This is a genomic window from Immundisolibacter sp. (assembly GCF_014359565.1).
GTDB lineage: Bacteria > Pseudomonadota > Gammaproteobacteria > Immundisolibacterales > Immundisolibacteraceae > Immundisolibacter.
Window position 1 is genome coordinate 1 of record NZ_JACIZD010000011.1, and the last position, 56,673, is coordinate 56,673.

The 56,673-nt window shown below is 67.4% G+C and carries 54 protein-coding genes, 2 tRNA genes, 2 pseudogenes and 1 CRISPR repeat array; of the genes and pseudogenes, 12 read left to right on the forward strand and 46 right to left on the reverse strand.

Going from position 1 to position 56,673, the window contains the following annotated elements; translation table 11 throughout:
- Nucleotides 1–750 precede the first annotated feature (750 nt).
- From H5U26_RS14940 to H5U26_RS11255, 3 genes are read left to right on the forward strand one after another with little or no spacing between them, the layout of a single operon-like run.
- Nucleotides 751–873, forward strand: a complete 123-nt coding sequence (locus H5U26_RS14940; RefSeq protein ID WP_366055939.1) for a PEP-CTERM sorting domain-containing protein — start codon at nt 751–753, stop codon at nt 871–873.
- A 34-nt stretch (nt 874–907) separates the two neighbouring features.
- A complete protein-coding gene (locus H5U26_RS11250) occupies nt 908–1,930 on the forward strand; it encodes a phosphotransferase family protein (protein ID WP_290619699.1) in 1,023 nt (340 codons plus the stop codon).
- Between the two features lie 2 nt (nt 1,931–1,932).
- Nucleotides 1,933–2,325: a DUF6285 domain-containing protein gene (locus tag H5U26_RS11255; protein WP_290619701.1), complete on the forward strand. Its 393-nt coding sequence runs from the start codon at nt 1,933–1,935 to the stop codon at nt 2,323–2,325.
- A 343-nt stretch (nt 2,326–2,668) separates the two neighbouring features.
- On the opposite strand, the gene H5U26_RS11260 is transcribed toward H5U26_RS11255, so the two are convergent.
- A complete protein-coding gene (locus H5U26_RS11260; RefSeq protein WP_290619703.1) occupies nt 2,669–6,109 on the reverse strand; it encodes a methylmalonyl-CoA mutase family protein in 3,441 nt (1,146 codons plus the stop codon).
- Nucleotides 6,110–6,336: 227 nt separating this feature from the next.
- On the opposite strand from H5U26_RS11260, the gene H5U26_RS11265 reads away from it, so the two are divergent.
- The 3 genes from H5U26_RS11265 to H5U26_RS11275 are packed head-to-tail and all read left to right on the forward strand — an operon-like array spanning nt 6,337 to nt 9,306.
- Entirely contained in the window at nt 6,337–7,089 is a 753-nt protein-coding gene (locus H5U26_RS11265) for a MinD/ParA family protein (RefSeq protein WP_290619705.1), read from the forward strand.
- Nucleotides 7,090–7,111: 22 nt separating this feature from the next.
- Nucleotides 7,112–8,164, forward strand: a complete 1,053-nt coding sequence (glsA, locus tag H5U26_RS11270; protein ID WP_290619707.1) for a glutaminase A — start codon at nt 7,112–7,114, stop codon at nt 8,162–8,164.
- The gene (locus tag H5U26_RS11275; protein ID WP_290619709.1) at nt 8,161–9,306 is read left to right on the forward strand and encodes a response regulator; all 1,146 of its coding nucleotides are present in this window, start codon (nt 8,161–8,163) and stop codon (nt 9,304–9,306) included. Before glsA ends, H5U26_RS11275 begins: the two co-directional genes overlap by 4 nt.
- A gap of 16 nt (nt 9,307–9,322) precedes the next feature.
- On the opposite strand, the gene H5U26_RS11280 is transcribed toward H5U26_RS11275, so the two are convergent.
- The 5 genes from H5U26_RS11280 to H5U26_RS11300 all read right to left on the reverse strand — a co-directional run bounded on the left by H5U26_RS11280 (nt 9,323) and on the right by H5U26_RS11300 (nt 14,416).
- Complete coding sequence (locus tag H5U26_RS11280; RefSeq protein WP_290619711.1) at nt 9,323–9,700, reverse strand: response regulator; 378 nt, start codon at nt 9,698–9,700, stop codon at nt 9,323–9,325.
- Nucleotides 9,701–9,706: 6 nt separating this feature from the next.
- Entirely contained in the window at nt 9,707–11,953 is a 2,247-nt protein-coding gene (locus H5U26_RS11285) for a response regulator (RefSeq protein WP_290619713.1), read from the reverse strand.
- 19 nt (nt 11,954–11,972) lie between these two features.
- A complete protein-coding gene (locus H5U26_RS11290; RefSeq protein ID WP_290619715.1) occupies nt 11,973–12,587 on the reverse strand; it encodes a hypothetical protein in 615 nt (204 codons plus the stop codon).
- 510 nt (nt 12,588–13,097) lie between these two features.
- A tRNA-Asn gene (locus H5U26_RS11295) sits at nt 13,098–13,173 on the reverse strand.
- A 58-nt stretch (nt 13,174–13,231) separates the two neighbouring features.
- Nucleotides 13,232–14,416 (reverse strand): pyridoxal phosphate-dependent aminotransferase, encoded by a 1,185-nt coding sequence (locus H5U26_RS11300; RefSeq protein ID WP_290619717.1) that lies wholly within the window; start codon nt 14,414–14,416, stop codon nt 13,232–13,234.
- Between the two features lie 76 nt (nt 14,417–14,492).
- On the opposite strand from H5U26_RS11300, the gene uvrB reads away from it, so the two are divergent.
- On the forward strand, nt 14,493–16,523 hold the full coding sequence (uvrB, locus tag H5U26_RS11305; RefSeq protein WP_290619719.1) for an excinuclease ABC subunit UvrB: 2,031 nt from the start codon (nt 14,493–14,495) through the stop codon (nt 16,521–16,523).
- Nucleotides 16,524–16,600: 77 nt separating this feature from the next.
- Nucleotides 16,601–16,897 (forward strand): annotated as a pseudogene (locus H5U26_RS11310) (YSC84-related protein); the annotation flags it as partial.
- A gap of 52 nt (nt 16,898–16,949) precedes the next feature.
- On the opposite strand, the gene H5U26_RS11315 reads toward H5U26_RS11310, so the two are convergent.
- Nucleotides 16,950–18,302, reverse strand: a complete 1,353-nt coding sequence (locus tag H5U26_RS11315; RefSeq protein ID WP_290619723.1) for a TrpB-like pyridoxal phosphate-dependent enzyme — start codon at nt 18,300–18,302, stop codon at nt 16,950–16,952.
- 199 nt (nt 18,303–18,501) lie between these two features.
- Between H5U26_RS11315 and H5U26_RS11320 the strand changes: the two genes are divergently transcribed.
- From H5U26_RS11320 to H5U26_RS11335, 4 genes are all read left to right on the forward strand, one after another.
- Nucleotides 18,502–18,578 (forward strand) — tRNA-Val (locus tag H5U26_RS11320).
- Nucleotides 18,579–18,653: 75 nt separating this feature from the next.
- The gene (locus H5U26_RS11325) at nt 18,654–19,379 is read left to right on the forward strand and encodes a serine protease (RefSeq protein ID WP_290619725.1); all 726 of its coding nucleotides are present in this window, start codon (nt 18,654–18,656) and stop codon (nt 19,377–19,379) included.
- A 26-nt stretch (nt 19,380–19,405) separates the two neighbouring features.
- On the forward strand, nt 19,406–20,545 hold the full coding sequence (locus H5U26_RS11330; protein ID WP_290619727.1) for an epoxide hydrolase family protein: 1,140 nt from the start codon (nt 19,406–19,408) through the stop codon (nt 20,543–20,545).
- A gap of 219 nt (nt 20,546–20,764) precedes the next feature.
- Complete coding sequence (locus H5U26_RS11335; protein ID WP_290619729.1) at nt 20,765–20,887, forward strand: hypothetical protein; 123 nt, start codon at nt 20,765–20,767, stop codon at nt 20,885–20,887.
- A gap of 116 nt (nt 20,888–21,003) precedes the next feature.
- On the opposite strand, the gene H5U26_RS11340 is transcribed toward H5U26_RS11335, so the two are convergent.
- The 39 genes and pseudogenes from H5U26_RS11340 to H5U26_RS11525 all read right to left on the reverse strand — a co-directional run bounded on the left by H5U26_RS11340 (nt 21,004) and on the right by H5U26_RS11525 (nt 56,659).
- Nucleotides 21,004–24,465 carry a pyruvate carboxylase gene (locus H5U26_RS11340; RefSeq protein ID WP_290619731.1) on the reverse strand — a complete coding sequence of 1,154 codons (3,462 nt, stop codon included), beginning with the start codon at nt 24,463–24,465 and terminating at the stop codon, nt 21,004–21,006.
- Nucleotides 24,466–24,850: 385 nt separating this feature from the next.
- Nucleotides 24,851–27,163: direct repeats of the CRISPR family, unit length 36 nt; unit sequence GTCTTAATCCCTTCTTCATAAGGTCTGGGTCCGTTC.
- A gap of 175 nt (nt 27,164–27,338) precedes the next feature.
- A pseudogene (cas2, locus tag H5U26_RS14945) lies at nt 27,339–27,539 on the reverse strand (CRISPR-associated endonuclease Cas2); the annotation flags it as partial.
- A 43-nt stretch (nt 27,540–27,582) separates the two neighbouring features.
- Nucleotides 27,583–28,338, reverse strand: coding sequence for a hypothetical protein (locus H5U26_RS11345; RefSeq protein WP_290619733.1), 756 nt, complete (start codon nt 28,336–28,338; stop codon nt 27,583–27,585).
- Nucleotides 28,310–29,299, reverse strand: coding sequence for a CRISPR-associated endonuclease Cas1 (gene cas1 / locus H5U26_RS11350; protein WP_290619735.1), 990 nt, complete (start codon nt 29,297–29,299; stop codon nt 28,310–28,312). The genes H5U26_RS11345 and cas1 overlap by 29 nt, the downstream gene beginning before the upstream one ends.
- Before the next feature lie 3 nt (nt 29,300–29,302).
- Nucleotides 29,303–29,587 (reverse strand): CRISPR-associated endonuclease Cas2, encoded by a 285-nt coding sequence (locus H5U26_RS11355; protein WP_290619737.1) that lies wholly within the window; start codon nt 29,585–29,587, stop codon nt 29,303–29,305.
- Between the two features lie 110 nt (nt 29,588–29,697).
- On the reverse strand, nt 29,698–30,213 hold the full coding sequence (locus H5U26_RS11360) for a hypothetical protein (protein WP_290619739.1): 516 nt from the start codon (nt 30,211–30,213) through the stop codon (nt 29,698–29,700).
- Between the two features lie 3 nt (nt 30,214–30,216).
- Nucleotides 30,217–30,513: a CRISPR-associated protein Csx16 gene (gene csx16, locus H5U26_RS11365; protein WP_290619741.1), complete on the reverse strand. Its 297-nt coding sequence runs from the start codon at nt 30,511–30,513 to the stop codon at nt 30,217–30,219.
- A 4-nt stretch (nt 30,514–30,517) separates the two neighbouring features.
- Nucleotides 30,518–31,753, reverse strand: coding sequence for a type III-B CRISPR module RAMP protein Cmr6 (gene cmr6 / locus H5U26_RS11370; RefSeq protein ID WP_290619743.1), 1,236 nt, complete (start codon nt 31,751–31,753; stop codon nt 30,518–30,520).
- A 236-nt stretch (nt 31,754–31,989) separates the two neighbouring features.
- Complete coding sequence (locus H5U26_RS11375; protein ID WP_290619745.1) at nt 31,990–32,766, reverse strand: DNA adenine methylase; 777 nt, start codon at nt 32,764–32,766, stop codon at nt 31,990–31,992.
- A gap of 142 nt (nt 32,767–32,908) precedes the next feature.
- A complete protein-coding gene (locus tag H5U26_RS11380) occupies nt 32,909–33,364 on the reverse strand; it encodes a rhomboid family intramembrane serine protease (protein ID WP_290619747.1) in 456 nt (151 codons plus the stop codon).
- Between the two features lie 13 nt (nt 33,365–33,377).
- Nucleotides 33,378–33,737 carry a DUF2793 domain-containing protein gene (locus tag H5U26_RS11385; protein WP_290619749.1) on the reverse strand — a complete coding sequence of 120 codons (360 nt, stop codon included), beginning with the start codon at nt 33,735–33,737 and terminating at the stop codon, nt 33,378–33,380.
- Between the two features lie 182 nt (nt 33,738–33,919).
- The gene (locus H5U26_RS11390) at nt 33,920–37,411 is read right to left on the reverse strand and encodes a phage tail protein (protein WP_290619751.1); all 3,492 of its coding nucleotides are present in this window, start codon (nt 37,409–37,411) and stop codon (nt 33,920–33,922) included.
- On the reverse strand, nt 37,395–37,631 hold the full coding sequence (locus H5U26_RS11395) for a hypothetical protein (protein WP_290619753.1): 237 nt from the start codon (nt 37,629–37,631) through the stop codon (nt 37,395–37,397). The genes H5U26_RS11390 and H5U26_RS11395 overlap by 17 nt, the downstream gene beginning before the upstream one ends.
- Nucleotides 37,628–38,050, reverse strand: a complete 423-nt coding sequence (locus tag H5U26_RS11400; RefSeq protein ID WP_290619755.1) for a hypothetical protein — start codon at nt 38,048–38,050, stop codon at nt 37,628–37,630. Before H5U26_RS11400 ends, H5U26_RS11395 begins: the two co-directional genes overlap by 4 nt.
- Entirely contained in the window at nt 38,041–38,892 is an 852-nt protein-coding gene (locus H5U26_RS11405) for a DUF2163 domain-containing protein (RefSeq protein ID WP_290619757.1), read from the reverse strand. The genes H5U26_RS11400 and H5U26_RS11405 overlap by 10 nt, the downstream gene beginning before the upstream one ends.
- On the reverse strand, nt 38,885–40,087 hold the full coding sequence (locus H5U26_RS11410; RefSeq protein ID WP_290619759.1) for a hypothetical protein: 1,203 nt from the start codon (nt 40,085–40,087) through the stop codon (nt 38,885–38,887). The genes H5U26_RS11405 and H5U26_RS11410 overlap by 8 nt, the downstream gene beginning before the upstream one ends.
- A gap of 3 nt (nt 40,088–40,090) precedes the next feature.
- The gene (locus H5U26_RS11415; RefSeq protein WP_290619761.1) at nt 40,091–42,865 is read right to left on the reverse strand and encodes a phage tail length tape measure family protein; all 2,775 of its coding nucleotides are present in this window, start codon (nt 42,863–42,865) and stop codon (nt 40,091–40,093) included.
- Nucleotides 42,866–43,053: 188 nt separating this feature from the next.
- Nucleotides 43,054–43,578: a DUF6631 family protein gene (locus tag H5U26_RS11420; RefSeq protein WP_290619763.1), complete on the reverse strand. Its 525-nt coding sequence runs from the start codon at nt 43,576–43,578 to the stop codon at nt 43,054–43,056.
- Nucleotides 43,579–43,584: 6 nt separating this feature from the next.
- The gene (locus H5U26_RS11425) at nt 43,585–44,340 is read right to left on the reverse strand and encodes a hypothetical protein (RefSeq protein WP_290619765.1); all 756 of its coding nucleotides are present in this window, start codon (nt 44,338–44,340) and stop codon (nt 43,585–43,587) included.
- Between the two features lie 6 nt (nt 44,341–44,346).
- Nucleotides 44,347–44,529: a hypothetical protein gene (locus H5U26_RS11430; protein ID WP_290619767.1), complete on the reverse strand. Its 183-nt coding sequence runs from the start codon at nt 44,527–44,529 to the stop codon at nt 44,347–44,349.
- On the reverse strand, nt 44,526–44,996 hold the full coding sequence (locus H5U26_RS11435) for a hypothetical protein (RefSeq protein ID WP_290619769.1): 471 nt from the start codon (nt 44,994–44,996) through the stop codon (nt 44,526–44,528). Before H5U26_RS11435 ends, H5U26_RS11430 begins: the two co-directional genes overlap by 4 nt.
- The gene (locus H5U26_RS11440) at nt 44,993–45,520 is read right to left on the reverse strand and encodes a DUF1320 domain-containing protein (RefSeq protein WP_290619772.1); all 528 of its coding nucleotides are present in this window, start codon (nt 45,518–45,520) and stop codon (nt 44,993–44,995) included. Before H5U26_RS11440 ends, H5U26_RS11435 begins: the two co-directional genes overlap by 4 nt.
- Before the next feature lie 12 nt (nt 45,521–45,532).
- Entirely contained in the window at nt 45,533–45,778 is a 246-nt protein-coding gene (locus H5U26_RS11445; RefSeq protein ID WP_290619774.1) for a hypothetical protein, read from the reverse strand.
- 32 nt (nt 45,779–45,810) lie between these two features.
- Entirely contained in the window at nt 45,811–46,752 is a 942-nt protein-coding gene (locus tag H5U26_RS11450; protein WP_290619776.1) for a hypothetical protein, read from the reverse strand.
- 51 nt (nt 46,753–46,803) lie between these two features.
- Nucleotides 46,804–47,148 (reverse strand): capsid cement protein, encoded by a 345-nt coding sequence (locus tag H5U26_RS11455; RefSeq protein ID WP_290619778.1) that lies wholly within the window; start codon nt 47,146–47,148, stop codon nt 46,804–46,806.
- A 43-nt stretch (nt 47,149–47,191) separates the two neighbouring features.
- Entirely contained in the window at nt 47,192–48,301 is a 1,110-nt protein-coding gene (locus H5U26_RS11460) for a hypothetical protein (protein ID WP_290619780.1), read from the reverse strand.
- 265 nt (nt 48,302–48,566) lie between these two features.
- Nucleotides 48,567–49,100, reverse strand: a complete 534-nt coding sequence (locus tag H5U26_RS11465; protein ID WP_290619782.1) for a phage virion morphogenesis protein — start codon at nt 49,098–49,100, stop codon at nt 48,567–48,569.
- A 95-nt stretch (nt 49,101–49,195) separates the two neighbouring features.
- Nucleotides 49,196–50,455 carry a phage minor head protein gene (locus H5U26_RS11470; protein WP_290619784.1) on the reverse strand — a complete coding sequence of 420 codons (1,260 nt, stop codon included), beginning with the start codon at nt 50,453–50,455 and terminating at the stop codon, nt 49,196–49,198.
- Nucleotides 50,448–50,705: a TraR/DksA C4-type zinc finger protein gene (locus H5U26_RS11475; protein WP_290619786.1), complete on the reverse strand. Its 258-nt coding sequence runs from the start codon at nt 50,703–50,705 to the stop codon at nt 50,448–50,450. Before H5U26_RS11475 ends, H5U26_RS11470 begins: the two co-directional genes overlap by 8 nt.
- Nucleotides 50,698–50,859, reverse strand: coding sequence for a hypothetical protein (locus H5U26_RS11480; RefSeq protein ID WP_290619788.1), 162 nt, complete (start codon nt 50,857–50,859; stop codon nt 50,698–50,700). The genes H5U26_RS11475 and H5U26_RS11480 overlap by 8 nt, the downstream gene beginning before the upstream one ends.
- Nucleotides 50,859–52,412 (reverse strand): DUF935 family protein, encoded by a 1,554-nt coding sequence (locus H5U26_RS11485; protein WP_290619790.1) that lies wholly within the window; start codon nt 52,410–52,412, stop codon nt 50,859–50,861. Before H5U26_RS11485 ends, H5U26_RS11480 begins: the two co-directional genes overlap by 1 nt.
- On the reverse strand, nt 52,409–53,845 hold the full coding sequence (locus tag H5U26_RS11490; RefSeq protein WP_290619792.1) for a terminase family protein: 1,437 nt from the start codon (nt 53,843–53,845) through the stop codon (nt 52,409–52,411). The genes H5U26_RS11485 and H5U26_RS11490 overlap by 4 nt, the downstream gene beginning before the upstream one ends.
- A gap of 1 nt (nt 53,846) precedes the next feature.
- The gene (locus H5U26_RS11495) at nt 53,847–54,386 is read right to left on the reverse strand and encodes a phage protein Gp27 family protein (RefSeq protein ID WP_290619794.1); all 540 of its coding nucleotides are present in this window, start codon (nt 54,384–54,386) and stop codon (nt 53,847–53,849) included.
- Nucleotides 54,387–54,389: 3 nt separating this feature from the next.
- Nucleotides 54,390–54,674, reverse strand: coding sequence for a cytoplasmic protein (locus H5U26_RS11500; protein WP_290619795.1), 285 nt, complete (start codon nt 54,672–54,674; stop codon nt 54,390–54,392).
- A gap of 19 nt (nt 54,675–54,693) precedes the next feature.
- Complete coding sequence (locus H5U26_RS11505; RefSeq protein ID WP_366055940.1) at nt 54,694–54,999, reverse strand: hypothetical protein; 306 nt, start codon at nt 54,997–54,999, stop codon at nt 54,694–54,696.
- Nucleotides 54,996–55,244, reverse strand: coding sequence for a hypothetical protein (locus H5U26_RS11510; RefSeq protein ID WP_290619798.1), 249 nt, complete (start codon nt 55,242–55,244; stop codon nt 54,996–54,998). Before H5U26_RS11510 ends, H5U26_RS11505 begins: the two co-directional genes overlap by 4 nt.
- A gap of 10 nt (nt 55,245–55,254) precedes the next feature.
- On the reverse strand, nt 55,255–55,689 hold the full coding sequence (locus tag H5U26_RS11515) for a hypothetical protein (RefSeq protein ID WP_290619800.1): 435 nt from the start codon (nt 55,687–55,689) through the stop codon (nt 55,255–55,257).
- Nucleotides 55,686–56,324 (reverse strand): transglycosylase SLT domain-containing protein, encoded by a 639-nt coding sequence (locus H5U26_RS11520; RefSeq protein ID WP_290619851.1) that lies wholly within the window; start codon nt 56,322–56,324, stop codon nt 55,686–55,688. The genes H5U26_RS11515 and H5U26_RS11520 overlap by 4 nt, the downstream gene beginning before the upstream one ends.
- Nucleotides 56,324–56,659, reverse strand: a complete 336-nt coding sequence (locus H5U26_RS11525; RefSeq protein WP_290619802.1) for a hypothetical protein — start codon at nt 56,657–56,659, stop codon at nt 56,324–56,326. Before H5U26_RS11525 ends, H5U26_RS11520 begins: the two co-directional genes overlap by 1 nt.
- Nucleotides 56,660–56,673: the final 14 nt, after the last annotated feature.

A 56,673-nucleotide genomic window follows, 5' to 3' on the forward strand; every position in this document is an offset into this window, starting at 1 on the left:
CCACGGCGTCACCGCCTCCAGCTGCGCCAGGAAGCGCTCGCGGCGCGTCTGCTTCTTCTTGCCGGCGTACTCGAGATCGGAAAAGCTCGTTTGCATGACGTCTGCTCACCCCCGCTGCGGACCAGGCCGCATTGTCTCAGGACCAAGGTCTCATGCCACCTAGACGTGGGAATAAATCAGCGTTTCCTTAGCCTTCACATGGTCGTAATGCGCAGGCAACATAAAACATCGACCCAGTCACACGGGGAGCCCGTAATGAAGAGATCTGTCCTGCCCTTTGCCGCCATGCTGGTCGCACTCAACATGGTGACGCAAGCTCAAGCTGTCAGTCTTTGCGTCTCTGGGTATGCGTGCAATGATGGCCCACTACCGTCAGAAGTCATACAACCACCCACAGACCTTCCAAACCTGGTAGCTGAGTCTTCACCATTGGTTCTCCAGCCGTTTCAAGACTCAACCGGCTGGAACTACGTCTTCTCAGCGCCGACTCAGACCCATTCAATTGTTATGCCGTACTTCGCTGACAGCAGTATTTTTGCGGTCAGTTCGCCAGATGGGTGGACTTATACGGTTGGGGCACCAGACGCTGATGGCAAAACAACGGCCACTTGGCAGCAGCTCCCGGCATCCTCAACGCCCGCTGGAAGTTTCTCTTTCAAGTCGAGTTACTCTCCATCTGAGGCGACATATCAATTCACCTTCGAAGACGGATCAACACGGAACTACCATTTATTTGTTCCGTACTCGCCCATGGCCCAAGTTTCTGGGTACACACCTTCTGCCGCCACTGTTCCAGAACCAGCTGCAATCTACATGGCAGCGTTGGGGTTTGCTGCATGCGTTGCTGCAACAAGGCGTCGCAAAAATGGCTAACTGATCGTTGCACACGGACGCCAATGAACTTGCGTTGAGCGACCCGCAAGCCCTTGCGGCGGCGCTGGCGCCGTGGGTCGTCGGCCGCTTCGGCGCCGAGGCGGCGATCAGCGGACTGAGACTGCTGGCCGGCGGCGCGTCGCAGCAGGTCTGGCGGCTGGAAATTGCCGCATCGGCCGGGCCGCTGGCGCTGATCGTGCGTCGGGATCTGGGCGGGCGCATGTTCGCCACGGCGCTCGGGCGGCAAGCCGAATTCGCGGTGATCGAACTCGCCCATGCTGCCGGCGTGCCGGTGCCGCAGCCCTACGCGTACCTGGAGAATCTAGACGGCAAGGCGGCTTTTGTCATGGCCTGCCTGGAGGGCGAGACCATCGGCCGGCGCATCGTGCGCGAGCCGAGTCTGGCGAATGCGCGCCGCCTGCTCCCGCAGCAGATGGGCTCGGCGCTGGCCGCCATCCACGGCATCGCCGTCGCCGAGGCGGCGTTCCTGCCCGGCCCTGCCGCGGGCGAGGGTGCGGCGGCGTATGGCCTTCGCCTGCTCGAACAGGAGCTCGCGGCGGTCGCGGAGCCCTACCCTGTCCTCGAACTGGGCCTTGCCTGGTTGCGCGCGCACCCGCCGGCGGAGCTGCCGCCGGTGCTGTGCCACGGCGATTATCGCGTCGGCAACGTGGTGGTCGACGAACAGGGCCTGGTCGGCGTGCTGGACTGGGAATTCGCCCATCGCGGCCATCCCGGCGAGGATCTGACTTTCGGCGCCATCCGCGCCTGGCGCTTTGGCGAAGCCGGCAAGCACTACGGCGGCGTCGGCGACATGGCGGCCTTCCTGAGCGCCTACAACACAGCCCGCGGCACGGCGTTCACCGAGCGCGAGCTGTACTGGTTCGAGGTCGCCTCGAACCTCAAATGGGCCATCGCCACCGTCACCCAGGCCCGCCGCCACCTGTCCGGCCAGGAACCGAGCCTCGAACTGGCCAGCCTGGGTCGCATGACGGCCGAGATCGAGCTCGAAATCCTGAGCCTGCTCGACCCGCGCCACCCACGCCATCCGGGAGACTGACCGTGCAGGACCGCCCCACCGCGCCGGAGCTGCTGGATGCCGTGCGCGAGTTCATGGCCACCGAGCTGCTGCCCACGGTCGGCGACGCGCGCCTGCGCTTTCGCACCCTGGTGGCCGCCAACCTGCTGGACATGCTGCGCCGCGAGCTGGCCCTGGAACCGGCCCTGCTATGCGCCGAATGGGAACGCCTCACCGCATTGCTGGGCGATGCCGCGCCATCACCGGCGAACGAACGCGAACTCGCCGCGGCGGTCGCCGCCCAGCAGGCAATCCTGTGCACCCTGATCCGCGAAGACCGGGCACCCAGCGGCACGTTCACCGCGCTGACGCACAGCGTGCGCGCCAAGCTCGAAATCGCCAATCCGCGCTATCTGGACGGCTTCGAACCGCTCTAGGCTTCGAGGACGCCGACCGGCGCGGGGCGAGTCATCGCCATCCGCGTGGGCGGGTGCATGGGCAGACGGATGAGCGTGGATGTAGGCGTTTTAGCGCGCCCTGTTCGGCCCGAGGGCGGGCCTCCCACAAGCAGAATCCGCGGGACGGGTGGAGCCGTCGTGGGAGCGGCATCCCCCGCCACGAATCCGCCGGCACCCCGTTCGGCCCGGGGGCGGGCCTCCCACACCTGAGCACTGCTGCGGAAGCGCCGTCATTCCAGGCAACCGAAATCGCGGGATATGGCTTTTGCCCAGCCCGCCCTACCGCCTGCTCGCCGCAGCACCGGCCAAGAGCCGCTCGCCCCTACATGCTGCGCCGGTACTGCCCGCCCACCTGATACAGCGCGTGGCTGATCTGGCCGAGGGTGGCGTGGCGCACAGCGTCCATCAGGGCGGCGAAGGTGTTCTCGCCGGCCGTGGCGGCCTGCTGCAAGCGGGCCAGGGCGGTCGGCGCGCTGGCGGCATGGCGAGCCTGAAAGCCGCTCACGGCGTCCAGCTGTAGCTGTTTTTCGTCAGCCGTGGAGCGGATCAGCTCGCCGGTGAATTCGGCATCCTGCACACCGTCGCGGGCCAGATAGGTGTTCACGCCCACGATCGGCAGGCTGCCGTCGTGTTTCTTGTGCTCGTAGTAGAGGCTTTCTTCCTGGATCTTGCCGCGCTGGTACTGGGTCTCCATGGCGCCCAGCACGCCGCCGCGCTCGGACAGGCGCTCGAACTCCTGATAGACGGCCTCCTCCACTAGGTCGGTCAGGTGCTCGATGATGAAACTGCCCTGCAGCGGGTTTTCGTTCTTGTTCAGGCCCAGCTCCTTGGTGATGATGAGCTGGATGGCCACCGCCCGGCGCACGGATTCCTCGGTCGGCGTGGTGATCGCCTCGTCGTAGGCGTTGGTGTGCAGGCTGTTGCAGTTGTCGTACAGGGCATACAGCGCCTGCAGCGTGGTGCGGATGTCGTTGAACTGGATTTCCTGCGCGTGCAGGGAGCGGCCGGAGGTCTGGATGTGGTACTTCATCATCTGCGCCCGGGGGCTGGCGCCGTAGCGCTCGCGCAGGGCGCGCGCCCAGATGCGCCGCGCCACGCGGCCCAGCACCGCGTATTCGGGGTCCATGCCGTTGCTGAAGAAGAACGACAGGTTGGGCGCGAAGTCGTCGATGGCCATGCCGCGGGCCAGGTAGTACTCGACGATGGTGAAGCCGTTGGCCAACGTAAAGGCGAGCTGGCTGATCGGGTTCGCGCCGGCCTCGGCGATGTGGTAACCGGAGATCGACACCGAGTAGAAGTTGCGCACCTGCTGGTCGACGAAGTACTGCTGGATGTCGCCCATCATGCGCATGGCGAATTCGGTGCTGAAGATGCAGGTGTTCTGGGCCTGGTCTTCCTTCAGGATGTCGGCCTGCACGGTGCCACGCACGGTCTTTAGCGTGTCGGCCTTGATGCGGGCGTAGGTGTCCGCATCCACCAGCTGATCGCCGCTCACGCCGAGCAGGCCCAGACCCAGGCCGTCGTTGCCTTGCGGCAGCTCGCCGGCGTAGGTCGGGCGTGGCTGACCGGCCAGTAGTTGGTCGATTTTTTGCTGCGCCTGCGGCCACTGTCCGCTCGCGCGCAGGTGTTTTTCCACCTGCTGGTCGATGGCGGCGTTCAGGTACATGGCCAGGATCATCGGCGCCGGGCCGTTGATGGTCATCGACACCGAGGTGGTCGGGCTGCACAGGTCGAAGCCCGAGTAGAGCTTTTTCATGTCGTCCAGGCAGCAGATGGACACGCCGGAGTTGCCGACCTTGCCGTAGATGTCCGGGCGCGGGTGCGGGTCCTCGCCGTACAGGGTGACCGAGTCGAAGGCGGTCGACAGGCGCGCCGCCGGCTGGCCCAGCGACAGGTAATGAAAGCGCCGGTTGGTGCGCTCGGGCGTGCCCTCGCCGGCGAACATGCGGGTCGGATCCTCGCCGGCGCGCCGGTAGGGGTAGACGCCGCCGGTGTAGGGATAGGCGCCCGGCAGGTTCTCGTTGCCCAGATACCGCAGCAGCTCGCCCCAGTCGCGGTAGCGCGGTGGCGCGAGCTTGGGAATGCGCAGGCGCGACAGGGTCTCGACGTAGTTGTCGCCGGTCACGGCCCGGCCGCGCACGTCGTAGCTGTAGTGCTCGGCGGTGACGGCATCGCGGCGCGCCGGCCACTGGCGCAGCAGGTCGATCGATTCATCGCTGAGCTCGCCCAGCGCCGCGTTGTAGCGCTGGCGCAGGGTCAGCAGGCTGCGGTCGCCCTCGCCGCCGAGCGCGGGCTGCGGATACGGCGTCAGCGGCGCCGGCAGCGCCGGATCGTCCAGGGATTTGAGGCTCTCGTAATGGCTCTGGGCCAGGCTGGCGGCATCCGCCTCGTGCTCCAACCGGGCACGGATGGCGCGGCCTTCGGCGGCGATCTCGGCCAGGTAGCGGCTGCGGCTGCCGGGGATCAGCGCCTGTGCCCGCGGCTGGCGGTGGGTCACGTCCAGCTGCGGCGTCCAGCGCGCCGCATCCAGGCCGAGCTTGTCCACCAATCGCCGGCACAGGGACACGAACAGCCAGTTCACGCCCGGATCGTTGAACTGGCTGGCGATGGTCGGAAATACCGGCACCTGGTCGTCCGGCAGCTCGAAGGCCGCCCGGTTGCGCTTCCACTGCTTGCGCACGTCGCGCAGGGCGTCCTCGGCGCCGCGTTTCTCGAACTTGTTCAGCACGATGAGCTCGGCGTAATCGAGCATGTCGATTTTTTCCAGCTGCGTGGCGGCGCCGTACTCGCTGGTCATCACGTAGATCGGCAGGTCGACCAGGTCGACGATTTCCGTATCGCTCTGGCCGATGCCGGCGGTCTCGACCAGGACCAGCCCGAAGCCGCAGTCGGCCAGGAAGTCGATCGCGTCCTTGAGCATCACGGACGTTGCCAGGTGCGAGCGGCGGGTGGCCACCGAGCGCATGAAGATGCGTTCGTCGGCCAGCGCATTCAGGCGGATGCGGTCGCCCAGCAGCGCCCCGCCGGTGCGCCGCCGGGTCGGGTCCACCGCCAGCATGGCCACGCGCAGGTCCGGGAAGTGGCGCGTGAAGCGCAGCAGCAGCTCGTCGGTGAGGCTGGATTTGCCGGCACCGCCAGGGCCGGTGATGCCCAGCACCGGCGGGCGGGCCGCGCCGGGCTTGGGCCACACGCCGGACAGGCGCGACTTGGCCGGACCGTCGCCGTGCAGATTCTCGATCGCCGTCAGGCAGCGGGCGATGGCCAGGTGCTCCGTCGGGCCGGCCGGGCGGGTCGGCAGCGTCTCCACGCGGTGCTCGGCGGTGCGGGCGAGCATGTCGGCGATCATGCCTTCCAGACCCATCGCGCGGCCGTCGTGCGGGCTGTAGATGCGCTCCACGCCGTAGGTTTCCAGCTCACGGATCTCGGCCGGCACGATGACCCCGCCGCCGCCGCCGAACACGCGCACGTGGGCGGCGCCGGCCTCGCGCAGCAGGTCCACCATGTACTTGAAGTACTCCACGTGCCCGCCCTGGTAGGACGACACGGCGATGCCGTCGGCATCCTCCTGCAGGGCGGCGCGCACGATCTCCTGCACGCCGCGGTTGTGGCCCAGGTGGATGACCTCTGCGCCCTGGTCCTGCATCAGCCGACGCATGATGTTGATGGCCGCGTCGTGGCCATCGAACAACGAAGCGGCGGTGACGAAGCGCAGCGGCCGGCTGGCCGTCACCGCCGCGATTTCGGGCGAGCGCTGAGGGTGCATGCGAGGACTCCGTGATGCGGTTGGCGCGCTGCCGATGCGGCAGGTGCTGTCGTGGAGGGCATTCTAAACGGGCGTCAGGGTGCCGCGTGCCAACGCAGCCAAGCCGTCTCGCTGCTGCCGAAAAGGCGGGCTAAGTCCCCGCCGCCCCGGTGCTGCTGCCAGCGCCGCCCTTATGGCATGCGTTCTGCATACAGCACTGCATACTAGGCGACAACGGGAGGGGCAGAGTGACTCGGACGGTATCGATTCATTCCTATCGCGGCGGCACCGGCAAGTCCAACCTGGTGGCCAATCTGGCGGCGGCGCTGGCGCGCGCCGGCCAGCGCGTGGGCGTTGTGGATACCGACATCCAGTCGCCGGGCATCCACGTGCTGTTCGGCCTGACGCCGGACCAGATCGGCCGCACGCTGAACGACTTTCTGTGGGGCAATTGCGAGATGCTCGCCGCCACCTACGACCGAACGGTGGTGCTCGGCTCGTGCACCGGATCGGTGCATCTGGTGCCCTCGAGCATCAAGGCGGGCGATATTGCCCGCATCGTCAAGCATGGTTTTGACGTGGCTCTGCTCAATGACGGTTTTCAGCAACTCAGCCGGGCGCTGGATCTCGATTTCCTCTTGGTCGACACCCACCCTGGCGTGAACGAGGAAACGCTGCTGTCGATCGCCGTGTCCGACACGCTGCTGTTGATCGTGCGCCCGGACCGGCAGGACTTCCAGGGCACCGCGGTCACTGTGGACCTGGCCCGGCAACTGGACGTGCAGGACGCAAACATCGTGCTCAACAAGGTGCTGCCGGGCATGGACCGGGCGGTCCTGAAGGCGCGCGCCGAAGAAGCCTTCGGCATTCCGGTGCTGGCGATATTGCCACTGTGCGAAGGGCTGCTCAGCCTGGGCAGCGAAAGCATATTCGGCCTGAGTTCGCCGGATGATCCCTACGCGGTCGCCGTGAGCGCCATGGCCGCCCGCTTGTTGCGCTAGCCCGCGGCCAGGAGACAGCTAGATGGAGGATCGGCCTTCCGATATTGGCGCCCTGGTGCGCGGCATTCGTACCGCGGTGTCGCCGTTTCGAAGCACCCTGCGCGAGTTGCAACAGCGCTACCGGGACCTGCAGGACGGCCGCGTGGCGGACTACATTCCGGAGCTGGCCACGGCCGATCCGGCCTGGTTTGGCATTGCGGTGGCCGGCGCCGCGGATGGGCAGCTGTTCGAGGCCGGCAACTGCGAGCAGGAGTTCACCATCCAGTCGATATCCAAGCCGTTCGTGTTCGGCCTGGCGCTGGAGGACCACGGCCGCGAGGCGGTCGCCGCCCGGGTGGGCGTCGAGCCGACCGGCGATGCCTTCAATTCCATCATCAAGCTGGACGAGGGCAGCCACCGGCCGCACAACCCGATGGTCAACGCCGGCGCCATTGCCACCGCGGCCCTGATCAAGGGCGACACACACGTCGAGCGCCTGAACCGCCTGCTGGACATGTTCGGCCGCTACATCGGCCGCCGGCCGAAGGTGGACGTGGCGGTGTACGCATCGGAGCGTCAGACCGGACATCGCAATCGCTCCATCGCGCACCTGCTGCTGAATTTCGGCATGCTGCCGCCGAACGTGGAGGAGGTTCTCGATCTGTACTTCCAGCAGTGCTCGATCCTGGTGACCACGCGCGACCTGGCCATGATGGCGGCCACACTGGCCAATGGCGGCGTCAACCCGGTCACCGGCGTGCGCGCCCTGCAGGCCGAGTACGTGCAGGACCTGCTGAGCATCATGTACACCTGCGGCATGTACGACTACGCCGGCCAATGGGCTTACGATGTCGGGCTTCCTGCCAAAAGCGGCGTCTCCGGAGGCGTCATGACAGTCGTGCCCGGTCGCATGGGAATGGCCGTTTTTTCCCCGCCACTGGACAGCCACGGCAACAGCGTGCGCGGTGTGGCGGTGTGCCGGGAGCTGTCGCAACGCTTCGGCTTGCACTGCTTCGGGAGCGCCCCGCCAGCGGACGCCGCGCAACTGCCGTGGACTGCACACGCCCGGGTGACGCCGTCGGCCCCACCGGCATGAGCTCGTTGTTCCCGGGGGCGCCGGTCGAGCTGTCGGCGCACCTGTTGCACGACCTGCGCACGCCGGTCAACGCCATTCTGGGTTACGCCAACCTGCTGGTCGAAGACACCCCGGACGACGTCGAGTTGCAGCGGCGGGTCGAGCCGGTACGCCGGTCCGGTGAGCGGCTGAACGACCTGATCGGAACGCTGCCGCGCAGCGGGCCACTGCCGGCCGACTGGCTGCCATCGCTGCAGGCGCCGCTGGCCGAGCTTGAAACGGGCATCGCCGGCCTGCGGTCGTGGGACGGCGCACCGCAGGAGGACGTGGATCACATCGAAACGGCGCGCGGCAGACTGCTTGAACTGCTCGCCCGACTGGCCGTCAACGACGACCCGACGCGGCTTCGAAGCGCTCCCCTGCCACAGTCGGCGCTACCGCTGCCACAGCCGCCAGTCGTGGCGCCCACCGGCAGCAGCATTCTGATCGTCGACGACACTGACCTGAACCGTAACCTGCTCAGCCGGCGCCTGCAGCAGCTCGGCCACCAGGTGGACGCGGTTGGCGATGGCGATACCGCCCTGCGCATGCTGCGCCGCCGTCCGTATGACCTGCTGCTGCTGGACATCATCATGCCGGGGCTGGACGGCTATCAGGTACTCGAACTGCTGCGGGCCGATCCCGAACTGTCGTCATTGCCGGTACTGGTCATCTCCGCGCTGACGCAAATGGACAGTGTGGCGCGCTGCATCGATCTGGGCGCCGTGGATTTTCTGCCCAAGCACGTCGATCCGGTGGTGCTGCGCGCGCGCGTAACCCGCTCGATCGAGCAAAAGCGCGCCCGGGATCGCGAAACCGGCTACCTGAAGGACGTGGCCAAACTGACCGCGGCGGCCGCCAGCGTGCGCGATGGCCAGCGCGTGGATGAGGCCGAACTCGAGCGGGTCGGGCAGCGCGCCGACGACCTGGGCGAACTGGCGCGGGCCTTCGGGCGCATGGTGCGCGAATTCAACCAACGGGAGGCCGCCCTGCGCGCCCAGCTGGCCGAAGTGCACCGGCTGGAAGTCGACGCCGCCAGCCGCTCGCAGGCGGTGGCCGAAATCACCGAAAGCGAGTATTTCCGCAATCTGCGCGCCAAGGCTCGCGCCCTGCGCGAACGTTGAGCCACGCCTGCGCTGCTCAGGCAGCTCCGGTTTTTGCCAGCAAGCCTGCGATCTTGCCCAGCAGCCGGTCCAGGTCGATCGGCTTGGTGTCGTAATCATCGCAGCCCGCGGCCATGGCCTTGTCGCGGTCCTCGCTCATCGCATGCGCGGTCAGGGCGATCACCGGGATGTGTGCCGTGGCCGGATCGGCCTTCAGGCGGCGGGTGGCCTCCCAGCCGTCGAGTACCGGCAGGCTCATGTCCATCAGTATCACTGCCGGCGCGTCGCTGAAGGCGCGTGCAAGGCCGGCCGCCCCGTCCTCGGCCATCACCACGTCGAAGCCCTTGCGCAGCAGCCGCCGCGACAGCATGTCGCGGTTCATCTCGTTGTCCTCGACCAACAGAACCTTTGCCATCTTCGTTCAACCTCCCGCCGCCCGGGCCTGCGGGCTCACATCCTGCAGGGCGAGGCTGATCTGTGCCTGCAGTGCGCCGCGCGTCAGGGCAGATTTGCTGATTCGCAGCGCCCGATAGCGGTCCAGCTCAAACTGTTCGTCGTCAGCCAGCTCCTGCGACGTGACGACGATGACCGGCGTCGGAACGCGATCCTGTTCGCCAGCGCGCAGTCGGGTCAGAAACTCCCGCCCGCCCATGCCCGGCATCAGCCAGTCCAGGAGTATCAGGTCCGGCGGGCGCTGCTGCATCACCTCGAACGCCTGCCAGCCGTCGTTCGCCTCCATGATCTGCCAGCTGCCGTCAGCCAGCGCCCGCCGGGTCAGCGCCCGCGACTCCGCGTCGTCGTCGACCACCAGCACCGTCCCCTCCTGCGGCACCAAACCGCAACGACGCAGACTGGCGGCCAACTGCTGGCGATCCACCGGCTTGGTCATGAAGTCCGCCGCCCCCAGCGCGAATGCCATCTCGCTGTCGTCGAGCATGGTCAGCACGATGACCGGAATGGCCCGCGTCTGCTCATCGGCCTTCAGCGAGGACAGGACAGACCAACCGTCGGTTCGCGGCATCAGCACATCCAGAATGACCGCCTGTGGCCGCAGGCGCTTGACGATGTCCAGCCCCTCATCGCCGGTGCTGGCCGTGACCACGCGATAGCCCTCGCGGTTCAGCAACCGACCCATCAGTTCGAGCATGCCCGGGTCGTCGTCGATCACCAGTACCAGGTCGCCGCCCTGCTGGGCAGTGATGGGCGACTGCGTCGTCGGCGCGTTGTCCTGGGCAGCGGTTTCACTGACATGCACCGGCAGGTCGATGGTAAACGTCGAGCCGACGCCGGCAATCGAACGCACACTGATGTCGCCACCCATCATGCGACAGAAGCGCCGGCTGATACTCAAGCCCAGGCCGGTACCACCAAAACGGCGGGCCGTGGACGAATCGGCCTGCGCGAAATCCTCGAATACCTTGCCCACCTGCTGTTCGGTCATGCCGATACCGGTGTCGGTCACGCTGAAGCGCAGGCGCGGGCGCGGACCCTCGGCCAGCAGCTCGACGCCCAGGGTGATGGTGCCGTGGTCGGTGAACTTGGCGGCATTCGACAGCAGGTTGAACAGCGATTGGCGCAGCCGCGTCAGGTCGGCGTGCATGGAGCCGGGATCGTCAGGCACCTGCAACACCAGCGTATTGCTGTTCTTGGCCACCAGCGGGCGCACCGTGTCGACCACATCCGTGAGCAGGGCCTGCACCGGGAAGGTTTCGAGGCTCAGCTCCATCTTGCCGGCCTCGATCTTGGACAGGTCCAGGATGTCGTTGATCAACGCCAGCAGGTGCTTGCCTGAACTGCGGATGCGTTCCAGATCCTGTGCCATCTGCTCGGCGTCCGGATCATCGGCACGGTCGCCAAGGTCATCCAGCAGCATTTCGGTGTAGCCAATGATGGCGTTCATCGGCGTGCGCAACTCGTGGCTCATGTTGGCCAGAAAAGCGCTTTTCAACTGATTGGCCTGCTCGGCCGCCTGACGTGCCTCGTCCGTGCTGCGAGCTGCCTGCTGCAACTGACCGGCCATCTGGTTGATGCCGCGGGCCACATCCGCCAGCTCGTCGTCATGCTCCAGGGGAATACGGTAGGCAAGGTCGCCGCCGCCGATGCGCTGCGCACCGGCATTCAGCTGGATCACGCGGCGGCGCAGGAAGACAAAGAAATGCAGGGTCACCACCACCACCAGCACGCCGGTGATCAGCAGGTTGGCGATGCTCACCCGCCGGGTCAGGCGCTCGACGGACGCATCCTGAGCCGCCACGGCGTCGGCATGCGCTTGCTGCGCCGCCTGTAACGCGGCCAGTTGCACGCGAATCCGGCGCAACAGGGAATCGCTTGCCTCGTGCGTCGGCCAGCTGCCGCTGCGCAGTTCATCCACCGCCTTGCGCAGGGCCTGCAGATCGCTGCTGCCGGCCAGGGACTCGCTGCTGGCAAGGCCTGTGAGCGCGTCTTCCAGCGCGGCCAAAGGAGCAGTTTCCATGGCCCCGGAACGCGGGTCCAAGGCCCGTAATTGCAGCTCGGCGCGGGCCAGCAGCAACTGGCTTTCGGCCGCATCCAGGATGCGTTCGACGCTGTTCGAGCGAAAAAACTGCGCCCCCAGGGCCAGCGCCACATTGATCCCGAACAGCAGCAGGATCAAACCGAACGACAGCAACAGCCGCTGCGCAATCGTCACGGGCCGACCCCTGCAATCATCACGGGCTGAGCCCTTCCGGCAGCGGCGCAATACCCTGCCTACGGTTGATTTCGTGGGGCTCCGGCGGCACCGGCAATTTGCCGCCGGTCCACTCGATCACTGCCCCGGCGCGGCGATCGCGCGCGAGCGTCGGCGGCAGTACATCGCGACGGCGACGGTCCTTCAGCCCCGAATACCCGCATTTGCAACTTGCACTGGTGCAGCCGCCGAGCGGCAGCAGCGGCGCGCGATACAAATCGAACACCTGCGTGCGCAGGGCCTGCGCAACCTGGCAGGCGCCCTGGGGTGGCAGACGCAGCATGATCGCCCAGTAGTCGCCCGAGCGCTGCAGTTCCTGTAGATGCGCCTTGGGCTGGCGCGGGAACTTTCGTTGATTGGTCCTGGCTCGGCCTGCGCGCGCTGGCGCCACCTCACGACGCGAGCCCAGCAGCCCCCACAGGGCGCTGAAAGCGACCCCTGCCAGGACCGGCAACGGCAACAACCAGGCCGCCAGCACCCAGTCGGCACCGGAAAGCGCCTGCCAAAGCTGGGCCGCGCCCGCAATCAGCAGGCTCACCGTCAGCCAGAATAACCAGCGTAACCACCCGCTGCGCCTGGGCTTGCTCGCACGCACGTCGTGTCCCTGCGAAAGTATCTTCGATTGGTGGGGCTGTTGTATGCCACAAAGTATGGATGCAAATGGTTGAAAAACCAACCTTGCCAGCAGGATGATGGCACGGCCTGAACCACAAAATCCTGTGGCACGTGCCACTGAAGTACAAGCGGGCACGCACGGACCACGCCCGTCTGCGAAGCGCCGGGCATCGAGCCGGCCAAGGAACGACGCGATCCGGCGTCAATGCCGAATTCGCCCAGGAACCGTGCCGCTATCGCCCAGGATCGCGTTGCCGAGCCATCCGGAGCAAGCCTTGGTGTGGCACGTTGCGCCGCCCGTGGGGATCGATCCGGCCCTGCCGGGAATGATGGATGAGCAGACTGCGGCGATGGCCGCCGCGGCCGGATCAGACGATCAGCGCAAACACCACGCCGACCGCCACGATGGCGACGACGGTGGCAATCAGGGCCTTGGGCAGGGTGTCGATCATGCGCTACAGGAATGTGCCGCGAGGGCAGGCTTCGAAAATGGCTCCCCGGGACGGGCTCGAACCGCCGACCCAGTGATTAACAGTCACTTGCTCTACCGACTGAGCTACCGGGGAAGAAAAGGCCGCGTAGTCTAGGTGCCGTGCGGGCGGCTGGTCAAGGCGCAAACGGCCATCAGCCGAGAGCTACTTTAAGCCGGCGCATGGCCTCCTTGAGGTTGTCCATGCTGGTGGCGAACGACAGGCGCAGGTAGCCGGGGGCGCCAAAGGCGCTGCCGGGCACCAGGGCGACCTCGGCCTTTTCCATCAGCCAGGCGGCGAACTCGACGTCGTCGCTGACCCCCGGCGTGGCGGCGATGGCGTCGGCCACGCTGAAGAAGCAGTAGAACGCCCCGTCGGCCGGCGCGCAGCGGATGCCCTTGATGTCGTTCAGCGCCGCCACCACGAAGTCGTGGCGCTGCTTGAAGGCAGTGTTCATCTGCTGGATGAAGCCCTGATCGCCTTCCAGGGCGGCCTGCGCCGCCACCTGCGAGATGGAACAGGCGTTGGACGTGCTCTGCGACTGGATCTTGGCCATCTCGCTGATGACGCGGGCATCACCGGCGGCGTAGCCGATGCGCCAGCCGGTCATCGAATACGCCTTCGAGACGCCGTTGAGCACCATCGTGCGCTCGTACAGCGCCGGGCAGGCGTTCAGGATGTTGCGAAACGGCGCGCCGTCCCAGCGGATGTGCTCGTACATGTCGTCGCTGGCGATCCACACCTGCGGGTGGCGCAGCAGCACCTCGGCCAGGGCGGCCAGTTCGGCTTCCGAATAGACGCTGCCGGTGGGATTCGACGGGCTGTTGAGCACCAGCAGTTTGGTGCGCGACGTGATGGCCGCCTCCAGCTGCGCCGGGCTGATCTTGAAGTGGCCGTCCAGATCGGTTTGCAGGATCACCGGCGTGGCGCCGGCCAGCAGCACGATGTCCGGATAGGACACCCAGTACGGCGCCGGGATGATGACCTCGTCGCCCTCCTCCAGCAGCACCTGCGCCAGGTTGTAGAAGCTCTGCTTGCCGCCGGACGAGACCAGAATCTGCGCCGGCTGGTAGCTGAGACCGTTCTCGCGCGCGAACTTGTCGACGATGGCGCGGCGCAACTCGGGCGTGCCCTCGACCGCCGTGTATTTGGTGAAGCCGCGGTCGATGGCGGCCTTGGCGGCGTCCTTGATGTGCTGCGGCGTGTCGAAATCCGGCTCGCCGGCGCCCAGGCCAATCACCTTGCGCCCGGCGGCCTGCAGCTCCTTGGCCTTGGCGGTGACGGCCATGGTGGCGGACGGCTTGATGGCGGCGACGCGGGCGGCGAGCTTGAGTTCCACGGTGGTTACCCCGATATGGGCAGACGGCAAAAAAAGGGCGGCTAATATACGAGTTTGCCCGCCGCCAGCGTACCCCATGAGCCAACCGTTCCAACTCGTCAGTCCCTACGCGCCGGCCGGCGACCAGCCGCAGGCCATCGCCCGCCTGATCGAGGGGCTGCAGGCCGGCGAGGACGCGCAGGTGCTGCTGGGCGTCACCGGCTCGGGCAAGACCTTCACCATTGCCAACGTCATCCAGGCGGTGCAGCGCCCGACCATGGTGCTGGCGCACAACAAGACCCTGGCGGCGCAGTTGTACGCGGAGTTCCGGGATTTCTTTCCGCACAACGCGGTCGAGTACTTCGTCTCCTACTACGACTACTACCAACCGGAAGCCTACGTGCCGGCGTCCGACACCTATATCGAGAAGGACGCCTCCATCAACGCGCAGATCGAGCAGCTGCGCCTGTCCGCCACCAAGGCGGTGCTGGAGCGGCGCGACGTGATCGTGGTGGCGTCGGTGTCGGCCATCTACGGCCTGGGCGACCCGCGCATGTACCTGAGCATGGTGCTGCACCTGTCGCGCGGCGAGCGCATCGACCAGCGCGCCATCCTGCGCCGCCTGGCCGAGCTCCAGTACACGCGCAACGACCTGAACCTAACGCGCGGCACCTACCGCGTGCGCGGCGAGATCATCGACGTGTTCCCGGCCGAGTCGGAGACCGACGCCGTGCGCATCGAGCTGTTCGATGACGAAATCGAGTCGCTGGCCTACTTCGACCCGCTGACCGGCGCCATCCAGCGCCGCGTGCCGCGCCTGACCATCTACCCCAAGACCCACTACGTCACGCCCAAGGACACCATCCGCGCGGCAGTGGAGCAGATTCGCCAGGAACTTGGCCCGCGCCTGACCGCCCTGCGCGCCGCCGGCAAGCTGCTGGAAGCCCAGCGCCTGGAGGAGCGCACGCGCTTCGATATGGAGATGCTGCAGGAGCTCGGCTACTGCTCCGGCATCGAGAACTACTCGCGCTACCTGTCGGGCCGCGGCCCCGGCGAGGCGCCGCCGACCCTGTTCGACTACCTGCCGCCCGACGCCCTGCTGGTGGTGGACGAGGCGCACGTCATGACCCCGCAGCTGCGCGCCATGTACCGCGGCGACCGCTCGCGCAAGGAAGTGCTGGTCGACTACGGCTTTCGCCTGCCCTCGGCGCTGGACAATCGGCCGCTGAAGTTCGAGGAATGGGAGCGCCTGGCGCCGCAGACCATCTTCGTTTCCGCCACGCCGGGGCCGTACGAACTCGGCCGCACGTCCACCGTCATCGAACAGGTGGTGCGCCCGACCGGCCTGGTCGACCCGGAGGTCGAAATCCGGCCGGTGGCCACGCAGGTGGACGACCTGCTGTCGGAAATTACCCGCTGCGCGGCCGCCGACCAGCGCGTGCTGATCACCACGCTGACCAAGCGCATGGCCGAGGACCTGACCGAGTACCTGTCCGAGCACGGCGTGCGTGTGCGCTACCTGCACGCCGACGTCGAGACCGTGGAACGGTCCGAGATCATCCGCGACCTGCGCCTGGGCGCCTTCGACGCGCTGGTCGGCATCAACCTGCTGCGCGAGGGCCTGGACATGCCCGAAGTGGCCCTGGTGGCCATCCTGGACGCCGACAAGGAAGGCTTCCTGCGTTCCGAACAGTCGCTGATCCAGACCATCGGCCGCGCCGCGCGCAACCTGAACGGCCGGGCCATCCTGTACGCCGACCGCATCACCGGCTCCATGCAGCGCGCCCTGGCCGAGACCGACCGCCGCCGCGCCAAGCAGATCGCCTACAACGCCGAGCACGGCATCACCCCGCGCGGCGTGCAAAAGGCCGTCGGCGAACTGCTCGACATCGGCCGCAAGGAACCGGCCCAGGAACGCCGCCGGGTGGCCAAGGTGGCCGAAGACGCCGCCGATTACGGCGCCATGTCGCCGCGCCAGATCGGCCAGCTCATCGCCCGCCTGGAACAGGACATGTACCGCCACGCCGAGAACCTGGAATTCGAACAGGCGGCGCAGGTGCGCGATCGCATCCACGCCATCCGCGAGCTGGCCCTGCGCGGCGGGGCGGTGGATGTCGTCCTGCCGTAACTCAACGGACGGGGCCCCGCTCGTGGGGCTCAAGGAAACGCTTGCGTCTTGACGCTCCCCCATCCCCAGGGGAACGTTCCCGGCTCGACGGTTGCTACCACTCGGTGTCCGGGTCGTGGGGCCTGCAGGCCGGCGCGCAGTCGTACGGTTAGGTGGTGTTTCTGGTGACCGGCGCGGCGCTGAACCACCTGCGTGAGACGAAGGGCTGGGTGCTCGGCGTCGGGCCGACGCCGGTGCTGGTCGACGAGGGAGCAGCCAAGAATCTGTCTACCTCCACGCTCAAGGATGATGCGTATGCCTTCAGCTTCAGCCAGCAGGGGCTGATGGCGGGGCTCACCATCGGGGACACGAAGATATCCCGCATCGAGCGCTGACGGCCGTTGATGCCGGGCCGCGGGGCGGGACCCGGCCCGCGTGTCTGACCGCTCAGCCGACCGTCGGCAGCCGCTTCAGCGCGTCCGCGATGGCGGTTTCGGGGTAGTCGTAATCGCGCAGTTCCCCGGCGAAATAGCGGTCATACGAGGCCATGTCGAAATGGCCGTGGCCGGACAGGTTGAAAAGGATCACCCGCGGCTCGCCGGCCTGTTTCGCCTCCAGTGCTTCGTCGATGGCGGCGCGGATGGCGTGGTTGGACTCCGGCGCCGGGATGATGCCCTCGCTGCGGGCGAACAGCACGCCGGCCTCGAAGGTGGCCAGCTGCGGCACGGCGCGTGCCTCGACGATGCCGGCGTGGCGCAGCTGCGCCACCAGCGGCGCGCTGCCGTGGTAGCGCAGGCCGCCGGCGTGGATGCCGGGCGGCACGAAATCGTGCCCCAGCGTATACATGCGCATGATGGGTGTGAGGCCCGCCGTATCGCCATAGTCGTAGGCATAGGCGCCGCGCGTCAGCGTGGGGCAGGACGCCGGCTCCACCGCCAGCAGGCGCACCTGCCGGCCGGCGGCCTTGTCGGCCACGAACGGAAATGCCAGCCCGGCAAAGTTCGATCCGCCGCCGCAGGGGGCGATCACCACATCCGGATAATCGCCGGCCAGCGCCATCTGCGTCTTCGCCTCCAGGCCGATCACGGTCTGGTGCAGCATGACGTGGTTCAGCACGGAGCCGAGCGCGTAGTTGGTGTCGGCGCGGCCGGCAGCTTCCTCGACCGCCTCGCTGATCGCCATGCCCAGCGAGCCCGGCGAGTCGGGGTCTTGTTGCAGCATCGCCCGGCCGGCGGCGGTGTGCGGACTGGGGCTGGCGATGACCTCGGCGCCCCAGGTGCGCATCATCGAGCGGCGGTGCGGCTTCTGGTCGTAGCTGACGCGCACCATGTACACGCGCACCTCGACGCCCAGCATCTGGCCGGCCATGGCCAGCGACGAGCCCCACTGCCCGGCGCCGGTTTCGGTGGTCAGGCGCTGCACGCCGGCCTGCGCGTTGTACCAGGCCTGCGGCACCGCGGTGTTGGGCTTGTGTGAGCCGGCCGGGCTGACGCCCTCGTACTTGTAGTAGAGCCGTGCCGGGGTGCCCAATGCCTGCTCCAGGCGGTGCGCGCGGTACAGCGGCGCCGGCCGCCACAGGCGGTAGATGTCGCGCACCGCGTCCGGAATCGGCAGCCAGCGCTGGGCGGACATCTCCTGCTCGATCAGGGCTGGCGGGAAGATGGCCGACAGCGCATCCGGCGCCAGAATCTTTCCGTCCGGTCCGCGCGGCGGCTCGGGCGGGGCCGGAAAATCCGCTACCACGTTGTACCAGTGGGTCGGGATGGCCGACTCGGGCAGCAGGAACTTGGTATCGGTCATGGCGTGTTCTCCCCTGCGGCGTGAGGCCGGAACATATGCCGGAACACGGCCTGAGCGCCACTGCGCCCGGCGGCAGCCGCATCCACCGGCCGGTCGTGACGGGCTTCCCGGCGATTCTGCCGGCGGCGCCATGAAGCCCGCCTGTGGGCGGTTGCGTTGTCGCCGGGGCGGCCCCTGTGCTAATGTTCGCGCCCTTTTTAGGCGCGTAGCTCAGTTGGTTAGAGCACCACCTTGACATGGTGGGGGTCGTTGGTTCGAGTCCAATCGCGCCTACCAGAACAAAACCCGCAAGTTCGAACAGTGTCGAACTTGCGGGTTTTTTGTTTCAGGCCGCCGTAAACCGGAGCGCCCATGATCGAACCGCTGCTACTGACCACGGTGCGGATCTGCACCTTCGACGGCGACCGGCTGCTGACCGGCGCCAGCGGATTCTTCTTTGCCCGCGACGAGCGCCTGTTCCTGGTCACCAGTCGCCACGTGGTGATCGATACGCCCAGCGGCCACGAGCCCAGCCGCGTCGAGATCGAATTCCACACCGATCTGCAGAACCTGGCCGCCTCCAGTGTGCTATCGATCCCGCTGTACCAAGACGGCACAGCCGTCTGGCGCCAGGGCGCCGATGCCGGCGGCGACATCGACGTGGCCGTGATCGAACTCGACCGCTCGGCCCTGCCGCCGACGGTGCCGCTGTGCTGCTTCACACCGCAGCACCTGCAAAGCTCGCTCAACGAGGTGGAAGTCGGCACCTCGGTGCTGGTGGTGGGCTTTCCGCTGGGCTTTCACGACACCCTGCACCACCTGCCGGTGGTGCGCCAGGCGGTGATCGCGTCCTCGTTCGGCATGCGCTTTCAGGGCCAGGGCTATTTCCTCACCGACGCGCGCACCCACCGCGGCCTCAGCGGCGCGCCGGTGGTGATGCGCACGACGCCAAACGACACCGACCTGCCGTGGACGCTGCTGGGCGTGCACTCGGCGCGCCTGGACATCGGCAACCGCGACCAGGACATGGACGAAACACTCGGCCTGAACTGCGCCTGGTACGCAGATATCCTGCTCACGCTGACGGCCGGGGACTAGCCCCTGCCCACACACGCGAGGTCGCCATGCACGACGCCATCACGCCGTTCTCGATTCATGTCGACGATTCGGTCATCGCGGACCTGCACCGGCGCCTGCAAAACACCCGCTGGCCAGAAAGGGAAACCGTCGACGACTGGTCGCAGGGCGTGCCGCTGGCGTACGTGCAGGACGTGTGCCGCTACTGGCGCGAAGGCTACGACTGGCGCGCCAGCGAGCGGCGCCTGAACCGCTTCAGCCAGTTCACGACCCGGCTCGACGACCTCGACATCCACTTCATCCATCAGCGCTCGCCACACCCGCAGGCGATGCCGCTGCTGATCACCCACGGCTGGCCGGGCTCCATCGTCGAGTTCCACAAGGTGATCGAACCGCTGGTCGATCCGGTCGCGCACGGCGGCGACGCGGCCGACGCCTTCCACGTCATCTGCCCCGCCCTGCCCGGCTACGGCTTTTCCGGCAAGCCTGCGCACACCGGCTGGGGCATCGCAAAAATCGCGCAGGTGTGGAACCGGCTGATGCTGCGGCTTGGCTATTCCCGATATTTTGCCCAGGGCGGCGACTGGGGCGCCGCGGTCACCGCGTCCATCGGCCAGCAGAATCTGGGCAACTGCCGGGCCATCCACATCAACATGCCGATCGTGGAGCCGGACCCGGCGACCATGAACGACCTGTCGCCCCTGGAACAAGGCGCCCTGGCCGCCATGCAGTACTACGTGGAGCAGGACTCCGGCTACTCGAAACAGCAAAGCACCCGCCCACAGACGCTGGGCTACGGCCTGGTCGATTCACCCAGCGGCCAGGCGGCGTGGATTCTGGAGAAATTCCAGGCCTGGACCGACTGCGACGGCCACCCGGAAAACGTGCTCACCCGCGACGAAATGCTCGACAACATCATGCTGTACTGGTGCACGGCCAGCGCCGCATCCTCGGCCAGACTCTACTGGGAGAGCTTCCGCAGCCTGTCGCGGTTCGACATCGCGCTGCCGACCGGCGTCAGCATCTACCCGAAGGAAATCTTTCGCGCCTCCCGGCGCTGGGCCGAGCGTCACTACACGAACCTGATCCACTGGAACGAACTGGACCGCGGCGGGCACTTCGCCGCCCTGGAACGCCCGCAGGTGTTCGTGGACGAAGTGCGCACCTGCTTCCGCTCCCAGCGCTGAATTTCAAGCAATGTACCTGGACGCAGCGCAGCGGAATCCGGTTTCATTTTCCACCTTAGCCAGGTGTCGTCGAAACCGGCAGCAGCCCAGTTCTCATCGCGGCTTCTCCGGTTCCAAGATGCCGCGTTGGCAAGCACGTTAATTGCCGGTTTTTGACGGGACAGGACACAAGGCAGCAACGATTACCTGCTCGGCCGCTACACGCTGGCCGATCTGGTGATGCTGCCGCACCTGGCGACGCTGCGCGATGCGGGCTTCGCCCTGCCGGGCACCCTGCATCGGTATCTGGAGCGCCTGGCCGCCCGCCCGGCCTGGCAGGCAATCCAGAACTGGCCGGGCTGAAAAGCCGCCGGGCCACCGCGAAACGGCGCTCCTGTTGTAGGAGCCCAGCTATGCCGGGCGATGTTTTCGGCGCCATCGCGCAGCAAAGCAGCGCCCCTACACCGCAGGGCGGCCGCTCAACCCAGCTCGCACAGCAGGTCGCCGGCGCGCACCGTGTCGCCGACCTGCACCGCCAGACGCTTGACCAGGCCGGCATGTGGCGCCGCCACCAGATTGACCATCTTCATGGCCTCGGTGGTGACCAGCCGCGCGCCGGCCGCCACCGCCTCGCCCTCCCGCACGTGCAGCGCCGCGATCTTGCCGGCCATGGGCGCGGCAATGTGGTTGGCGTTGTCCGGGTCGGCCCGTTCGCGCTGCTGGCGCTTGCCGGCCACCGAGCGGTCCTGGATGACCACGTCGCGGCGGCGGCCATTGAGCTCGAAGAACACCTGCCGCGTGCCGTCCGGTTCCAGTTCGCCAATCGCCAGCAGCTTGACGATCAGCGTCTTGCCCTCTTCGATGGTGACCACGCCTTCCTCGCCCGGCTTCAAGCCATAGAAGAAGATCGGCGTGTCGATGACCGACACGTCCCCGCAGCGCTCGACGAAACGCGCGTAGTCCCGGAACACCTGCGGGAACATGGCCTGTGCCACCAGGTCCTCGTCGCTGAGCTTGCGATGGCCGGCGGCCTTGCGCGCGGCCTCGAAGTCGTAGGCTTTCAGCAGCGCGCCGGGGCGCTTCTTGAGCGGCTTCTCGCCCTTGAGCACCGCCTTTTGCAGCGCCTTGGGAAAGCCGCCATCCGGCTGGCCCATGCGCCCGGCCAGCAGATCGACGAAGGCATCCGGGAACGCCAGTTCCGCGCCGCGGGCGATGACGTCGTCCGGTGTCAGGTCGTTCTGCACCATGAACAGCGCCATGTCGCCGACTGCCTTGGACGAGGGCGTCACCTTGACGATGTCGCCCAGCATGTCGTTGACCGTGCGGTAGGCGCGCTTGACCTCGTCCCAGCGCTCGCCAAGACCCATCGAGATGGCCTGGGTGCGGAAGTTCGAATACTGACCGCCGGGCATTTCGTGCTCGTAGACGTCGGCCGAACCGGCCTTCAGACCACACTCGAACGGCGCGTAGGCCTCGCGCGCCACCTCCCAGTAATCGGCCAGCGCCTGCAGGCCGTGCGGATCGATGCCGGTCGCCCGCTCGCCGCTGGCCAGGGCATAGACCAGTGCGTTCAGCGACGGCTGCGAGGTAGTGCCGGACATGGACGACAGCGCGCCGTCGACGATGTCCACCCCGGCCCGCGCCGCCTCCAGCAGCGTGGCCACGGCGTTGCCGGCGGTGTCGTGCGTGTGCAGGTGCACGGGAAGGTCGACGGCGTTTTTCAGCTCCGTGACCAGAATCCGCGCCGCGTCGGGCTTCAGCAGGCCGGCCATGTCCTTGATGGCCAGGATGTGCGCGCCGGCGCCGGCGATCTGCCGTGCCCGCTCCACGTAGTACGGCAGCGTGAACTTCAGGCGCCTGCCGTCGCTGATGTCGCCGCTGTAGCAAACGGCGGCCTCGGCGATCTTGCCGCACTCGACGACCTTGTCGATGCTCGGGCGCAGGTTCTCGACCTGGTTCAGGCAGTCGAAAATGCGAAACACGTCGATGCCGTTGCCGGCCGCCAGTTCGATGAAGCGCGCCACCACGTTGTCGGGGTAATTGGCGTAGCCGACCGCGTTGCCGGCGCGCAGCAGCATCTGCAGCAGCGTGCCCGGCATGCGCCGGCGCAGGCGGCGCAGGCGCTGCCACGGGTCCTCGTGCAGAAAACGGTAGGCAACATCGAACGTCGCCCCGCCCCACATCTCATGCGAGAAAAAGCCGGCCGTCAGGTGCGCCGTGGCATGCGCCACGCGCTCGATGTCGTAGCTGCGCACGCGCGTGGCCAGCAGCGACTGGTGCGCATCGCGAAACGTGGTGTCGGTCAGCAGGACCGACTTTTGCGCCAACACCCAGCGCGCAAGACTAGCCGCGCCATGCGCCTGAAACACCTCGAAGGCCGGCGATGTCGGCGGTGCCTCATGCGTCACTTTCGGCAGCGGCGCGGCATGCACGCGCTTGGGGATCAGCGCGCGGTCCACCTCCGGCGCGCCGTTGACGATCACGTCCCCGAGGTAGGCCAGCAGCTTGTTGGCGCGGTCCTGGCGCGGCCGGAAGCGGAACAGTTCCGGGTGGTCCTCGATGAACGTGGTGTCGCACTCGCCTTTCAGGAAGGTCTCGTTCTGCAACACGTTTTCGAGAAACGGAATGTTGGTCTTCACGCCGCGGATGCGGAACTCGCGCAGCGCGCGCAGCGCCTTGGCCGCCGCCTGGTCGAAATCCAGCGCGAAGGCCGACACCTTGATCAGCAGCGAGTCGTAGTGCGGCGACACCACCGCGCCCTCGAAACCCGAGCCGGCGTCCAGCCGGATGCCGAAGCCCTCGCCGGCCCGAAAGGCCGTGATCTGGCCGGTGTCCGGCGCGAAGTTGTTGGCCGGGTCCTCGGTGGTGATGCGCACCTGAATGGCGCAGCCGCGCCGCTCGACGGCCTGCTGGCTCGGGATGCGGATGGCGTCCGAATCCAGGCGATGGCCCTCCGCGACGCGAATCTGCGCCTGCACCAGATCGCGGCCGGTTATCAGCTCGGTGATGGTGTGCTCGACCTGGATGCGCGGGTTGACCTCGATGAAGTAATGCCGGCCCTGGCGATCGAGCAGGAACTCCACCGTGCCGGCGTTGCTGTAGTCCACCGCGGCGCAGATCTTGAGCGCGTCGGCGCACAGCGCCGCGCGGGTGGCCTCGCTCAGCGTGATGGCCGGGGCGATCTCGACCACCTTCTGGTGGCGCCGCTGCACCGAACAGTCGCGCTCGAAAAGATGCACGCGGTTGCCGTGGCGGTCGCCCAGGATCTGCACCTCGATGTGCTTGGGGCCTTCCAGATAGCGCTCGATGAACACCTTGGCGCTGCCGAATGCCGCCTGGGCCTCGGCCTGCGAGCGGGCCAGCGCGTCGCGCAGGCCGGCCTCGTCGCGCACGATGCTCATGCCCCGCCCGCCGCCGCCCATGGCCGCCTTCACGATCAGCGGATAGCCCGCCTCGGCGGCAAAGGCCAGCGCCTCGGCCTGCGTCTGGACGGCGCCATCGGTGCCGGGAATCACCGGCACGCCGGCGCGGATGGCGACGTCGCGGGCGTAGACCTTGTCGCCCATCGATTCGAGCACCTGCGACGAGGGCCCCACGAAAACGATGCCCGCCGCCTCGCAGGCGCGCGCGAAGTCGGCGTTCTCGGACAGGAAGCCATAGCCGGGGTGGATGGCGTCCACCTCGCGCGAGCGCGCCAGCTCGATGATCTCGTCGAAATCCAGGTAGGCGCGCACCGGCTCCTTGCCAACGCCGACCAGATACGCCTCGTCCGCCTTGTAACGGTGCAGGTGCAGGCGGTCCTGCTCGGAGTAGATGGCCACCGTCTGGATGCCCATTTCCGTGCAGGCACGAAACACGCGGATGGCGATCTCGCCCCGATTGGCCACCAGCAGCTTGCGGAAGCGGCGCGGCGCGGGGTGTTTGCTGCCGGATTTCGGCATGGATGTCGACCTCGGGGAAGCTATGGGGGCACGGGCAGACCGCGCTGTGCATGCAACGGACGCGCGATTCTATCCAGCAAAACACCCAGCAACAGCGATGCCAGACCGCCCGCCGCCGCCCGCGTGCCGCCGTCCCGATGCCGCCGACGCGTCAGTCGTGTCCGGGCGACGCCCCTGACGGCACCCACGCACCGGCCGCCCACCCACCCCGCCGCCACGCCCAGGCTCACACCACCACCACGCATGGCGCCCGCGACGCTGCCGCACCGCCGCGTGCCACACGTCCGCCCCGCGCCCGGCCCGGCGGACGGTCTGGCGCCCTTCTCGTCTTGACGAAGCCTGTGCCCGGCCCCGTTGGGGGCGCGGCATGCCGTGTTCCTATGCCGCCCTCATCCCGTCTTCATAAGGCCTCGGCCCGACCGGGTAGGGGCGACGCATGCGTCGCCCCTACGGGTCTTAATCCCTTCTTCATAAGGTCTGGGTCCGTTCCCGCTATTATCGAAGGGGCGCTGTACTTGTGCGCGTCTTAATCCCTTCTTCATAAGGTCTGGGTCCGTTCACGTGGAGCATGGTAAATGATTACTTTCTTTCGTTTCTTAATCCCTTCTTCATAAGGTCTGGGTCCGTTCGATGGACTGGGCGGACCCAAGCGGGTGGCGGCGTCTTAATCCCTTCTTCATAAGGTCTGGGTCCGTTCTGGCCCTGCTCGACAACCTCACCCGCGAGCTGAGTCTTAATCCCTTCTTCATAAGGTCTGGGTCCGTTCTAAAAACCATGACTAAGCAAGAGCTGGCCGCCAGTCTTAATCCCTTCTTCATAAGGTCTGGGTCCGTTCGCGACCTGCCAGACACGCAAGCAAAGCGCGAGGCGTCTTAATCCCTTCTTCATAAGGTCTGGGTCCGTTCGAAGGCTACAGCAAAGCCATCGCCACGTTTGCTTCTTAATCCCTTCTTCATAAGGTCTGGGTCCGTTCCCTTTGCGAAGGCTGGACCGCACGCTGCCAAGGGTCTTAATCCCTTCTTCATAAGGTCTGGGTCCGTTCGCCTCCCTGGTGAACAGGCTCAAGGGTGTCTCAAGGTCTTAATCCCTTCTTCATAAGGTCTGGGTCCGTTCTTGAGAAGAAGGTAGACCGCCGCAGCCGAAAGGGTCTTAATCCCTTCTTCATAAGGTCTGGGTCCGTTCGGTCTTTGCCATACACCAAATAGCCCCGGACCGAGTCTTAATCCCTTCTTCATAAGGTCTGGGTCCGTTCGTTCTCTTGAGTTTCGTATGCACCCTGGGTGTACTGAGTCTTAATCCCTTCTTCATAAGGTCTGGGTCCGTTCTGGTCTTGTTGCCTAGTGCCTCACGATACTCGGTCTTAATCCCTTCTTCATAAGGTCTGGGTCCGTTCAGTACCGGCCGACGAATAAATTCCCTTCCTCCCGTCTTAATCCCTTCTTCATAAGGTCTGGGTCCGTTCCGCCAAAGCGGACCAATCGCGGACGCAAACCGCGTCTTAATCCCTTCTTCATAAGGTCTGGGTCCGTTCGAAGGTTACAGCAAGGCCATCGCCACGTTCGCGTCTTAATCCCTTCTTCATAAGGTCTGGGTCCGTTCGAAACACCATGCGTAACGGAGCTCGCTCCTTGGTCTTAATCCCTTCTTCATAAGGTCTGGGTCCGTTCTGAAAACGACGTGGAAGGCCTTGACGCGACCGAGGTCTTAATCCCTTCTTCATAAGGTCTGGGTCCGTTCCTTGGGTTCATCCACAGCCTTGGCTGCTACGCCGTCTTAATCCCTTCTTCATAAGGTCTGGGTCCGTTCGCGAGTGCGTGACAAGTTGTGCGGCTCTAGCGAGTCTTAATCCCTTCTTCATAAGGTCTGGGTCCGTTCCGGTAGACTTCTCACAGCCGTGGGATATTGGGTCTTAATCCCTTCTTCATAAGGTCTGGGTCCGTTCTCCTTTACCTTGTTCGGTCAGGGGATTGTCTCGGTCTTAATCCCTTCTTCATAAGGTCTGGGTCCGTTCGCGGCATTCGACGCCATACCCGCCTAGATTCCGTCTTAATCCCTTCTTCATAAGGTCTGGGTCCGTTCTCACGGGCCTGGACGGGGTATATCTCCGCTGGGTCTTAATCCCTTCTTCATAAGGTCTGGGTCCGTTCCCCTGATGACCGGCGACGTTCTCATCGTGGTAGGTCTTAATCCCTTCTTCATAAGGTCTGGGTCCGTTCTCAGGATTTGCGAGAGGCCGCAGAACGACTTGAGGTCTTAATCCCTTCTTCATAAGGTCTGGGTCCGTTCCATCACGTTCAGCGCTTCGTCCATCAACTTCGGTCTTAATCCCTTCTTCATAAGGTCTGGGTCCGTTCCCATGCGGCAAGCTCGGCTTCGGGCGTTTCTGCGTCTTAATCCCTTCTTCATAAGGTCTGGGTCCGTTCGCTCGGGCCGGTGAAGATCGCCGAGGCGCTTCCGTCTTAATCCCTTCTTCATAAGGTCTGGGTCCGTTCGGCTGCGCTCGCCAGGATGGACAAATGAGCGCGTCTTAATCCCTTCTTCATAAGGTCTGGGTCCGTTCCCTGGCCGACGCCTACGACGCAGCGCAGGCGGCGTCTTAATCCCTTCTTCATAAGGTCTGGGTCCGTTCTATTCTACAGAATAAATAGGCAACCAGATATTCGTCTTAATCCCTTCTTCATAAGGTCTGGGTCCGTTCAGCTCCGTATATTCCCTCCTTTCAGGTCAGTCAGTTGTGCCGGGGGTTGACGATGGTTCGACCGCCCCGAGGGGTCAGGGGTTGGCGCCAGCACGTCAAGACCCTGCTCCAGAAGGTAAACGGCTTCCGGCAGGGCGCTGCGGCCGTAGAACACCCAGTCCGGTCGCTGTGGCAGCGGGTACAGCCGCACGTCGTCTTGTGGGGCGATGATGCTGTTGATGGTGGCTACCAGGTGGCGAATACCGCGGCGCGTGAAGCGCCCGACGAATACCGAGTATTGCACGGCCAGGGCTTGTTTCTTGAGCGCACGGTGCAGGGTCACCAGGCGGCGCGGTTCGCGAACGTCGTAGGCAATGAGCCAGGTCTGGGTGTTCATCGGATGTTGGGGGGCGGTTGTGCTGGACCGGGCCGGTGGCGGCTCACAGGCCGAGGCTGAACAGGCTGGCGATCAGGCGTCGGCATGTAGCCACCAGGCCCGGCTGCAGGGATCGGTGGTAGATGGCGGCGGCGGCGGCGAGGTTGTCGGCCTGCATGGGCACCGGCGCGGTGAGCAGTTTCCCCCGCAACGGCCATTGCAGGAGACTCTGCAAATCGTCCGCCAGATGCCCGGCCGGGCCGAGGCCGGCAAGCTGGTCGGGCGCCAGTCCAGCGCGCGTGAGCGCCGCTGCGATGTCGGCCCGCAGCAGGCTGTTCAGGCGCTGCTGGCAGCTGTCGGCCTGGGCGCCAAGACGCGCCTGCACGGCCTGGTGCAGACGCTGACGCAGGCCGTGTGCGCGCAGGACATCCTCGGGCCAGCCCAGCGCCCGGCAGGTGTAGGCGGCGCGGCGATGGTGCTGCGCCATGAGCCAGGTGTGGTATCGCTGCTCCCAGTCGGGGCGCGCGGCGGCCATTTCCAGGCGCGCGCCGAGGCCCAGGTGATCGGCCGGTACACCGCTGGCAATGCCGGTGCAGCGGTCATCGAGGTCCAGAAAGGCCACCACCAGGCCCTGCTGGACGCATGCCTGCAAGGCATCGCCGCGCCAGCCGACCGGGCCGCGGCACAGGATGTAGGACAGGCGGGCGAAGGGGTACCACACGGGTGCCAGATCGCCCGCCGTGACTTGCAGCGCCGGGCCGGCGCGCTCCACGATCAACGTGCTGCGGCCGTCAAGGTAAAGCGTCTTGCTCGGTCCCATCGGGGTTCTCGGTCAGGGCGGCTGGACAGGCGGCGCGCGCGGCGGCGGCCAGGCGCCGGCACAGGTGGCGCAGTGCCCGACGCTGCGGCGCAGCGAACTGTTCGTAAGCGACGAAGAAGGCCTGCCGGCCGGCCTTGCCCAGGCGGCAGCGACCGGCCTCGGTGTGGAAGTGATCGGCGCGCAGGGTGCGTTCGGCAAACAGCCGCCACAGCCAGCCATCCAGGCGCGGGCGCAGCGGTTCGATGAGGTCGCTGGCCAGCGATTCGCGGCCGAAGGCCAGGCCGTGCAGAAAGCCGATGTACGGGTCCAGCCCGGCGCCGTAGGCGCTGCGCACGGCCTCGAAATGCAGCAGCGTGTAGCCGAGCGACAGGGCCGCGTTGACAGGATCCGGCGGCGGTCGGCGGCGGCGGGCGGTAAAGCCAAGCGTCGGCGGCATGACCCCGGCCAGGGCGCGAAAGTGGGCTGCGGCGGCAGCCCCTTCCAGACCGCGCAGCGTGGCCAGGTCGCCGGCCTGGTCCAGCGCCGGCAGCAGGGCGTACACAGTGTCGATGCTTTTGGTCAGATGGCGTGACTGATCGGCCCGCTGGCGTCTGACCTGACACAGCAGGCGCCACTGACGGCGCACTTTGTGGGCCAGAAGGCGACGCGCGGTGGCGAGCGTCCAGGCCGGGTCCTGCGCCAGGCGCATCTGACCGATCCGCACGCGGGCGTCCTGATGGGGACGGCCATGGACGATGGCCACCCGCTCGCCGCTGCGGGGGCCAAGCAGCAGCACGCCGATGCCGCGCTCGGCCAATGCCCCCAGCGCACTGCTGTCGGTGCGCACGGCGCTGGTGACGACCACCCGCTCGAGCAGCGCCAGCGGCACGTCCTGCGCCGGGCCGCCGTCGGTGCGCAGACGCAGTCGGCCGGCGTGGTGGGTCACTTCCAGGCCCTTGCGGTCCAGGTACAGGGTGCCCATCGGTCAGCCGGCGTAGAAAAACGGCGGGTCGACCGCCGGCACGGCGCAACCCAGCGCCACGGTCTGCGCGCGCGGGTCCAGGCGCAGCAGGAAGAAGCGGTCGCAGCGGCTGTCCAGCAAGGCGGCCATGTCGGCCAGCAGGGCGCCTTTCTCGGCCGGCGTCAGAAAGCACTCGTAGACGGATTTCTGACCGCCGGTGGCGTAGGCGCGCACCAGATCGAGCGCGGCTTGCAGCCGGCGCGGGCAGGCCACGTCGTAGGCGGCCAGATGCAGGGCACGGTCGGGCATGGTGGGCTCCCGGTGGCAGGAAGCCGGTATCGAATCACGAATTCCGGCGGCCGCCCGCTGCGGCAAGCTTGCGGACCCGCAGCACCGGCTGGTCGTTCATCCGGGCCCGGTCAGGCCGGACGCAGCGGGCCGAAATTGCTGTATTGGCCGGCTTCGTGGTGATAAAGCAGCAGCCGTGCGCCGTTGGCGAACTCGGCGCCCACCAGCGCCGCCACCACGGCCGGTCCGGCATGAAAATAATGGATGCAGTCGGCGCCGGCTTTCAGGAGTTGCGCTGCGACGTGGCGCAGCTCGCGGTGCAGGTCGGGCATGTCCTGCGCGGTGATGGCCCGGTCGCGCCGCACCACCAGGATGCGCTCATCGGGAATGGCGGCCAGCGCCGGCTGCTGGCGGCGGAAATTCTCGACGCTGGCCCGCACGTCCTTGCCGGCCAACAGGTCGACGATCAGGATGGCCGGGCGCTCGCCGGGCTGGCGGCGGATGGCGTTGAACCAGCGCCGTTCGCGCCGACGGCGGCCGAACACCACATCCCACCAGGTCCACACGATGGGCACCAGCGCCAGCAAGCCCAGCACGACCCCGATGGGGTCCAGCCAGTCGGCGATGAAGGCGCGCAGCGCGTCCATTGCTCAACTCCCCACGCGCCGCACGCAGTATTCCTCCAGCCGCGCGCCGCAGGCGGCCATGTCGGCGGCGCTCAGCTCCCGCCCGCGCCAGTCCGGCGGCAGGTCCAGTGCCAGGTGCACGTAACGCGCGCCCTGGCTGCAAACCGCCGCGGCCAGGTTCACCGGCAGGGTACCGATGACGGTATCGCCGGCGCCGACCTCGGCCGGGTCCAGGTGCGCCAGCAGCCGGTCCACGGCCAGACCCTGCGCCTGCGCCCAGGCCGCCGCGCCGGGATGGCGGGAGACGAAGAAGGTGGTCATGGCGTCATTTACCGCCCAGCCAGGCTTTCACCAGCAGGGTGTTCTGGTAGTCCTTGTCCTTCTCGGGCTTTTTGGCTTGGCTGGATTCCTTCCACTGGCCTTTCGCCTCCCGCATTCTGGCTTCCAGCCAGCGAGCCACGGCGATCTTGTCCTCGCCCTGCCAGCGGCCCTGCTTGACGGCGCCGATGACCGCCGAAAGTTCAGGTTGATTCTTATCCGGGCGCTGGTCCAGGAACTCGGCGATGGATCGCTCGATGGGACTCATTCTTTCCAGTGCTTCTGCATGCTCCCGGGCCTCGCGCTGTGCTGCCAGCTCGGCTTGTTGTCGCGCCTCGTGTTCGATCCGCTCTCTTTCGCGACGCTGTTCTGCCTGCCGATCCCGTGTCATGGCGCCGTACCCCACTGCCGTCTTGGCGCCAAAGCCGAGCCATTCGAAGGCGTGTTCGAAGGCTGCGGTGAGCAGCCTCTGCCACTGCGGCTTGCCATCGGCGTCGTTTTCGAGCAGCGCCGGCGCCAGGCGACCCAGGTGTGCCCTGTCGCAGATGACGTGAAAGCTGAAGTCCGAGCCCGGCGGCACGGTCAGGAAACTGATGGGTGTGGGCTGGCCGGAGTCGTGGGGAGTGACGCTGTCTCCTGACTTGCGCTCCGGTTTTTGCTGGTAGTAGTGCGACTGGTGCGGGGTCATGATTTCGACCAATAGGCTGTCGCCGGCGATCCGGGGGATCACGTCCCAGAAGCTCAGCGCGCCGCGCACGTGGTCTGAGTCGCTGCCAGACGCTACGGGGCCAAACAGCACGTCGCACATTGACAGCGCGACAACCTTTTTCTGTATCACCACGGAAAACGGCTTGTCGTCATCGGGCCGCCAGCCGGCTGCGTCACCCCAATCGCCGCTGGCCAGCTCCCGCGCCGCCTGGCGCAGCCCGCCCTTGACGCCGGAGCCCGGAAGATACGGCAGGCCATAGGGATTCAGGAAGGCAAACCCGTTTTCCAGCGGGTGTTCGTTGCCAAGGCCGGTGGTGAAGGGCGCGGTAGCTCTGGCATCCAGGCACAGTCCTTCGGCGGCTGTAACCATGTCGAACAGTCGTTGCTGTCGGCTTCCCAGCGCGCTCATGGATGCGCGATCGGAGGCAGTCAGGCGGGTCACCTTCTTCCAGGCTTCGCGCGCGGCAGAGTCGTTCTTGTTCCACAGCTCCGGCAAGCGCTGTTGACTGATTAGCTGGGCAATGGTTGCGTCCATGCCTTCTCGCTCGAGCAGCGCTGCGACTTCCTGTGCTTGCCGGCTACCTTTGGCGGCCCGCGTGGTTACCTCACGCTCCTGATCTTCGCGTGTAGCGGCGCGCGATAAATCGGGCTGTTTGGTGCAATAAATGGCTGGGCCTGCATTTTGCGCTGTGCGTAGCTAAATTGCGGATGCTGCAATGGCGGCATGACCATCGAGCCGGCACGTCGGGGGCGTACCGGCTCGATGGTCGTTCACCAGTTCATCACTGCCAGCTCGTAGCGGGGTGCCTTCTTGGTGGCCGCTGATCGGCCGATGGTGTACCTGGTGGTGAGTCGGCGTTGGCGGAATCCGGCGAACACTTCCCGCATGTCGGGGTGGTCGTTGATTGTCAGCAGTGCGCGGCCCTTGAGGCTCCTAAGCGTCCGCGCCAGGGCTTGGTATTGGTCGAGGCCGAACGGGACGCCGTAGCCCTCGGTTTGCCAGTACGGCGGGTCACAGAAGAAGAACGTGCCGGGCCGATCATAACGGGCAACGCACGCATCCCAGGGCAGGTGCTCGATGGTGACGCGAGCCAGGCGCAGGTGCGCCGCGCTCAGATCCTCTTCGAGCCGCAGCAGGTTGATGCGGGGCGGGCTGCCGGCGTCGGTGCCGAAGGTCTGGCCGGATACCTTGGCGCCGAAGCTCGTCTTCTGAAGGAAGAGGAACCGCGCAGCGCGCTGGATATCCGTCAGCGTGGCCGGCGCGCTGGCCAGCAGCCGTTCGAATTCCTCGCGTGCCACCAGTTGCCAGCGGAACTGGCGGACGAACTCGTCCAGGTGATGCTTCACCACGCGGTACAGGGTCACCAGTTCGCCGTTGATATCGTTGAGCACTTCGACCTTGGCGGGCTCGGACCGCAGGAACAGCATGGCTGCCGCACCCGCGAAGGGCTCGACGTATGTCGTGTGGTCCGAATCGAAAAGCTCCATCAGCTGCGGCGCGAGGCGGCTCTTGCCGCCTGGCCATGGAATCAATGTGCAGGTCTTCACGCGATCACACCTTTTGGTTCTGAGGGCACCTAGACTTGCCCGGCTCTCGAGAGCAGCAGGGCCTAGGCCAATGCCACGCGGCGGATCGCGTGTGTTGCGGCGGCGGGCCGTCCGCTTGCCGGCGGCGGCCCGTCGCCCTGTCTTACGCCGGCGGGATGCACCCCCTGCGCAGCAGCTGCGCACCCAGCGCGCCCAGGGCGGCGCCGATGAGGTGGGCGGGCCAGGCAATGCCGGCGTAGGCGGGGCCGAGTGTGGCGAAGATGGCTTGCGAGCCTAGCCAGGCCAGTGCCACGGCGCCGGCGGGGCAACCCATCAGTCGGCCGTGGGGGCGCACTGTGAGGTACGCGGCCAGGGCTGCGGCGGCGGCTCCGCTGGCGCCGATGACGGGCCGGGCGAGCAGGCTCGCGGCGATGGCGTTGGAGGCCAGTGCAGCAGCGGCGAGCAGGACGACAGCGCGGCGCGCGCCAAGGGTGGTGGAAATGGACGGCCAGCACGCGGCCAGCATGAGCAGATTGGCGGCAAGGTGCAGGCTATCGTGATGATGAAACACGCCGACGCGCACAACAGCTTCGCGCACATCTGTGATGCAAGCCAGCACCGCAGCCGCCAATTCAGACGGCCACGCCGGCGGACCAGGCGCCGGCCCGGAACACGCTGAGCTTTTGCTCGTCCTCGATGTGCGCCAGCGTGCCGGTGCGCAGGGGGCCGGAGAATATCCACGCCGCGCCATCCCACACCGTGGCTTCGTTTTCGTGGCCGGCCCAGGCCCCTGTAGCGGGGGCGGCGGGGATGTAGGTGTCGCCGGTGGCGGGGGAGCCTGGCGGGGCGGTTAGGTCGCGATCCTTGGCCGACAGGTGCAGGCCAAACCGGCCGATGCGCAGGATGTTGTCGTTCATCTCCGCGGACCAGCCGGACTCGCCGAGGGACCAGCCGTATTTAAGGCCGCTGCGGGGTTCGGTGCTGGATGGCATGTTGGGCTCCTGGTTGGGGGGATGGGGTTATGGGCGGGGGCGACGGTCGGACGGCCGGGGTTGCCGTGGCCGCTGGGCGGCGGCGCGATGATGTGGCAGGGGCACGGGGCGGTGTTCGGACTGCCTGTGCGGCTGCTGGCCTGCGTGGCGGGCCGGGCAATGGTGGAAGTGGTAGCAGCGCGTCACGGGCCGCCCCAGTAGTTGCCCCACTGGTAGCCCCAGCCGGCGCGGTCCACGGTGATGTTGTGTTTCTGATGGCTGACCAGGCCGGCGCGGACGGACTCGAGCTCGGCGCGGATGCGGCCGTTGAGGCGAGTTGCTTGCGTCCCCTGGATGTTCCAGCGGAACGCCTGGAACTTGGAGACATTGCCGCCCCCGGCGTTGTTGCGTAATCCGACACCGCCGGGGCCAGCGTGCGCGGAGTCTGTTGCCGATGCCACTTGTTGCCCGTCCACGAACGCTGTCAGGGCCGTGCCGGCGGCCCGGAACCGGATCGTCTTCGATGTGCCGCGCGCCCACGAGATGTTGGCCTGTGCTAGTTGGGTATAGGCGCCGCCGACGCGTTTGAAAATCCTGATGTTTTGGGATGGGGCAGCGCCAGAATCATCGTAGAGCGCAAGCAGGTAGTAGTTGCTGCTATTGACGAATCGCAGCACCAAGCCTCCGTCGCCGGCGGTGTTAATGTCCGCCTCGATCACCACGTCCGTATAGGACGTGCCGTTGCGAATGAACTTTGCTTGGGTGCCTCCCGTCGCGGTCAGCTCGCCGCTGGCGATGGCCCACGTGGCATTCGCATCGGCGACCTGCGTGTATTGCGACGTGGAGTCTGTGTCGAAGGTGTCTTCGTTGTACGTAAAGCCCGGCGACCCAGGCACCGTCAACCCGCTGTCCGCCTCCTCGTCCGTCCACGTGTAGCTGCTGCCCGTCAGCCCCGTCTCGGTGCGCAGCAGGGTGTCGGTCTCGCCGTACAGGCGCAGGGTGTAGGTGGTGGCGGCCTCGGGGCCGATGCTGGCCTGCAGTGTGTCGATGAGCTGATCGGCCTGGAGCAGGCGGTCGCGGTGCGCCCAGCCGAAGGCGATGAGCGGGTTGCCGGCCAGGGCCACGGGATAGGAGACCCCGTTGATCTTCACGTTGCCGGGCGGGTAGGGCAACACGGCGCGGCCGACGACGTCCAGCGACATGGCGCTGGCGGCGCCGATGTCGAGCTGCTGGCTGCTGGTGTTGGTGAGCAGCTTGATAGCCAGCGTCTCGCCGGCGGTGTACTCGGTGAGGTCGACCGCCGCATTGTCCTGGTAGAACCAGATCCGCGAGCCCGCGGCATGCTGGCTCGGTACGGTATCTGCGCAGCCTCGGGCGAGCGTGACGGTGCCAGCCGCAGGGTCGATTGCATCGACGCGGACGATCTCGTCGTCCCACAGCGCGGCCGAACCGACTGCGACTTCGTCCAGGCGCGTGGCGCCGCTGAGGGTGAAGGCGGTATCGGGCCAAGAAGCCACCTCGACCACCAATGCGCTCGGACACCAGTCGCCGTCCACGGTTTCGATGTATCCCGCTCCGGCGTCGACCATGGCTGTGTAATTGGTGCTGACGGCAGGATCGGCGGCGACGGTCGCCAGGTAGCCGACGTCGGCCGGCAGCACTTCCAGGTCGGCGCGGCTCAGTGCGCTGACCACCTCGATGTACGGCGCCTCGAAGGCGGCCTGCGCGGTGATCGGCGCCGGCGTCTGCGACGGGTCGGTATCGACGCCCGGCTCGACCTGCGCGAACGCCGTGGCGGGCAGCGAGTAGATATCCTGCGTGGCCTTGAGGCGGATGGCGCCGCTCTTGAGGCTGCCGGTCTCCTTTTCGCCCACGATGCAGACCATGTCGGCGATGCCCCGCTTGGGGGCCTGCAGGCGGAAGTACGTGTTCGGGCGCCAGGCAAAGGGCTTGCGCGTGCAGACCAGGTCGAGGGCACGCGTGGGCGTGGCGGTGGCCTGCAGCTCGCGCTGCGCCACGCGGGCGGCGAGGCTGGCGGTCGGGATCTCTGGATAGTCGATGGTCTGGTGGATGGTGCCGAAGGCCGCGATGAGCGCCCGCGCCTGCACCGGCGGGGTGGTGATGGTCTCCTTCTTCTCGGGATCGAAATACTTGACCGACACGCTGTTGACGGCGTTGTCGAGTGTGGACGGCAGCTCCTTGAAGTCCAGGATGTCGTCGTCGGTCAGGATCGGCAGATCGCCCAGCACGTAGTCGCCGCGGGCCAGGTCCAGATGCCACTGGCCAGTGATCGGGTCGCGGCTGAAGGCGCCGTCGATCAGCTTGCTGATGCGCTGCTCGAACTCCTCGACGCTCTCGTTGGCCGGGTCGCGCGTGGTGCAGATGCCGAAGCCTTCGGCGTACAACGTGTCGGCGGCGGCGGCGAGGCTGGCGTCGTTGATGTTGGCCGTTGGCTCGCGGCCGAGGTCCGAATTTGTGCGGGCGAAGTACAGGATGTGGGCGGGGTTCATCGAAAAATCAATGTCTGGCAAACCAGTCGCCAGCACACCATCAACATGCATGTAATACAGCCCGGTCGCGCCATTCCTGCTTAGTGAAACAAAGTGCCACTCTCCAACACCGATGGGTTCTCTGTCGCCGCTTATGTCTACAATCACTGGCGGACCGGAATCATTTATAAAAAACGACAGCTTGTCGCCCAAAACACGCCAGTCTGTATCTCTATGAGGAATACTGAGTGGCCCTGCACTGAGGATAACATTGCCATACATATATGTGGATAATGTATCAAGATTGATCCACGCCTCCAGTGTGAACGTTTGGCCCAGGTCTTCCTCGCCAGGCGTAAAATCGATCTGAACCCGATCATCTATCCCATCGAAATAACACGATGATCCCCCGAATTTGCTTTGCGCCGTGCTAAGTGCGGCGCCGCCGTAGGCGGTGACTGTGTGGCCCTTGGCATCTATGATCGTCGTGCTGCCGTTATCGCCATTGAACAACAGACAAAACAATACGTTGGCCCAATAGGGATCTGCGCCGCTGGTATCAAATTCATCCGTGGGCACTGCATAGGTTTCAGTGGTATAGCGTGCGACGCCCTTGGTCACCCGAATCGAATCAATAGACCCTTTAAACCAGCTCTGATTTACAAAATAGGTACCTGTCCATTCTTCGGCGCAGCCAATATTCAGCCATCCCGTGGAATAGGCCAGCCAGCCGTAAGGGTTGCTGACGGGCGCTCGCTGCATGATTTTTCCGACCGGCGCCGTTTCCGGATACCAGCACGGGTCGGTATCCCACCCCTGCCTGATCTTGCGAATCTTGTAGCTGGCCTTCTGCGGGTAGGGGTTCATGGCGCCGTATTTGCCGCCCTTGAAAACCAGCGTGGCCAGGCCGCGCCAGGCGGGCACCTGCGCGCCGAGGTTGGCCAGCAGGTAGGCGTTGGGCGCCTGCGTGGCCTCGCCGAACATCACGTCCACGTCGCTGACGATGCCGCCCTGTTCCTCGGTGCCGCCCCACAGCTTGGGCTTATTGATGTTGATGGTGCCGCTGGCGGTCAGATTGCCCTGCCAGGCCGTCCGATCGCCGCCGCGAAACTCCAGGAACGCGTCGATCGGCCCCTTGCACAGGCCGGCGTGATACAGCAGCTTGTACCAGTAGCCGACGGTCTGCTTCTTACTGCTGCCGCCCATCGGCCGCCTCCTTTGTCGCGCACTCCCGCGCCCAGGCCACCAGCGCCAGCGCCAGGGCGTCGCCGGTGGCCTCCATTACCTCGGCCGCAATGCCGTTGCGCACGAAGTCGGACCAATCCAGACCGTGCGCCGCGAACCATGCCCGTGCACCGCCACGGCAAAACCCCGGCCGGCTGGAGAATCCGGGGATGCTGAACAAGTGGCGCGTGGTGATGATCACTTCTTGCCGCCCTTCTTCTTGATCTTCTGCGTGCCCATGCCCTTCCAGGCCAGCACGAATTGATCGTCGATCCACACCGTGCCGAACACGTCCCGCACGGCGAGGCCGTCTTCGGTATTGGGCGCCGTGGACTGCATCGGCTTGGGCGCCTCGATCTTGGGCCGCATGAAAAACGCCACCGCCGCCATCACGATGCCCAGCACCAGGCCCGCCACCCACCAGGTAATCGCCTTTGCCGGCTGGTCCGGCGGCAGCGGATGCAGGATGCCGACCACCACCAGCCGCACCAGGTGCAGCACCGTGCCCAACGTGCCCAGGCACCAGACGATGATCCGCGCCTGCCGACCGGCGCGGGTGTCCATCCACCAGTAGCGCAGGCGCCACGACCACACGTACCAGAGCCTGCGCATCAGGTCCATGACATCGGCGTCTCGGTTGGATCCTTGCGCGGCTTGTAGATGGCGCCGCCATAGTTGATGGTGTTGCCCCGCGCCACGCAGGCGGCCCAGGTCTGCTGGCAGCCGGGCCGGGCAATGACGGCCAGTCCAACTGCCAGATCGGCCGCGCCGTAAAGCAGCCTCAGATTGCCCAGGCTGTGCTCCATGATCGAGCGGCGCTCCACCAGGCCATCGAGGCGCGTCCATTCGATCCATCCGCCATCCAGCGCCAGCGGCGCATCGGCAAACGCGCTGGATCCCACATCCAAACCGTTCACTGCCGACAGCGTGGTGGACACCTCGAACGCATCGAGCGCCAGATTGCACCCGCGCAATCCGGTCGAATACACCGTCTTCCAGCAGGCGCGCTGCCACTTTGGCCCCTGGTTGCGGGCCTTGGCGATGGCCGGGCTCTGTTCGCAGGTCAGCGTCAGCTCGATGTCGGTGAAGCTCGGCTGTGTGACGATGCCGGACCATTCCACGGCCGGCGGATCGGTGTCGCCGTAATGCGTGGCCAGGCACGTCACGGTAATCGAATCGCTCGGGATATACGGGTGCCAGTTGTCGCCCAGCGCCTGCGTGGCCGGGAATTCCGGCGCGTTCGGGTCGCGCAGATAGGCCAGCGTGATAGTGAGCTTGTCTTTGGCCCGCTCGGCGGTCTGTTTTATCTCGCCGCGGTCGATGGGCGCGGCCAGATAGGTATTGCCGCCGATGACCAGATTGCGGTCGGCATTGCAAAAGCGCCACACCACGCTTTGCCGCTGGAAAACAAACAGTCGCACCGGGCGGCCGAGGAAGCGGGATAGCTCGAACGTCTCAAACATCCGGCACCACCGCTTGCCAGCCGAGCGTCACGGTCGCCACGCCGTCCTGGTCGGTAATGTGGTCGATTTCCACCTCGTCACTGGCCAGCGTGGAGAGCGCCATGAACGATATCCGCCGGATGGCGCCCGCCGCGATGGCACTGCCGGATAGCGAGGCGCTCAACGTCAGCGTCTCGGTCGCGCCGGCCTCCACGGCATTGTCGATGCGCCGGTAATACACCGTGCCGTCGAGCAGCTCGATGCGCACGTCTTTGCGGTTCGGCTGATTCTTGCCAAACAGCGTATAGCCCGCCCACTCGATGCTCAGACTCGTGCTGCCGCCGGCAAGGGTGGCCGCCGGCAGCAGGTCCGCCGCGTAGCTCGGGATCCAGATCGGCACCCGCCGACCGTGCAGCGTGTACAGCAGCGAGCGCAGCCAGGTGTGCTCCGCCCGCCCGAACAGCTTGTACGCCATGCGCTGCGTGCGCAGGCCGCGGCCGGCCAGGTCGTGCGCCAACGGCAGCGCGGCGTCGTAATCCACCAGCTCAATCAGCCGCGACGTGCTGGCGGTCGGGTCGTCGCTTTCCTCCGGCGGCATGTCCATCACCGGATGGCCCAGATACAGCGTCGGGCTGGCCAGCTCCGGCCAGTCGCACGGCTCGATCAGGTCAAACGTGATGCTGCGCCGGCCGACGTCATCCGAGCGCAGCCGTTCCTCGGCGCCGTCCTGCACCCGCGCGCGGCGCAGCGGATATAGCCGCGCGATGGGGCCGTGCGCGGTCAGCGTCGGATCCGTCAGCGCCAGATAGCCGGCCGCGATGGCGGCGATATTGACCACCTCCCAGGCGTTGACGGCATCGACTATCAGCGCCTGCCCACCGACCACGAAATCGAACCCCGCCGTCGCGCACGGCACGATGTCGATGCCGGACGCCAGCGTGCCGACCAGGCGCTGGCCGTCCGGCCAGATGGGCAGCAGCCAGGCGCCGCCGTAGCCCGCCAGCAGCATGTCGGCCGTGCGCCGCTCCTGGCCGCCGGCCAGCAGCTCGAAGGCCAGCCGGCGGCGCGGCGCAATGCGCAGGCCGCGGTGCTGGGTGTTGCCGCTGGCGTTGGCCTGCAGCACGTCGGTCAGCCAGGCCAGCGTCTCCTGCACGCCGTTGGACCAATCCGGCGAGATTGGCCACACGCGCGCGCCGGCGACGGTAAAGCTACCCACGGCTCACCACTGCGCCTGGATGGCCGAGCCGTTCTGGCCGGCGGTGACCACGATGGCCTTTTCCAGCGCCGGGTGCTGCGCCAGGCGCTGGGCGAGCTGGTCCTCGTTCTGCACCACATAGACGCGCATGTTGTTCTTGTTGACGGCCTGCATCGGCGGGCCATCGGACAGCGCCATGCGCGGCTCGGCCGCGGTGATCAGGCCGCCGTCGGCAAATCCGCGCCAGTCCGCCACGGCGGCCATGCCGCGCCGGTTGAAGTCGTCCAGGAAGCTCAGCGCGCCGGGCTGCGTGGCGCTGGCCGCGCGCACCATGTATTCGCGGTCCGATGCCCAGATCGGCACGCTGTCGCTGGTGCGCGTGCCGGGGCCGCGGATCTGGCCACCGTCGGCATAGCCCAGCACGGCCGAGCTGATGATGGCGCTGATGTTCGCGAACTGCGCCACTACAGACGCCGTCTCGGCGAAGGACCAGGGGAAGCCCTTTTCCTGTGCCTTGGCGAGCGAGATCCCGAGCGACATAACCGCCTGCGCCAGCGCAAAGCCCTTGCTGATCGCGAACAGCGCCCGGTAGGCGGTGCTCTGCTCGCCGGCGGCGCGGCGGGCCATGTCGGCCATGGCGCCGAAGGCCTCTTCGCCGCGCGTCAGGGTGAGCTGGTTCTGGGCGTCGCCGAGCTCGGCGAGCTTGGCCTGGTACTGCTTCTTGCTCTCCAGCTCCCAGGCATCCCATTCCGCATTGAGATCCGCTTCGCGGCGCCGGGAGTCGGCCAGCTGTTCAAGCCGCTGGTCATACCACTCCTGCAAACGCTCCGATGCCTGGTCGAGCCGGAACTGCTCGCTGTCGATGCCGCCGATTTCCGGTGCCAATCCCGCGAACGATGGCGGCGGCGCGAAGGACTTTTCGACGACTTTGCCGACCTGCGCGTTGTATTCGTCGGCCGTTATCAGGCCCGCCTTGAGCGCGGCGTTGAGCTTTTCGATGCTCTCGATGGCGGTATCCACCGCCACTTCGGCCGGCGTGCGCAGCGACTCGCGCAGGCTGTCGTAGGCCTTTTCGGTTTCCTCGGCCGCGCGCTTGCGTTGCTGCTCGGCCAGCTGGTCGGCGCGCTTGGCGTCCAGCACCTTGGCCTGGTCGATCAGCTGCTGCTGGGTGGCGGCGCTGGCCGCCGCCAGGCCGCCGTTTTCGATCTCATAGCGGACGCGGGCTTCCTCGCTCGCGCGCTTCTGGCCGTCCTCGACCGCGCCCAGCAGGGCCACCTGCTTTTCCAGGTTGGCCAGCTCGCGCTGGGCGGCGTCCTCCGCCTGCTGCGCGGCGGTCTTGGCAGTGCTGCCGCGCGCGGGTTTCGCCACGGCCGGCGCCGCGCGGGCGCGGGCGGCATCCTCCTGCGCCTTGATCTCCGGCTCGGTCTTGTTGGCGGCCAAGCCGGTCTTGCGGATGTCGGCGATCTCCTGCTCCAGCTTCTGCTGGCGGTCCAGGTTCGCCAGGCGCAGGCGCTCCCACTCCTCCTCCGCCTTTTCCTGCGCCTGTTTCTTGGCGATGGCGGCGTCGGTGCGGGCCTGCGAATCGGCCTGCAGGCGGGCGACTTGCCCCTGCACCAGCACCTGCGCCTTGAGGCTGTCCACCTCGGCCTGGGCGGCGTCGATGCGCTGCTGAGCGTCGCCGGGGAAGTTGGCGCGACTGGCCTGCAGGAAATCCAGCCGTGCCTGGGCGGCGCGCAGATCAGCCTGCGTGTTGTCCTTACCGACTTCCTTGAGGCCATCCCACGCGGACGCGATCGAGTTGCGCACCGCGCGCCAGGCCTTTTCGAGCGAGCCGGCGCGTTCTTCCGCTTCCTTCACGCGTTGCTCGTGCACGTTGGCGAACGCTTCGATGGCCACCTGCGCGGCCTCCTGCGTGCGGCCCTGCTTTTCCAGCGCCGTCACCTGGTCATAGATGGAGATCGTCAGGAAGTGGTACTGGCTGTTCAGCTCCTCCATCACCTTGGTCGGCGCGGTCGCCAGCTTGATGATCTTGCTGGTGGTGTCCTCGATGCTGTCGCCGGTCAGCTTGGCCAGGGCCACCGCCGCGCGGGTGGCGTCTTCCAGGGCCGCGCCGGTGATCTTGCCGCTGGCCGCCAGTGCCGCGGTGGCGGTCTCGGCGTCGCCGTAGGCATTGCTGGCCTCGCCCACGCGGTCGGCGAGGTCGGATAGCTGCCCGGCGGTCAGGCCCACCGTGTTGCCGGTGCTGATCAGCGCCTGCTCGTAGCGCTGCATTTCCCGGTAGCCGTCGAACAGCGCCTTGCCGATCAACGCGAAGGCGCCAGCACCGGCCGTGACGGCGACCACCGTAGGCGAGATGAGACCCACGAGCGCACGCAGCGCAGGCGTGACGCCGCCGAAGGAATCGCGCAGCTGCCCGCCCTGCTGGATTGCCACCATGAACACCGACTGCCCGGATGCCAGGCCGGTCACGATGTCCGTCACCTGCGCCGGCAGCTGGCGCATGGCCTGCTGGTACTGACCGGCGGTCAGGCCGGCGCGACGCATCGCGTTGGCGCCGTTGGCCACGGCCGGCGCCAGCTTGCCGTGCGCGGCGGCGGCGGCAGTGGCGGCGCCGGCTTCCTTGTTGAGGCTGCTGGCCGCGTTGTCCGCCGCGCCGGCGGTGGCGTTCAGATCCTGCGCAGTGTCGCGACCGGTCGCGCCCAGCTTGTCGATGGCGGCGTCGACCTGCTGCACCTGCTTGGCCGCATCCGCCATGTCGGCGCGGATGCGCAGCGCGAGTTCGAGGTTACGGTCTGACACGGGTCAATCTCCGAGCGCCTGGGCCAAGTCCCGCGCCGCCTTGCCGCCGGCGAAGGCGGCGTTGTTGTCAGTCAGCCTGGCGCGCCGTTCCTGGCGGATGGCGGCCTGGCGCGCCGCGTAAAACAGTTGCAGCTGCCGCCACGTGTAGCGGCCGATCTGGGCCGGCGTGCGGCCATAGCCGGCGGCAATCAGGCAGTCGTAGACGCGCTCGATGCCGACTGGCTTGCCGCCCGCTCGGCCGCGAGCCGTGCCTGCAGCCGACGCTGCAGGCGGCGGGTAAAAAAACCGGTGTTGGTCTCCCACCAGACGGTGGTGAGCGTGTCGCCGTCGCGCTCCGACAGCCGGCCGACCCAGCGGGCGTTCTGCTCGACCGCGGCGGCAAACGCCTGCGGGTCGTCGTCGAGCGGCGTCAGCGCCTGCGCGATCAGCCACTGCACGGTCACGATGTGGGTGCCGATCAGTTCAGCCAGGTCATCGGTACTCGGAGGGTCCAGGGCGGCCGAGAACAGCCCGTACAGCGCGTCCAGGAACTCCTTGCAGGCGGCCTGCAGCTTGAGGCCCTCGACGTAACCGTACTCGCGCACCTGCACCACCCGGTCGGCGATGCGCGCCTCGCGCTCCGGGTGCAGCACGGCCAGCGCCGGCGCCGGCTGGCGGCGCGCGGGCTGGCCGGCAGTGGACTGCACGGCGCCATTGCCGAGCTTGCGGGCCATGGCGCCTTAGACCGGGGTCGGATCGATGTACTTCACGCGGGCATAGCCGCCGTACTGCGCATCGCTCTGGCGCACCGGATCCAGCATCGCCTTGCCCGTCAGCGGCAGCTCGCCGAACGAATCGTTGATCCAGGCGATCTCGGCCGCGGGGTCAAGGCTCAGGTTGTAGACCTCGCCGATCACCTTGCCCTCGGCGCCGACCACCGTGTTCATGCCGTCGAACAGCAGGTACCAGGCCTTGTTGCCGCCGGTGAACGCGGTCACCACGCTCTGCGCGGCGTAGCTGTAGGCCCCGGTCACCGCCGTCTTGGTGGTCAGGAACTTGATCACGCCGGTATCGGGGTTCAGCGTGTAGTCGGTGCCCGCGACCAGCGAAACCGGGCCGCTGGCGCTCAGCACCACCGAGCTGACGGCGGAATACTTGAGCGCCCACACGTCGCCGGCCTTCACATCGCCGATGACCTCGCCGCTGGCGCTGCCGCTGACGATGTCCACCCGCGTGCCGTCCAGCGCCTTCACCGAGTTGGCGATGTTCAATTGCCCGAGCGTGAGGTTGACGGTCATGTCGCGGGCGGTCTTCAGGCGCGCGCCCAGGCCGCGGCTGCCGGACCAGCTCTCGCGCTTTTCCTCGGCCGTGACGGACATCGCCCAGCTCATCGCCGAGGCGTCGAACACCCACTGCGCCGGCTTGCGCGTGCCGTCCGAGTTGCGCTCGCCGATGCTGATCTGGCCCTGGAAGCTGAAATATTCGGTCAGGTCCATGGCTTCTTACTCCTGTGCGCTGCGGGTGGATTTGCTGGGCGCCGGATCCGGCGCGACGAGGCCCAGCGTGATCAGCCAGTCCTTCACCGCGACGGGCACGGCAATCTGGTCGCCGGCGGCGCAGGGCTTGCCCTGGTGCTCATGGCCCGCGCGCAGCAGGGTGACGGTGACGGAATCGATCTTGCTCACGGGGCAATCTCCGGTTTGATGGCATGTTGGGTGCGCCACACGTCCGTCCAGACGGCGGTGCCGGCGTCGTAGGCGACCAGGTCGCCCTGCAGCAGCTCGCAGGCGCGGCCACCGGACACCGGCGGCGTCCAGCCGAGCAGGCGGTCGCGCACGGCGCCCACCTGGTCGCGCAGCTCGTTACGCAGCTCCTGGCCCTCCAGGCGGTAATTGCGAAACGCCATCACCAGCCCGAACGTCACGGCCATCATCTGCGCCACGGCGTTCTGCACGCCGGGCAGGCTCTGGCCGCTGGCAATCTGGGCGCCGCGCTCGCGGCCCAGCAGCACGTAGGCGCACGGCGCCGGGAAGTCCTGCAGCTTGTCGATGCTGGCGTAGTCGGCGCTGCCGCCGACCAGGCGCAGCGCGCCCGGCAACGGCGTGCGCAGCCGCGTGATGATCAGCCCAGTGTCGAACGGCGCCGCGCTCACGTGCCGTAGTCCCGCAGCGTCTCGGCGGTGAACACCCGCTGCGGCGCGCACACGGCCGGCGCACCGCCGCTGGGCGGGGGCAGCGGATCGTCCGCGCCCAGCGCGAACTTGCCGTCCCGAGTCTGTTCCAGGAACTTGATGGCGCGCTCGTAATCGCGCACCACCGGATCGGTCTCCTCGCGCGTGTTGACGCGATCCTTGTGCAGCAGGTAGCGGGCAATCCAGCGCGCCCAGACGCCGACGATGCCCGGCACCGGGTCCAGCGGCAGCGTGTAGGCGACCGGCTTGCGCAGGGCGAGGTAGCCGTCGATCACGCCGTCGGCATCGGTCAGCGCACGCACCACCACCGCCAGCGCCTCGTTGGCGTTGGCGACATCGCCAGCCGGGAAGGCGCTGGTGTCCTCCCCGCGCAGCACGGCCTCGAACAGATCGTCCGCCACGATGGGCAGCCGTTCCGGCGTGGCCACCTGCGCCAGCTCGCGCACGAGCTTGGCGTCGGCCAATTGGGCGGGGGTGCAGTACATGGATCAGGCCGATCAGTCCTGCGTCGGCTCTGCCGGGGCGACAGCCGAAGCGGCCACCACGCCGGCAGCGGCCAGCGCAGCCGCCTGGGCTGGCGTCAGTTCTACCTGGTCAGGCCAGCCGGCGGCATTGCCGGCCGGGCCGTACATCTGGCCGTTGTGCTTGAGCACGTCGAGCACGGTGCACGTCACCATGTCCGGCGCACCGGCAACGGGGTCGGGTGGCGGCGGCGCGGGCGGGGTTGCTTTCTTCGTGGCCATGGGCTGCTCCTCGCAGGGGGGGGTGGCGCCGCTTACAGGCCGGCGCCGGCAATCAGGAATCCGGCCGCCATGCCGGCCAGCACCGGCGTGCAGTCATTGCTCACGCCGTATCGCCAGCTCAGCGAGCCGTCATGCCAGACGGGCGACCGCACCAGCGGCATGCCCTCGATGCGGTAGCCGTAGCCGTAGCTCGGCTCGGTGATGTCGGCGTTGACATCGGCGCCCTCACTCACGTATGCCAGCACCGCAGCGGTGCCCCATACGTCGGCCAGCACGTCGGCATCGTTCGCCACCACGCCGCCTGCGACCACCACGTTCTGGACCTCGAAGATCTGCGCCAGCAGCTCCAGGGTCACGCGGCGGATGCCGGTGTTTGAGCTGCGGTCGATGATCTTCTGGTGCTTGCGCAAGTTCTTGACCGCCTTGGCCGACAGCAGCAGCGTGTTGGGGTAGATGCCGATGCTGGCGCGGACCGCCTCCTTGCCATCCTCCACATCGCCGGTCGGGTCCGATGCCGGATCCGACCACACGTCGGTGCCGCTGAGCGTCACCTTGTGGTTGGCGTCGTAGCTGGCCGCATTGGTGGCGATGGCGGCGGCGTCGGACTCGTACTCCAGGAGCAGCGAGCGCAGAGCCTTATTCACGGCGCGCGTTGCCAGATTGATGCCCGGCACCTGGCTGGCGTCGCGCATCAACTCGCTCGGCACGATGGCATTGAGCGCCGACGGCACGATCGAGTACGAGGCGCTGCCATAACTGATAGTCACGTTTTTCACGTCGGCGCCGGGCGCCCGCTTGGCGCCGTAGAGCTTGAACTCATCCTTGCCGAACTCGATCACCCGGCCGCCGTAGGCAGCCACGTCGGCGAACGGGAACAGCCGGTCGGCCACCAGCTGGGCGTTACGGTAGCCGCGCGCGTGGGTGGTGAGGACCGGATCGGCGGCGCGCGCCTGGGCGGGGGTCATCTGCGGCATGGTCTTGGCCTCGTGGGTGAGTAGATAAGGTGAGCGGTGGCCGGGGGTGGCTTAGTTCGGGATCAGGATCACTTCGATCAGGTCGCCATCGGCGGCGGCCACGGCGCCCGGCGCCAGCCGGCCCACCACGACACCGGCGCTCTTGGTGACCGCCTTGCCGGCGGTGCCGACCTCGATCAGCGCCTCGGCGGCAATGGCGGCCCCGGCGGTGACAACCGCCATGCCAAGCACGTCCACCGGCGCGAATTCGCCGATGGCGGCGTCGGTGCGCGCCACGCCGAGCGCCCGAGCAGCGCCGGCAGCGACTGCGCCGGCACCGGTGACGAAGCGAGCGGCCGTCAGCGCGGCGGTGGCCTTGACGGACAGGGTGAGTACGGGGATCGAGGCTGCGGACATGGTCGGGACGCTCCTGAGTGAGTGAAGGGGTTGCGGGCCGCGATCAGGCGGCGCTGACGGCCAGCACGGCGGTCATGTAGTCGGTGCCGGCGTGCTCGCGTTGGTAGGCCAGCGCCTTGCTGTGCAGCTCCATCTGCACCGGGTCCACCTGCACGCCGGGCGGCACGGAGAAATCGGCCGTCGTGGGTATGTCGGTCGCGGCGGACTTCTCGCTGAAATCGATCTGCTTGGGCAACTCGGCCAGCAGGCCGCGCAGCACGTCGGCCGCCGGCTTGCTCACCTGGCCGTCGCCCTCGGCGAAGCTGACCGTGGTCGCGGCCGGCAGCACCATCAACAGCTCCACCACCGGCGCCTGCTGGCGCGGCAGCAGTTTCCCGGCCTGCACCAGCGTTTCGGCAAACGCAACGGCGTCGGCGCGGCGGGTCTGTGCCTCGCGCTCGGCCAGCCGTGCCTCGCGGGCGGCGATGTCGGCGGCCTGGGTGGCGAGCTGCTGCTCGCGCTCGGCGAACTGGGCGGTCTGGGTGGTCTGGTCGGTCGGCATGACTTCCTCCGGCTTGGGGGGTTCTCGGGTCATCGCGTCGATGTCGGCGATGGACCACTGCGGGATGATCTGGTCGGCCTGCTCCAGGCCGTCGCGGGAAATCAAGTAGTCGCGCAGGCGCTGGAACAGCCCCGTCAGCGAGCGGCCGACACCGGCCAGCGATTCCACGAACTCCACCGGCGCGTCGCCCTCGGCAAAAGTCGCGGGGCGCAGGCCCTTCACCGCCGGCGCGGCGGCGCCCAAGAAACCGATGTGCCGCAGGTAGTGCTGGCCCGGCTTGGGATTGCCGGGCGAATCCGGCAGGTAGATCGAGGCCGAGATGCGCTTGAACTGGCCACGGTTCACCAGCTCGGCAAACTGCGGCTCCACCTGGTGCGGCTCGGCATACAGGTTCGGGCCGTCCGCCTGCAGGGTGCGGGCATAGCCATAGGCCGGGTCGTCCATCTTGGGGTGGCCCACCACCAGCGGCGCTTCGAGCACGGCCGGGTCGTAGCTATCCGCCAGCTCGCGGATGGCGGCCTCGCCGAATTCGTAGGCGTTGCCGTCGGTCGCCACGTGACGACCGGCGCGGAAGATGTGCAGCATGTGGGCGGCATCGGCTGGCTGTTGCATGGCGCCATCTTCATGCGCCAGCCGCTGTAGATCATTGGTCCGCGTTCAGAACTTTCCACGCGCGCGCGAGGGCGCCTGCTGCTGGTCCACGCCCTGGCCCGCAGGGGGCCGAATCATCCGCGGGTGGAGCTGGGCGCCTTGCGCAGGGCGCGGGCCGCCGCACGATGCCCCTGTCGCCGCCCTGACAGTGTGTCTGACACGATGGGGCCGGCCGAGTGGCAGTTGGGGCCGCCCTTGACGTTTTCGGGCCTCACAGGCCCGTTTTTCAGCCGTCGCCCTCGATATGCTTCTGGACGATGTCCAGGACCGCCCGCACGTCCTCGGCCGACAGGCCCAGAAACGGCCGCGCCGGGATGTCGCCCCACGGGATCGGGAAGCCCTTGACCGTGCCGGCGTTGCGCCGCCAGTCGCCCTCGGCAAACTTCGTCCGGCGCGACAGCTGGCTGTAGCGCCCGAACTCGCCCATCTTGGCCCCGAACTGCTGCACGGCCGCATAGATGAGGTTCGAGCCGACCTCGACCTCGGCCTGGTCCACGAATTTCAGGATCTCCCGCCCGAGCCGGCCGGACTCGCCGTGCAGCGGGCGCGTGTCCTTCTTGCGCGCCAGGGTGATCGGCGAGTTGTCCTTCCACTTCACGCCCGACGGGGCCACGCCGGCGCCGAACCGGGCCTTGGTGGAGACGATCAGGTACTCGCCGATATCGTCCAGGGCCTGCGTCGGGTTCTGCAGCAGGCCCAGGATGCGGCCGATGTCGGCTCGGGTCTGGGCGTCATCGATGTCGAAGGTGATGCGGGCCATGCGTTATCCTCTCGGTGCTGGTGCGGCATCGCGCCGTTGGGCTCATACCCCGAAACGTTGCGGACGTTAGGCAGGGGCGCACCAGCCCCTATCGATCAATTCCCCACGATCCACAAGCTCTGCAGCGCCAGCATCTTGCGCTTGGTGCGCACTTCAAAGGCGGCCACATAGCGGCGCCCACCGATCGTCTTGATGAACCGCATCACCCCGCGCCCCACATTGGACGATCCATCGCGCTCGATCGCATCCGGCGCGTTCAGGATCCGCGGCAACAGGCCATAGTCGGCCGCCGTCACTGCCACTTGGCCGCGCGGTGTCTCGGTGGCGGGATCGCCATGAACGTCCTGGACGTGCAGCACCGTCGACGCATCGAGCGCGAAATCGAACAGCCCCACGTCTGTACCGGTCGCCGCCTTTACCTGCGCGGCCTGATCGCTGGTGAGCAGCCCCATGGTGCGATAGGGCGCAACCGCGTCCGGCACCTGCGGGGCGGCAATCGCCCGCTGCGCGTAGCGGCGCACGTCGTCGGCCACTGACGGCAACTCGCGGTAGGCGGTGGCGAGCGCATCGCGCTGGGTATCCGGCACGTCCTGCATGTACGCCTTGGCCAGCGTGTATTCCCACTGCTGTGTCTTCGCCGCCATGGCGCGCACGGTGTCGCTGACCGTGCCGCCGGGCATGTAGCCCCAGCCCTCGTCGATGCCCGGCGGCGCGCCGGTGGCCGGATCGATGCTGTTCCAGTCCGCCGGCAGTGCTTTGTCCGGCTTGCCGCCCAGCCGCCGCGCGCCGGCCAGGCTGCGCGCGCCGACGATGAAGCACTCGCAGCCCCAGCCGTTGGGCGTGTAGTGCGTGTTCCACCAGGGATGATCCGGCGGCAGGGTGATGCCGTCCCAGCTCAGGTGCTCCGGACGCGGGTGGCGCACCGAATCGTTGTGGCGGTACACCCAATAGGCGTAATTGCCGGCGCGCAGCTGCGCCAGGCGCCCGGCGTGGTAGGCGGTCTTGGTGTTGGTGACGTAGATGGTGCGCGTGCGCCAGGCCTCGCCGCCGGCGGTGCCCTCGCCGGTCCAGCCGGTCCAGCCGGTGGCCGCCACGGCGGCGCGGAAATCCTTGCGGAATGCCTCCAGGCTGGTGCCCTCGGCCTGCGCGCGGTCGATGGCCGCGGCCAGCGAGGCCAGCAGGTCCGCCTTCTGCGCGCCGGCCACCATGAAGCCGCTGTCGTGCGCCGCGCCCTGCATGTCGCGCCAGGTGCGGGTCGGCACCAGGTTGCCGAGCTTCTGCCGGAAAAACGCGACCTGCTCGTCGAAGGGCCGGTGAAACACGCCGGCCGTGGTGGACGGCAGCGGCTCAGGCACGGCGCCCTGCCTGTGTTGCCGCCAGGCTCTGGCAGGGCACGCAGCGGGTGGCGTGCGGCATCGCGGCCAGGCGCCGCGGCTCTATCTGTGCGCCGCAGTCGTCGCACTGCGCATCGGTGCGGCCGGCGGCGGCAGCGGCGGCGGCCGCCTCACGCGCGCGGCGCTCGGCATGGCCGGCCAGCACGGCGGCACGCTCGCGCTCGGCCAGGTCGGCGCCCATGTCCAGCCAATCGGCGGGCCGCTCATACATCGAGGTTTGCTCCGATGTCCGGGTCGTCGACCAGCTCGACGATCAATGCAACGCCGTTGCGCAGCGCGGCATCGGCGTCGGAGCGGTCGATCGCCCGGCCGATGCGCTGCACCAGCAGCCACAGGCATAGCAGGATGACAGCGGCCGTGCCCATCAGCTCTGCGCCACGTCGTAGCGGCCGGCCGCCTGCGCCGCTTCCTGCGCGGCGGCGAGGAGGGCGCCGAGCTGGTCGGCCGGCAGATCGCCGTAGCTGTCCACGATCAGCGCGCGCAGCTCGGCGAAGCTCGTGGGCTGGGCCTGACGCACCATGTCGGTGAGCGTGTCGATCCAGCCGTCGATGACGGGCTGCGCCAGGGGCGCCAGCTGCGCCGCAAGCTGCGCGCTGGGCAGCGGCGCGTTGTCCTGGGCGGCGGCAAACTGCGCCGCCGGATCCGCGCGGCGATGGTACGGGCTGGGGCGCCACTCGCCGCCCACCGGCAGGCCCGCCGCGGCCGGCCCGGCGAAGTTGGCATCGGCCGGCAGCGGCAGGGCGGCTGTCGGCGCCGGCACAGCCCTGGCCTGCCAGTCGCCGCCATAGGTGGCGGTGATGTAGGACAGCGACGGCACGAAGCCCATCTCGGTGATGGTCTTGTCGCGGGTGGCGCGCGAGTCCAGATCCTCCGGCTCCTCCGTGATCCGATACACGCGCGGCACGGCGGCGCCGGGGAAATTCCACTCGGTCAGCCAGCGCGCCGGGCCGAGGGTGAAGGACTCGCAGATCAGGTCCGCGTCGGCCTTGATGATGTCCTTGCGCACGTCGGCCTGCAGGTTGTCATTGCCGAGCTTGCCGGGCGTGCCCTGCGTGCTGGCGGTCTGGCCGAGCACCACCTTCTGGATCGCCGCATTCATGGCGGCGTACAGCGTGGCGTAATCCGATGCGCCGCTGCGGCTGGCTTCAAGCAGGGCGATCTCCATGCCCTTGGGCAGGATGATGCCGCTGTCGGTCTGGATGGCCCGCACCGCGGCCAGCAGCTTCTGGCGCTCCCCCTCGGTGGCGTCCGGGTCGTAGCGGCCCACGCCCGTCGGCATCCCGAACTTCTCGGCGTAGATCAGCCAGAACGCTACATCGTTGCGCTTGAACTTCACCGACCAGTACAGCCAGTGCGCCAGGCCCAGGCCGTAGGGTTCGTCGTCGTGGTCCGCGCCGCAGGAAAAGTGCCAGAAATAGGGCGGCAGGGCCGGTATGCCCTCGGTCATGGTGGACATGGTGAGCAGGCGCAGGTCGCCATCCTTGCCGAAGCGGAAGCGGCGCCGGTTGCGGACCTTGATCGTGTCCATCACCACGCGGGCGCCTTCCGGGCGGTAGATCATCTCGGCCACCGCGTAGCCGTAGAACACGCCAAACAGCATCTTGGTCGTGACGTTGTCCCAGCCGATGCGGTGCAGCTGCGCCTTGAGGTCGGCCGCCGCCGCCTTGTCGATGGCGCGCTTGCCGCCGGGCTCCACATCCCACTCGCACTGCGTCACGGCCAGCATGCGCTGGTTCAGCGCGGACTTGACCTCCTCATCGCTGAGCACGTGCTCATAGATCAGCAGGTCGTAGTTGCCGCGCGTGCGCAGCACGTTGTCGAATGGCAGCAGGAACGGCCCGACAAAGCCGCGGGTGATGTCGACGCCGTCCGCCGTGGTGGCGATTTCGCGGCCCGGCTCCGGGCGTGGGGTGCTCATGCGTAGCCTCCGAAGTCATTGCCGCCGGTCACGGTGCCGAAGCCCGCGCTGCCAAAGTCGGTGCCGTCCAGCGCCGATGCACGCCGACCGGTGGACTGGAACTCGATCGGCGCCGCCGGGCTGGATGCCGCGTGGATCGCCAGCGCCAGCGCCCAGAAGCGGTCGGCGTGGCCGTCCGGCGTGCGCTCGGCCGTGAAGCGGATATTGCCGGCGGCCGTGGTCTGCTTGGTCACGCTGCGCAGGTCGGCGCGGATGGTCGGGTCGTAGGGGATGCGCAGCTTGCGGTCCTGCATGGCGCCGCGCACCGGGTAGGCCAGCGCTTCCTTGACCTTGACGGTGAAGGTCACGCCCTCGACCCGGTATTCGTCAAAACGGTGCTGCGCATCATCGACCCAGCCGATGCCCAGGCCGGTGGCATCGATACAGGTGCGCCGGCAGCGCTGGATCCACGGCCAGATGATCGCGTCCTGCTTGGGTTTGGGCATGGCCTTGAGCTCCTCGATGTGGCGCGTGTACAGCACGTCGCCCAGGCGCTCGACCACCCACAGCACGGTCAGGTCGCACTTGCGGCCGATGTCGATGCCCAGATACAGCTCGCGGCCCTCCATCTGCCACCAGTCGATGTCTTGTGCGTACTCGGCGGAGGAGATCAGGTCGTATTCCAGGAACGCGACGTCGTCATCGGCCGGCCTGCATTGGTATTCCTGCTCGAACGATTCCTCGTCCACGCAGCCGGCGCGCACGAAGTCGAAATAGGCCGCTTCGTCCATGTCCTGCCGCTCGTCGTCGGGCGGCAGCTTCTGCTGCAATTTGAATAGCAGGCCCTCGTTGAGGGCGTCTTCGAGCGTCACCCGGTGCAGGCTGATGCCCTTGGGGTTGCCGGCCTCGCGGATCTCGCGGATCAGCAGGTTGAAGAAGTTGTGGCTGCCGCGATGCGTGCTGAACGCCTCCAGGCTGCCGCCCCAGGTGATGCCCGGATAGGCGATGGCCCACAGCTTGCGCGGATCCTTGTGCAGCGCGAACTCATCGAGCACGCGCCCGCCACGCTTGCCGGCCTGCGCGTCCGGGTTGCTCGACATGCTGTGGATCACGTGCCCGTTGGCGAATTTCAGGTCGAAGCTGGTCTGTCGCTGATCGCCGTCGAGCACCTGCTCGCCGAAATCCTGCGCGCCGATGCGCAGCACGTCCGCCCACAGCTTGCAGTCATCGATGAACAGCCGCGCCTGCATTTCGTCGCGGCTGCTGACCCACTGGTCCGAGCGGGCGCCCTGGCGCGCGGTGCGCCGCACGCAGGCATAGGCCGACGACCAGGACCAGCCGATCTGCCGGGATTTCTCGGCCAGCTTCAGGCGGGCGTTGTCATTGATCCAGCGCGACTGAAACGGCAGAAACGTGGCCTTGGGGTCGGCCGGGATGCAGCGCGCACGGCCCATGTCACACCACGCCCTGCAGGCGCGCGTCGATGGCGGCGAGCGTTTCGTCCGACACGCCGGCGCCAGCCGCCAGCTTGCGCACGGCATCGCGGGCGGTGGCCAGCTTGCCGCGCACGTCCTGCGCCCACTTGTTGCGGCTCACGCTGGCGCGGGTCAGGGTGGCGATGTTGCGGGCCGCCTTGCCCAGGATCTCCACCCGCTTGGCCGGGTCGGCCTCGTCGGCGGCGTCTTGCAGCGCCAGCAGGGATTCGAATATCTCGGTCTGCACCAGGCTGATGATGGCGTTGCTGCGCTCGTCGGCTTCGTCCGGCGCGGCGGCGGCGATCAGGCGGGCCGCCTCGGTGCTCGCCTTGATCGCCCCCAGCCGCCGCTCCAACTTCTGCCCGTAGGCGCCGACGGCGCTCTTGCCGATGCTGTAGCCGTGCTCGGCCAGCCACTCGGACAGGGCCACGTAGCCGCCGAATCCGTTGTCGATGATCTTCGCGTCGAGCTCGCGCCGAGTCTCCTCGTCGAGCAGGTCGATCTTGCTGGGCGCCGGCACGGCTCACACCTTCGGCGGGCGGGCGATGCCCGGCTGGCATTCGACCGCGTACTCGACGATGTCCACCCCGTGGCGGGCCAGGCTGGCGTGCCAGTTGCCGGTGTGCCGGCCGTCGATGTTCAGCAGCGCGCGGTCGGCCAGGTAGTCCAGCTCGCGGCGAATCTCGCGCTGCGTGGCGTCGGCGTACAGGCCCTGGATGGTCAGCAGCAGCACCACCTCGGTGGTGCCCTCTGGGCGCGCGTAATCCAGCGCCCGCAGCAGGTTCCAGCGGATGATCTCGCGCCGCATGCGATGAAAATCGATACTGTCAACCACCTTTCGCCCCCCGTAACTGCACCATCTTGACCTCGGCATTGATCGCGTCCAGCTTGGCCTCGATGACCGTCTGGCCCCGGATGTAGTCCTCGCGGCGCACGTAGCGCTCCGGCAGCTCCGCGCGTAGCGCCATCACGTCGCGCTCCACCTGGCGCCAGCCCTTCGATTCCTGGCCGATTTGGGCGAGCCGCTCATCGATGCGTAGCTCCACCTGCCTGAGCAGCAACTTCACCAGGCCCGCGAACGCGCCCAGCAGCGTCACGGCCAGGCTGATCGTTTGCCAAAGCGGCAAGGTCATTTCCACGGTACGCCGCCGGTGTCCTGAATCCTGAGACTGGGCGCCAAGCCCAGCTTTGCCGCGCTGGCGCGGTCCGCGTTGGCCCGATCGAGCACCGCCTGCAGGTCGGCGCCCCACAGCAGCCCGTCCAGCGCGCAGACGGCCGGCACGCCATTCGGCAGCCGGCAGTTGCGCGGCGGGGCGGGCGGCATGGGCAGCGGATCGGTCAACGCCGCCGGCAGCGGCGCATATAAGGTGATCGGCACTTCGACCAGCTCAGTGCGTACCGGCGCCGGCCGCATCGCCCCACAGGCGGTCAGCCACAGCGGCACACACAGGCAAATCGCGCAGCGCAGCGCAGTTCTCATCGGCGGTGGCCTGTTGCATCAGGGATTGTTTGCGCGCCTTGGCGGCGGCGGTGAGGTCGGCAATCTGCTGCGCGCGGGCGGCCAGCTCGGCCTCCTGCGCGCGCTGCTGCGCCTGGCGTTGCGTGATCTCGCGCGCCAGCGTGCCCCGCACGGCAATCAGGTTGGCGGCGTTCTGGTCGGCGGTCTGGCGGCAGGATTCGAGCTGGCCTTGCAGCGTGGCGTTGTCGCGCGTGAGCGTCGTCACGCGGTCCGCCTGCGTGCCGTGGCCCCAGCCGTAGCCCACGCGCAGCGCGCCCAGCGCCAGCGCCAGCACCGCCAGCAGAATCGCGCGAGTGCCGATCATGGGCACACCGCCTCGCCGGTCCAGCCGGCCGCCAGATAGGCCGGCTCCAGGCGCAGCAGGATGCGTCGCGGATACGCGGTGTTTTCCCGGTGCGCCCAGGCGGCCCGGACGCGGTACGCCTCCACCGCACGCCAGTCGTCAGGATCAGCACCGTCGCGCAGCGCGGCGCGGCGTTCGCGGTCGAGCATCCGCTCGCCGCCGTTGTATTTGCGTAGCGTCAAGGCCCAATGTGAGCACTCATGCAGCTCACCGGCCGCCATCGGCTGCACACGGTTGTACAGCCAGGCCATGTAACAAGCCTGGGCGCGCAGCGACCACTGCGGATCCCACGGGTCCGGCGGGCCGACTGCCGGGCACACCGTCGGCAGCCAGCGCGCGGTGGCCGGCGTGAACTGCGTCAGGCCCTGCGCGTAGGGGCTGGCGGCGCGCGGGTTCCAGCCGCTCTCCTGGTGCACCTGCGCCGCCAGGCGGGCGACCGGCGCCGCCAGGCCGAAGTTGCGCACCGCCTCGCGCTCGATGGCCAGGCGGTAGGTCACGGCCACCTGCGGCACGGCCGGCGCGGCCACTGCATCCGCGCAGCGCGCCAGCAATGCCAGCAGCAGCACGCCGAGCAGGAAGGCCGCCAGATTGCGCATCACGGCACAAAAGCCAACGCGATGATCGCCGCGCACATGATGCCCGTGCAGCATTTCCAGTCGGTGCCGATCTCGATGCCGGTCGGGTCTTTCGGCATCGGGTAAATGCGCCGGAAACCCCAGTGGATCACCAGCCCGACCAGGCCGCCCATCAGCACCTTGCTGATCCCGAACAGCGCCGGCCCGGCTTTGATCGGTGCCTGCACCATCACCACGACGAAGCAGATCAGCCACAGTAGCCACAGCGGCCACAGCTTCACCAGCCAGCCGTCCGGCGCGCATGCGCGCTGCGCCTCTACGACTACGGAATCCCAGAACGCCTTGAGTGATTGCATCGGCACGGCTCCGA

Bases quoted from the DNA above. Each gene is read 5' to 3' on its own strand.
- H5U26_RS14940 (WP_366055939.1), top strand. From the start codon at position 751: ATGGCCCAAGTTTCTGGGTACACACCTTCTGCCGCCACTGTTCCAGAA.
- H5U26_RS11260 (WP_290619703.1), bottom strand. From the start codon at position 6,109: ATGCACCCTCAGCGCTCGCCCGAAATCGCGGCGGTGACGGCCAGCCGG.
- glsA (WP_290619707.1), top strand. From the start codon at position 7,112: ATGGAGGATCGGCCTTCCGATATTGGCGCCCTGGTGCGCGGCATTCGT.
- H5U26_RS11275 (WP_290619709.1), top strand. From the start codon at position 8,161: ATGAGCTCGTTGTTCCCGGGGGCGCCGGTCGAGCTGTCGGCGCACCTG.
- H5U26_RS11280 (WP_290619711.1), bottom strand. From the start codon at position 9,700: ATGGCAAAGGTTCTGTTGGTCGAGGACAACGAGATGAACCGCGACATG.
- uvrB (WP_290619719.1), top strand. From the start codon at position 14,493: ATGAGCCAACCGTTCCAACTCGTCAGTCCCTACGCGCCGGCCGGCGAC.
- H5U26_RS11315 (WP_290619723.1), bottom strand. From the start codon at position 18,302: ATGACCGATACCAAGTTCCTGCTGCCCGAGTCGGCCATCCCGACCCAC.
- H5U26_RS11325 (WP_290619725.1), top strand. From the start codon at position 18,654: ATGATCGAACCGCTGCTACTGACCACGGTGCGGATCTGCACCTTCGAC.
- H5U26_RS11330 (WP_290619727.1), top strand. From the start codon at position 19,406: ATGCACGACGCCATCACGCCGTTCTCGATTCATGTCGACGATTCGGTC.
- H5U26_RS11335 (WP_290619729.1), top strand. From the start codon at position 20,765: ATGCTGCCGCACCTGGCGACGCTGCGCGATGCGGGCTTCGCCCTGCCG.
- H5U26_RS11340 (WP_290619731.1), bottom strand. From the start codon at position 24,465: ATGCCGAAATCCGGCAGCAAACACCCCGCGCCGCGCCGCTTCCGCAAG.
- H5U26_RS11345 (WP_290619733.1), bottom strand. From the start codon at position 28,338: ATGGGACCGAGCAAGACGCTTTACCTTGACGGCCGCAGCACGTTGATC.
- cas1 (WP_290619735.1), bottom strand. From the start codon at position 29,299: ATGGGCACCCTGTACCTGGACCGCAAGGGCCTGGAAGTGACCCACCAC.
- H5U26_RS11355 (WP_290619737.1), bottom strand. From the start codon at position 29,587: ATGCCCGACCGTGCCCTGCATCTGGCCGCCTACGACGTGGCCTGCCCG.
- H5U26_RS11360 (WP_290619739.1), bottom strand. From the start codon at position 30,213: ATGGACGCGCTGCGCGCCTTCATCGCCGACTGGCTGGACCCCATCGGG.
- csx16 (WP_290619741.1), bottom strand. From the start codon at position 30,513: ATGACCACCTTCTTCGTCTCCCGCCATCCCGGCGCGGCGGCCTGGGCG.
- cmr6 (WP_290619743.1), bottom strand. From the start codon at position 31,753: ATGGACGCAACCATTGCCCAGCTAATCAGTCAACAGCGCTTGCCGGAG.
- H5U26_RS11385 (WP_290619749.1), bottom strand. From the start codon at position 33,737: ATGCCATCCAGCACCGAACCCCGCAGCGGCCTTAAATACGGCTGGTCC.
- H5U26_RS11390 (WP_290619751.1), bottom strand. From the start codon at position 37,411: ATGGGCGGCAGCAGTAAGAAGCAGACCGTCGGCTACTGGTACAAGCTG.
- H5U26_RS11400 (WP_290619755.1), bottom strand. From the start codon at position 38,050: ATGGACCTGATGCGCAGGCTCTGGTACGTGTGGTCGTGGCGCCTGCGC.
- H5U26_RS11405 (WP_290619757.1), bottom strand. From the start codon at position 38,892: ATGTTTGAGACGTTCGAGCTATCCCGCTTCCTCGGCCGCCCGGTGCGA.
- H5U26_RS11420 (WP_290619763.1), bottom strand. From the start codon at position 43,578: ATGGCCCGCAAGCTCGGCAATGGCGCCGTGCAGTCCACTGCCGGCCAG.
- H5U26_RS11425 (WP_290619765.1), bottom strand. From the start codon at position 44,340: ATGGACCTGACCGAATATTTCAGCTTCCAGGGCCAGATCAGCATCGGC.
- H5U26_RS11440 (WP_290619772.1), bottom strand. From the start codon at position 45,520: ATGTACTGCACCCCCGCCCAATTGGCCGACGCCAAGCTCGTGCGCGAG.
- H5U26_RS11445 (WP_290619774.1), bottom strand. From the start codon at position 45,778: ATGGCCACGAAGAAAGCAACCCCGCCCGCGCCGCCGCCACCCGACCCC.
- H5U26_RS11450 (WP_290619776.1), bottom strand. From the start codon at position 46,752: ATGCCGCAGATGACCCCCGCCCAGGCGCGCGCCGCCGATCCGGTCCTC.
- H5U26_RS11455 (WP_290619778.1), bottom strand. From the start codon at position 47,148: ATGTCCGCAGCCTCGATCCCCGTACTCACCCTGTCCGTCAAGGCCACC.
- H5U26_RS11460 (WP_290619780.1), bottom strand. From the start codon at position 48,301: ATGCAACAGCCAGCCGATGCCGCCCACATGCTGCACATCTTCCGCGCC.
- H5U26_RS11465 (WP_290619782.1), bottom strand. From the start codon at position 49,100: ATGGCCCGCATCACCTTCGACATCGATGACGCCCAGACCCGAGCCGAC.
- H5U26_RS11475 (WP_290619786.1), bottom strand. From the start codon at position 50,705: ATGTATGAGCGGCCCGCCGATTGGCTGGACATGGGCGCCGACCTGGCC.
- H5U26_RS11480 (WP_290619788.1), bottom strand. From the start codon at position 50,859: ATGGGCACGGCCGCTGTCATCCTGCTATGCCTGTGGCTGCTGGTGCAG.
- H5U26_RS11485 (WP_290619790.1), bottom strand. From the start codon at position 52,412: ATGAGCACCCCACGCCCGGAGCCGGGCCGCGAAATCGCCACCACGGCG.
- H5U26_RS11490 (WP_290619792.1), bottom strand. From the start codon at position 53,845: ATGGGCCGTGCGCGCTGCATCCCGGCCGACCCCAAGGCCACGTTTCTG.
- H5U26_RS11500 (WP_290619795.1), bottom strand. From the start codon at position 54,674: ATGCGGCGCGAGATCATCCGCTGGAACCTGCTGCGGGCGCTGGATTAC.
- H5U26_RS11505 (WP_366055940.1), bottom strand. From the start codon at position 54,999: ATGACCTTGCCGCTTTGGCAAACGATCAGCCTGGCCGTGACGCTGCTG.
- H5U26_RS11515 (WP_290619800.1), bottom strand. From the start codon at position 55,689: ATGATCGGCACTCGCGCGATTCTGCTGGCGGTGCTGGCGCTGGCGCTG.
- H5U26_RS11520 (WP_290619851.1), bottom strand. From the start codon at position 56,324: ATGCGCAATCTGGCGGCCTTCCTGCTCGGCGTGCTGCTGCTGGCATTG.
- H5U26_RS11525 (WP_290619802.1), bottom strand. From the start codon at position 56,659: ATGCAATCACTCAAGGCGTTCTGGGATTCCGTAGTCGTAGAGGCGCAG.